General features: G+C 63.6%; 51 protein-coding genes and 1 other RNA gene (1 of these 52 running past the window's edge). 15 read left to right on the forward strand and 37 right to left on the reverse strand.

Annotated elements, in window-relative coordinates; all coding sequences use genetic code 11:
• Nucleotides 1-78: 78 nt before the first annotated feature.
• Nucleotides 79-1,101, reverse strand: coding sequence for a zinc-binding alcohol dehydrogenase family protein (locus tag P0D80_RS27450; RefSeq protein WP_408175535.1), 1,023 nt, complete (start codon nt 1,099-1,101; stop codon nt 79-81).
• 163 nt (nt 1,102-1,264) lie between these two features.
• Here P0D80_RS27450 and P0D80_RS27455 point away from each other — a divergent pair, with 163 nt between their 5' ends.
• Complete coding sequence (locus tag P0D80_RS27455; protein WP_408175537.1) at nt 1,265-2,218, forward strand: LysR family transcriptional regulator; 954 nt, start codon at nt 1,265-1,267, stop codon at nt 2,216-2,218.
• Between the two features lie 39 nt (nt 2,219-2,257).
• Here P0D80_RS27455 and P0D80_RS27460 read toward each other — a convergent pair whose 3' ends face one another.
• From P0D80_RS27460 to P0D80_RS27475, 4 genes are all read right to left on the reverse strand, one after another.
• Nucleotides 2,258-2,560 (reverse strand): hypothetical protein, encoded by a 303-nt coding sequence (locus P0D80_RS27460; protein ID WP_408175538.1) that lies wholly within the window; start codon nt 2,558-2,560, stop codon nt 2,258-2,260.
• Between the two features lie 42 nt (nt 2,561-2,602).
• The gene (ligD, locus tag P0D80_RS27465; RefSeq protein WP_408288052.1) at nt 2,603-5,596 is read right to left on the reverse strand and encodes a DNA ligase D; all 2,994 of its coding nucleotides are present in this window, start codon (nt 5,594-5,596) and stop codon (nt 2,603-2,605) included.
• A gap of 42 nt (nt 5,597-5,638) precedes the next feature.
• The gene (gene ku, locus P0D80_RS27470; RefSeq protein WP_408175541.1) at nt 5,639-6,649 is read right to left on the reverse strand and encodes a non-homologous end joining protein Ku; all 1,011 of its coding nucleotides are present in this window, start codon (nt 6,647-6,649) and stop codon (nt 5,639-5,641) included.
• Nucleotides 6,650-6,793: 144 nt separating this feature from the next.
• Nucleotides 6,794-8,047, reverse strand: a complete 1,254-nt coding sequence (locus P0D80_RS27475) for a cytochrome P450 (RefSeq protein ID WP_408288056.1) — start codon at nt 8,045-8,047, stop codon at nt 6,794-6,796.
• 363 nt (nt 8,048-8,410) lie between these two features.
• Between P0D80_RS27475 and serB the strand changes: the two genes are divergently transcribed.
• Nucleotides 8,411-9,250: a phosphoserine phosphatase SerB gene (gene serB / locus P0D80_RS27480; protein ID WP_408288059.1), complete on the forward strand. Its 840-nt coding sequence runs from the start codon at nt 8,411-8,413 to the stop codon at nt 9,248-9,250.
• Nucleotides 9,251-9,302: 52 nt separating this feature from the next.
• Here serB and P0D80_RS27485 read toward each other — a convergent pair whose 3' ends face one another.
• The 14 genes from P0D80_RS27485 to P0D80_RS27550 all read right to left on the reverse strand — a co-directional run bounded on the left by P0D80_RS27485 (nt 9,303) and on the right by P0D80_RS27550 (nt 24,731).
• Nucleotides 9,303-9,434: a hypothetical protein gene (locus P0D80_RS27485; RefSeq protein ID WP_408288062.1), complete on the reverse strand. Its 132-nt coding sequence runs from the start codon at nt 9,432-9,434 to the stop codon at nt 9,303-9,305.
• Nucleotides 9,435-9,483: 49 nt separating this feature from the next.
• Nucleotides 9,484-9,945 carry a hypothetical protein gene (locus P0D80_RS27490; protein WP_408288065.1) on the reverse strand — a complete coding sequence of 154 codons (462 nt, stop codon included), beginning with the start codon at nt 9,943-9,945 and terminating at the stop codon, nt 9,484-9,486.
• A gap of 179 nt (nt 9,946-10,124) precedes the next feature.
• Nucleotides 10,125-11,309: a cystathionine beta-lyase gene (locus P0D80_RS27495; protein WP_408175549.1), complete on the reverse strand. Its 1,185-nt coding sequence runs from the start codon at nt 11,307-11,309 to the stop codon at nt 10,125-10,127.
• Nucleotides 11,310-11,446: 137 nt separating this feature from the next.
• Nucleotides 11,447-12,091, reverse strand: coding sequence for a hypothetical protein (locus P0D80_RS27500; protein WP_408288069.1), 645 nt, complete (start codon nt 12,089-12,091; stop codon nt 11,447-11,449).
• Nucleotides 12,092-12,140: 49 nt separating this feature from the next.
• Nucleotides 12,141-13,325, reverse strand: coding sequence for a beta-ketothiolase BktB (bktB, locus tag P0D80_RS27505; protein ID WP_408288072.1), 1,185 nt, complete (start codon nt 13,323-13,325; stop codon nt 12,141-12,143).
• Between the two features lie 68 nt (nt 13,326-13,393).
• Entirely contained in the window at nt 13,394-14,344 is a 951-nt protein-coding gene (locus P0D80_RS27510) for a sugar kinase (protein ID WP_408288075.1), read from the reverse strand.
• Between the two features lie 3 nt (nt 14,345-14,347).
• On the reverse strand, nt 14,348-15,733 hold the full coding sequence (gene rimO, locus P0D80_RS27515; RefSeq protein WP_408288078.1) for a 30S ribosomal protein S12 methylthiotransferase RimO: 1,386 nt from the start codon (nt 15,731-15,733) through the stop codon (nt 14,348-14,350).
• Between the two features lie 81 nt (nt 15,734-15,814).
• Entirely contained in the window at nt 15,815-16,837 is a 1,023-nt protein-coding gene (locus P0D80_RS27520) for a tRNA dihydrouridine synthase (RefSeq protein ID WP_408288081.1), read from the reverse strand.
• Between the two features lie 291 nt (nt 16,838-17,128).
• Nucleotides 17,129-17,758, reverse strand: a complete 630-nt coding sequence (gene phaR, locus P0D80_RS27525; protein ID WP_132374758.1) for a polyhydroxyalkanoate synthesis repressor PhaR — start codon at nt 17,756-17,758, stop codon at nt 17,129-17,131.
• 132 nt (nt 17,759-17,890) lie between these two features.
• Complete coding sequence (locus P0D80_RS27530; protein WP_408175557.1) at nt 17,891-18,631, reverse strand: 3-ketoacyl-ACP reductase; 741 nt, start codon at nt 18,629-18,631, stop codon at nt 17,891-17,893.
• Nucleotides 18,632-18,813: 182 nt separating this feature from the next.
• Nucleotides 18,814-19,995 (reverse strand): acetyl-CoA C-acetyltransferase, encoded by a 1,182-nt coding sequence (locus P0D80_RS27535; protein WP_408175559.1) that lies wholly within the window; start codon nt 19,993-19,995, stop codon nt 18,814-18,816.
• A 136-nt stretch (nt 19,996-20,131) separates the two neighbouring features.
• Nucleotides 20,132-21,961: a class I poly(R)-hydroxyalkanoic acid synthase gene (gene phaC / locus P0D80_RS27540; RefSeq protein ID WP_408175793.1), complete on the reverse strand. Its 1,830-nt coding sequence runs from the start codon at nt 21,959-21,961 to the stop codon at nt 20,132-20,134.
• 638 nt (nt 21,962-22,599) lie between these two features.
• Nucleotides 22,600-23,457, reverse strand: a complete 858-nt coding sequence (pgeF, locus tag P0D80_RS27545) for a peptidoglycan editing factor PgeF (protein ID WP_408288086.1) — start codon at nt 23,455-23,457, stop codon at nt 22,600-22,602.
• On the reverse strand, nt 23,454-24,731 hold the full coding sequence (locus tag P0D80_RS27550; protein WP_408288089.1) for an RluA family pseudouridine synthase: 1,278 nt from the start codon (nt 24,729-24,731) through the stop codon (nt 23,454-23,456). The genes pgeF and P0D80_RS27550 overlap by 4 nt, the downstream gene beginning before the upstream one ends.
• A gap of 38 nt (nt 24,732-24,769) precedes the next feature.
• Between P0D80_RS27550 and P0D80_RS27555 the strand changes: the two genes are divergently transcribed.
• Nucleotides 24,770-25,630, forward strand: coding sequence for an outer membrane protein assembly factor BamD (locus P0D80_RS27555; protein WP_132374763.1), 861 nt, complete (start codon nt 24,770-24,772; stop codon nt 25,628-25,630).
• A gap of 94 nt (nt 25,631-25,724) precedes the next feature.
• On the opposite strand, the gene rlmD is transcribed toward P0D80_RS27555, so the two are convergent.
• The 6 genes from rlmD to surE form a co-directional block, all read right to left on the reverse strand.
• Entirely contained in the window at nt 25,725-27,143 is a 1,419-nt protein-coding gene (gene rlmD / locus P0D80_RS27560; RefSeq protein WP_408288092.1) for a 23S rRNA (uracil(1939)-C(5))-methyltransferase RlmD, read from the reverse strand.
• Nucleotides 27,144-27,278: 135 nt separating this feature from the next.
• Nucleotides 27,279-28,055 carry a 3'-5' exonuclease gene (locus P0D80_RS27565; RefSeq protein ID WP_132374765.1) on the reverse strand — a complete coding sequence of 259 codons (777 nt, stop codon included), beginning with the start codon at nt 28,053-28,055 and terminating at the stop codon, nt 27,279-27,281.
• Between the two features lie 4 nt (nt 28,056-28,059).
• Entirely contained in the window at nt 28,060-29,142 is a 1,083-nt protein-coding gene (gene rpoS / locus P0D80_RS27570; RefSeq protein WP_132374766.1) for an RNA polymerase sigma factor RpoS, read from the reverse strand.
• 16 nt (nt 29,143-29,158) lie between these two features.
• Nucleotides 29,159-30,100, reverse strand: a complete 942-nt coding sequence (locus P0D80_RS27575; RefSeq protein WP_408175563.1) for a peptidoglycan DD-metalloendopeptidase family protein — start codon at nt 30,098-30,100, stop codon at nt 29,159-29,161.
• A 5-nt stretch (nt 30,101-30,105) separates the two neighbouring features.
• Nucleotides 30,106-31,173: a protein-L-isoaspartate(D-aspartate) O-methyltransferase gene (locus P0D80_RS27580; RefSeq protein ID WP_408288096.1), complete on the reverse strand. Its 1,068-nt coding sequence runs from the start codon at nt 31,171-31,173 to the stop codon at nt 30,106-30,108.
• Nucleotides 31,170-31,928 carry a 5'/3'-nucleotidase SurE gene (gene surE / locus P0D80_RS27585; RefSeq protein ID WP_132374769.1) on the reverse strand — a complete coding sequence of 253 codons (759 nt, stop codon included), beginning with the start codon at nt 31,926-31,928 and terminating at the stop codon, nt 31,170-31,172. Before surE ends, P0D80_RS27580 begins: the two co-directional genes overlap by 4 nt.
• 224 nt (nt 31,929-32,152) lie before the next feature.
• On the opposite strand from surE, the gene P0D80_RS27590 reads away from it, so the two are divergent.
• Entirely contained in the window at nt 32,153-33,127 is a 975-nt protein-coding gene (locus P0D80_RS27590) for an NADPH:quinone oxidoreductase family protein (protein ID WP_408288100.1), read from the forward strand.
• A gap of 113 nt (nt 33,128-33,240) precedes the next feature.
• Here the strand turns inward: P0D80_RS27590 and P0D80_RS27595 are convergent, their stop codons facing one another.
• The 8 genes from P0D80_RS27595 to ffs form a co-directional block, all read right to left on the reverse strand.
• On the reverse strand, nt 33,241-34,065 hold the full coding sequence (locus tag P0D80_RS27595) for an ABC transporter permease (RefSeq protein WP_132374771.1): 825 nt from the start codon (nt 34,063-34,065) through the stop codon (nt 33,241-33,243).
• Between the two features lie 58 nt (nt 34,066-34,123).
• Nucleotides 34,124-34,936 carry an ABC transporter ATP-binding protein gene (locus P0D80_RS27600; protein ID WP_132374772.1) on the reverse strand — a complete coding sequence of 271 codons (813 nt, stop codon included), beginning with the start codon at nt 34,934-34,936 and terminating at the stop codon, nt 34,124-34,126.
• A gap of 112 nt (nt 34,937-35,048) precedes the next feature.
• On the reverse strand, nt 35,049-36,086 hold the full coding sequence (locus tag P0D80_RS27605; protein ID WP_134456206.1) for an ABC transporter substrate-binding protein: 1,038 nt from the start codon (nt 36,084-36,086) through the stop codon (nt 35,049-35,051).
• Between the two features lie 74 nt (nt 36,087-36,160).
• A complete protein-coding gene (locus P0D80_RS27610; RefSeq protein WP_408288103.1) occupies nt 36,161-37,402 on the reverse strand; it encodes a CaiB/BaiF CoA transferase family protein in 1,242 nt (413 codons plus the stop codon).
• Nucleotides 37,403-37,502: 100 nt separating this feature from the next.
• Nucleotides 37,503-38,099 carry a recombination mediator RecR gene (recR, locus tag P0D80_RS27615; protein ID WP_011488245.1) on the reverse strand — a complete coding sequence of 199 codons (597 nt, stop codon included), beginning with the start codon at nt 38,097-38,099 and terminating at the stop codon, nt 37,503-37,505.
• A gap of 265 nt (nt 38,100-38,364) precedes the next feature.
• Nucleotides 38,365-38,691: a YbaB/EbfC family nucleoid-associated protein gene (locus P0D80_RS27620; protein WP_007182071.1), complete on the reverse strand. Its 327-nt coding sequence runs from the start codon at nt 38,689-38,691 to the stop codon at nt 38,365-38,367.
• Nucleotides 38,692-38,758: 67 nt separating this feature from the next.
• Complete coding sequence (gene dnaX, locus P0D80_RS27625; protein ID WP_408288105.1) at nt 38,759-41,464, reverse strand: DNA polymerase III subunit gamma/tau; 2,706 nt, start codon at nt 41,462-41,464, stop codon at nt 38,759-38,761.
• A gap of 230 nt (nt 41,465-41,694) precedes the next feature.
• Nucleotides 41,695-41,793, reverse strand: an RNA gene (gene ffs, locus P0D80_RS27630) — signal recognition particle sRNA small type.
• Between the two features lie 443 nt (nt 41,794-42,236).
• Between ffs and trxA the strand changes: the two genes are divergently transcribed.
• The 8 genes from trxA to P0D80_RS27670 all read left to right on the forward strand — a co-directional run bounded on the left by trxA (nt 42,237) and on the right by P0D80_RS27670 (nt 51,170).
• Entirely contained in the window at nt 42,237-42,563 is a 327-nt protein-coding gene (trxA, locus tag P0D80_RS27635) for a thioredoxin TrxA (protein ID WP_006048864.1), read from the forward strand.
• 238 nt (nt 42,564-42,801) lie between these two features.
• The gene (gene rho, locus P0D80_RS27640; protein WP_006048863.1) at nt 42,802-44,070 is read left to right on the forward strand and encodes a transcription termination factor Rho; all 1,269 of its coding nucleotides are present in this window, start codon (nt 42,802-42,804) and stop codon (nt 44,068-44,070) included.
• A 223-nt stretch (nt 44,071-44,293) separates the two neighbouring features.
• Entirely contained in the window at nt 44,294-44,830 is a 537-nt protein-coding gene (locus tag P0D80_RS27645) for a MerR family transcriptional regulator (protein ID WP_408288107.1), read from the forward strand.
• Nucleotides 44,827-46,383 (forward strand): MFS transporter, encoded by a 1,557-nt coding sequence (locus P0D80_RS27650; RefSeq protein WP_408288109.1) that lies wholly within the window; start codon nt 44,827-44,829, stop codon nt 46,381-46,383. The genes P0D80_RS27645 and P0D80_RS27650 overlap by 4 nt, the downstream gene beginning before the upstream one ends.
• A gap of 15 nt (nt 46,384-46,398) precedes the next feature.
• Nucleotides 46,399-47,232 (forward strand): M90 family metallopeptidase, encoded by an 834-nt coding sequence (locus P0D80_RS27655; protein WP_408288112.1) that lies wholly within the window; start codon nt 46,399-46,401, stop codon nt 47,230-47,232.
• A gap of 238 nt (nt 47,233-47,470) precedes the next feature.
• Nucleotides 47,471-47,737: a type B 50S ribosomal protein L31 gene (locus P0D80_RS27660; protein ID WP_064269917.1), complete on the forward strand. Its 267-nt coding sequence runs from the start codon at nt 47,471-47,473 to the stop codon at nt 47,735-47,737.
• A 293-nt stretch (nt 47,738-48,030) separates the two neighbouring features.
• Complete coding sequence (locus tag P0D80_RS27665; RefSeq protein WP_408288115.1) at nt 48,031-49,788, forward strand: ArnT family glycosyltransferase; 1,758 nt, start codon at nt 48,031-48,033, stop codon at nt 49,786-49,788.
• A gap of 2 nt (nt 49,789-49,790) precedes the next feature.
• Nucleotides 49,791-51,170 (forward strand): MATE family efflux transporter, encoded by a 1,380-nt coding sequence (locus P0D80_RS27670; protein ID WP_408288118.1) that lies wholly within the window; start codon nt 49,791-49,793, stop codon nt 51,168-51,170.
• Nucleotides 51,171-51,364: 194 nt separating this feature from the next.
• Here P0D80_RS27670 and P0D80_RS27675 read toward each other — a convergent pair whose 3' ends face one another.
• Nucleotides 51,365-51,814, reverse strand: coding sequence for a carboxymuconolactone decarboxylase family protein (locus tag P0D80_RS27675; protein ID WP_408288123.1), 450 nt, complete (start codon nt 51,812-51,814; stop codon nt 51,365-51,367).
• A complete protein-coding gene (locus P0D80_RS27680) occupies nt 51,766-52,260 on the reverse strand; it encodes a MerR family transcriptional regulator (protein WP_408288127.1) in 495 nt (164 codons plus the stop codon). Before P0D80_RS27680 ends, P0D80_RS27675 begins: the two co-directional genes overlap by 49 nt.
• A 321-nt stretch (nt 52,261-52,581) precedes the next feature.
• Here P0D80_RS27680 and P0D80_RS27685 point away from each other — a divergent pair, with 321 nt between their 5' ends.
• Nucleotides 52,582-53,172: a ComEA family DNA-binding protein gene (locus P0D80_RS27685; protein ID WP_408175581.1), complete on the forward strand. Its 591-nt coding sequence runs from the start codon at nt 52,582-52,584 to the stop codon at nt 53,170-53,172.
• 106 nt (nt 53,173-53,278) lie between these two features.
• Nucleotides 53,279-53,809: a YidB family protein gene (locus P0D80_RS27690; RefSeq protein WP_408247659.1), complete on the forward strand. Its 531-nt coding sequence runs from the start codon at nt 53,279-53,281 to the stop codon at nt 53,807-53,809.
• Nucleotides 53,810-53,959: 150 nt separating this feature from the next.
• Here the strand turns inward: P0D80_RS27690 and clpB are convergent, their stop codons facing one another.
• Both clpB and P0D80_RS27700 read right to left on the reverse strand, forming a co-directional pair.
• Nucleotides 53,960-56,557, reverse strand: coding sequence for an ATP-dependent chaperone ClpB (gene clpB, locus P0D80_RS27695; protein ID WP_132374786.1), 2,598 nt, complete (start codon nt 56,555-56,557; stop codon nt 53,960-53,962).
• A gap of 118 nt (nt 56,558-56,675) precedes the next feature.
• Nucleotides 56,676-57,176, reverse strand: coding sequence for an Rrf2 family transcriptional regulator (locus P0D80_RS27700; RefSeq protein WP_408175583.1), 501 nt, complete (start codon nt 57,174-57,176; stop codon nt 56,676-56,678).
• A gap of 305 nt (nt 57,177-57,481) precedes the next feature.
• On the opposite strand from P0D80_RS27700, the gene P0D80_RS27705 reads away from it, so the two are divergent.
• On the forward strand, nt 57,482-57,671 hold the 5' end (the start) of the coding sequence (locus P0D80_RS27705) for a group III truncated hemoglobin (RefSeq protein ID WP_408175584.1). Its footprint extends 356 nt past the window's final position; the window shows 190 of its 546 coding nt (coding positions 1-190); the start codon lies at nt 57,482-57,484; the stop codon falls past the right edge of the window.

Consider the following 57,671-nt stretch of genomic DNA (forward strand, 5'->3'; position numbering starts at 1 on the left):
CATCAAATGAACATGGCCGGCGCGCATTGCTGCGACGCCGGCCATGTTCGTTCAGGCCCGGTTCAGGCGAATTGCGGCTTACGCCTCGAATCCCGTCAGCACCAGTTTGCCGATCGCGCGCCCTTCTTCGAGCAGCTGATGCGCGCGGCGCAGATTCGCGGCGTTGATGGCGCCGACGTTCTGGCCGACGGTCGTGCACAGCGTGCCCGCGTCGACGAGACGCGCTACTTCGGTCAACAGCTTGTGCTGCTCGATCATGTCCGGCGTGCCGAACATCGAGCGCGTGAACATGAACTCCCAATGAAAGGCGGCGCTCTTCGCTTTCAACAATTCGACCGGCACCGGCTTGCTGTTTTCCACGATCGTGCAGATGCTGCCTTGCGGCTTGATCACCTCGGCCGCGGCCGGGAAGTTCTTGTCGGTGTCGTTGAACATCAGCACGTAATCGACCTGGTCGATGCCGAGCTTTTTCAATTGCGCGGGCATGTCGCCGAAATGATCGACGATGTGATCCGCGCCCAGTTCCGTGGCCCATTTGGCCGACTCGGGACGCGACGCGGTCGCGATCACCTTCAGCTTCGCGAGTTGCTTCGCGAGTTGAATGCCGATCGAGCCGACCCCGCCCGCGCCGCCGATGATCAGCACGGTGCGGCCTTCGTCCGCGCCTTGCGGCGACACGCCGAGACGGTCGAACAAGGCTTCCCATGCGGTGATCGCGGTCAGCGGCAACGCGGCAGCGTGGCTGAAATCGAGCGACGCCGGCTTGCGCCCGACGATCCGCTCATCGACCAGGTGGAACTCGCTGTTGGCGCCCGGCCGTGTGATGCTGCCCGCATAAAACACCGGATCGCCGACCTTGAACAGCGTGACGTCCGGTCCGACCGCGACTACCGTGCCGGCGGCGTCCCAGCCGAGGACGCGCGGCGTCTTTTCGACCGTGTCTTTCGGCGCGCGCACTTTGGTGTCGACCGGATTGACGGAAATCGCCTCGACCTTGACCAGCAGGTCACGACCGGTGGCTTCCGGTTTCGGGATTTCGACATCGACCAAGGCTTCGGCTTGATCGATCGGCAAATAGCGATAGAGACCGACGGCTTTCACACATGCTCCTGTTGGTTCAGACGAGGTTTGAAGGATCGCGGTTTTTGCGGGCGGTCTGTCGTGCCGTTTGCGCGTCATCGATCCCATTGGCGTCATCCTAAGGCGGTTCTTATTCTCTTAAAACCGTCATAATGGCTGAAACATCTTTTTGAATTCCAGAAGAATGAACCTTCCGGCCTCATCCACACGTACCTCGCCCGGAGAACGGGAGCGCCTCGATCTGCTCGACGTCGCCCTGTTCATGCGCGCCGCGCTGCTGGCCAACGTGTCGGCGGCCGGGCGCGAATTCGGGCTGTCGGCGGCGGTGGCCAGTTCCCGCATCGCGCAACTGGAAAAGCTGCTCGGCGCGCGCCTGTTGCACCGAACCACCCGCCGCATCAGCCTCACGCAGGACGGTGAAGTCTTCATGACGCGCGCCGAAGCCCTGCTCGACGCGGCCGCCGCCGCACGCGCCTCGGTGGGCCGGGCGCAGGCCGAGCCGCAGGGCCGCTTGCGGGTCTCGATGCCGTCGTCGTTCGGGCGGCAGCACGTGTCGCCGGTGATCAGCGAATTTCTGCGCCGCTATCCCGGCGTGAGCGTCGATTTGCGGCTCACCGATAAGTTGGTCGATCTCGTCGATGCGGGTATCGACGTGGCGATCCGCGTCGGCGTGCTGAAGGATTCGTCGCTGGTGGCGCGGCGCCTCGCGGTGAATCGGCGGGTGCTGTGCGCGGCGCCCGCTTATCTTGCCGGGCGCGGCACGCCGCATCATCCTTCGGACCTCGCGGAGCACGAGTGCATGATTCTGTCGGACCAGCGCGACTGGGCCTTCGTGACGCCCGCCGGAGCGCTCGAGGTGCGCGTGAGCGGGCGCCTCGTCACCGACAACGGCGAAGTGATCCGCGACGCCCTGCTGGCCGGTTTCGGCATCGCGCTGAAATCGACCTGGGACGTCGCGCCTTATTTGCGCAGCGGCGAACTGGTCAGCGTGCTGGACAGCTATCCGCTCGCCGAGAACGTGGCAATCTGGGCGGTGTACCCGAGCCGTTCGTTCGTGCCGCCGAAGACGCTCGCCTTGATCGAATTCCTGGCGGCGCACTTCGGCGATCCGCCTTACTGGGACAGAGAGCCGGGCTGAGACAGATGCGCCGGCGACGGTGCCCGAATCGATACGTCGTCAATGCTTGCCGCGTGCTCCGCCGGCGCCTTTGCCGTCGGAGTTGACGTCGGTGTGCGCGTCGTTCTGCGTCTTTTGCTGATACTCGTCGCCGCCGCGGCGGTCGGTATCTTTCAGCCCGCGTTCGAGATCGCGATGCGCCTGCTTGCCGATATGGCGCGGACCGTCCTCGTGCTGCGATTCGGGATCCTGATCGGCTTCATGCGGCAGCGGCGCGGCAGCTTCCTGCATCGATTTGGGTTGCTTCTTGGCATGCGGGTCTGCCTGCTTGTCGCCGTCGGACGATTGCGGTGAGGTCTTCATGGTCTTGCTCCTTGTCGTTCTGAATCGGGTCCGTCGAAGCGCTTACTCTGCGTCATCCAGACGCTTCTTCATGGCTGCGGTGATGCGCTGACGCGTCTTCGTATAGTCCGCCCACGGGTCGCTTTTGAGGTCGGCGAGGCGCTCATGCAAATTCTCGATGGTCCATTGATCGCCGCCCGTGGTGCTGGCGACTTCATCCCACGAAAGCGGCACCGATACGCCCAGGCCCGGACGCGCCCGCGCCGAGAATGCGGCGACCGTGCTAGAGCCGCGGTTGTTGCGCAAATAGTCCACGAAGATTTTCTGCTTGCGATTCTGCGCGCCCATCTTCGCGCTGAAGTACTTGGGCAGCGTCGCCGCCATGTGTTGCGCGACGGCTTGCGAGAAGTCCTTCACTTCGTCCCAACCGGCCTGTTTCGCGAGCGGCACGACCACGTGGAAGCCCTTGCCGCCGCTCGTCTTGCAGAACGACTTGAGGCCGAGTTCTTCGAGTAGCGAACGCGTCAGTTGCGCGGCTTCGATCATGCGCTCCCAACCCAGCGACGCGTCGGGATCGAGGTCGAACACCACGCGGTCCGGCTTTTCGATATTCGACACGACGGCATTCCACGTGTGAAATTCGACGGTGCCCATCTGCGCCGCGCCGACCAGCGCCTTGAGCGTATCGACGGTGATCAGCGCCGGATGGCCCGGATCGAGGCCAGGATGCTGCGTGACATTCGGAATCGACAGCTTCTGGCTATGCTTCTGGAAAAACAGCTCGCCGCCGATGTCCTCGGGCGCACGCACCAGCGACACTGGGCGATCTTGCAGATGCGGCAGCATCCAGTCGGCGACCGATTCGTAGTACTGCACGAGATCGATCTTGCGCGCGCCGCTGCTTTTGTCGATGACGCGATCGGGATGCGAGATGCGGACGCCGGCGACTTCGGCGGGAGCGGACGCGGTGCTTGATTTTGTGGCTTTGCCTTCGGTTGCTTTGGCTTTGGTGGCCGAGGTTTTCGTTGCAATGGTTTTCGCAGCACTCACCTTCGCGCTGCCTGTCTCCACGCCGCGGCTCTTCATGCCGACGTCTTTCGCGCCCGCCGTCTTCGCCTCGGCCTTCGACCTCGCCGCACCGGTTTCCCCCCCGCCGGATGCGGCCGCAGTACTGACGGAAGATTTCCGCGCCACACGTTTCTTCGGCGCTTCGTCGGACCCAGAATCGGTTTGCTGTTGCACGTCGGCTCCTTGGCGAGGTGTTTCCTTGACGATCTGGCGCGCCGGCTTGTCATTGCGCAGACTCACGAACGACGCCTGACGCACGATGCCCTCGCTCGTCCATTCCGCGAAATTGCATTCGGCGACGAGCACCGGTTCGACCCAATGCAACGGCGTGCGACTACGCTCGCGCGGCGCGGCGGCAAACGGCATGCGCTGGGTCGCGTGCGCGTCGAGTTCTTTCTTGACCGAGCGCAGTAACGCCGCGTCGAAGCCGGTGCCGACGCGGCCCGCATACTGCAATTTGCCTTTGCCGTCGTAGACGCCCAGCAGCAGCGCGCCGAACGCCGCGCGGCTGCCGGACGGTTCCGAATAGCCGCCGATCACGAACTCCTGGCGTCGGCGGCATTTCAGCTTGATCCACGTCGACGAACGACCCGATAGATAGCCGCTGTCGCGCCGTTTGCCGATGATGCCTTCCAGCGCCATATCGCACGCGCTCCTCAACAGATCTTCCGCGCTGAAGTCGAAATTGTTCGAGAAGCGCAGGACGCTGTCGTCGACCTCTTCCATCAAGGCGCGCAGAATCGCGCGGCGCTGTTCGAGCGGCACGCCGCGCAAGTCGTAGCCGTTCAGGAACGGTATGTCGAACAGGTAGACGATGATGTCTTGCGGACGGTTCGCATCGAAGGCGTTTTGCAGCCCCTGAAAATTCGGCACGCCGTTCTGGTCCAGCACCACCGCTTCGCCGTCGAGCCATGCGCTTTCGATGCCGAGTTGTTCGAACGCCTTGACCTGTTTGCTGAATTTCGCGGTCCAGTCGTTGCCCGCGCGAGTGAATACTTTAACTGCGCTTCCCTTGGCGTCCCGATCGATTCGGGCCAGCACTCGGTAGCCGTCGAACTTGATTTCGTACGACCATTCATCGCCGGGAGGCGCGGCGTCGACAAGCGTCGCCAGTTGCGGTTTGAACGTCGCGGGCAAGCGCGCTTTCACCGCGCCCTCGATCGAGGGCGAGGCGGCTAGTTCGCGCAGCGACTGCGCGTTGCGCGTCGCTACGATGTCGGGTCGCTTGGGATCGGCGCGGCTCGATGACGCGGCTTTCGCGCTGTTCTTGCCGGCTCGTTTTGCGGCTGGCTTCGCATCGGAAGCCCCAGCAGTCGCTATTGCGGCTGCTGCGGCTTTGCCAGTGCCCTTGGTTGCCGCTGTCCGCGTCGTTTTCGTGTCTTTACCCGCCGAGGCGCCGACGCTGAGCACGCTGCCCGGACGCTTCTTCAGAATGTCGTAGTCGCTCTCATCACGCGCTTCATCGTCGCGTTCCTTGATCAGCAGCCACTGCTCCTTGTCGCCGCTGCCGCGCATATGGCTGCGCACCAGTGTCCAGCCGCCTTGCAGCTTCTCGCCATGCAGCCGGAACTTGAGTTTGCCGGCCGCGTATGATCGCGCCGCTTCCGCCGCGCCGCCGACCGGTTCCCAGGTGCCGCGATCCCACACGATCACGCTGCCTGCTCCGTAGTTGCCAGCTGGGATTTCGCCTTCGAACGAACCGTATTCAACCGGATGGTCTTCGACATGCACCGCAAGCCTTTTTACCGACGGATCGAGGCTCGGCCCTTTCGGCACCGCCCATGAGAGAAGCGTGCCGTTCAGTTCGAGCCGGAAGTCGTAGTGTAAGCGCCGCGCGTCATGCTCCTGAATCACGTAGGAGAGCGCTTCGTCGGCTGCCTGTCTTGTCGTTTTCCGGGCGCCTTGCTTGCGACTTGCACGCGCGCCCGATGGCTCCGGCGTTTCGTCGAAACGGCGCTTGCGGTTGTAGAGGTCGAGTCTGTCGTTCATGGCGATGACTTCGTCGTGAGTGGCTCAGCGCGACGTTGACGATCAGGCCGCTGCCCGACGTTTGCGGGCCGCTGGCGTGGCTGCCGTCTTGGCAGCTGCACGGCCGCCGGTGCCGCTGCCGCGCGTGGTGGTCTTGCTTGCCGTGCGCGTCGTGCGCGGTTTCTTGCGGGCTGGAGCCTCTGCTTCGGCATCAGAGTCGTCCTCATCGCCGTCCTCGTCCGCGGCGCGCTTGCGGCCGGCCGCCGCCGGCTTGCTCTTGCCGCGTCCAAGGCTGCGCTTGAGCAGGTCCGACAGATCGAGAATGTCGGCGGATTGACGCGACTCGTGCGGCGCTTCGACTTCGGTGATTTCCTCGGTCTTGCCCGCGCGAATCTTGCGATCGACCAGCGCCATGATGTCGTCGCGGAAGGTATCGTGATACTGCGACGGATCCCACTTGTCGCTCATGTCGTCGATCAGCTTCTTCGCCATGTCGAGCTCGCGAGCGGACACGCCCGCGGCTTTGACACCGTCGGCCGGCAGCTTGAAGTCGTCGAAATCGCGCACCTCCGCGGCCCAGCGCAGCGTGTTCAAGGCCAGCACCGGACCGACCGGAATCAGCGCCGCCAGATGCTGCTTGTTGTGCAGCACGACGCTCGCCACGCCGATCTTGCCCGACGCCTTCATGGCTTCGCGCAGCAACGCGTAGACCTTTTCACCCTTGCGGTCGGGCGTGAGGAAATAAGGCGTGTCGAGATAGAGAAACGAGATGTCGGGGGCGTCGACGAACGCGAGAATATCGACCGTTTGCGTCGACTCGGGGTTCGCCGAGCGGATCTCGTCGTCCGAGAGCACGACGTACTTGTCCTTCTCGTACTCGAAGCCGCGCACGATGTTCTCGCGCGTCACATCCTTGCCGGTGCGCTTGTTGATCTGCTTGTAGCCGATCGGATCGATCGTGCGCTTATCCAGCAGATTGAAGCCGACTTTCTCCGACTGCGTCGCCGGATACAACTGCACCGGTACGTGGACGAGGCCGAAGCTGATTGCGCCCTTCCAGATCATGTGTGCCATCGTGCGCTCCCCTAGGCCTAAGACCTGACGTCAAGCAGCAAGCGTGCCACCGCTTGTCAGCCATAGCCGGCGCGCGCCGCCATTTGACGGCCTCATACACAGGCTGTAAGTCTTGCGTCAGGTCTGCAAAAGCTACGCCGTGCGCTACGCCGTTTGGGATCCCGCCGGTTCGAGTTCGAGCGGCACCGCGGCGAAGCCGCGAAACCGCACGCGCCCGCCGCGCGTGGGCTCGCCATTCAGGCGATAGGCCGGAATGCGCTCGACGAAACGGCCGATCGCGATGCGCGCCTCGAGCCGCGCGAGCGACAACCCGGCGCACTGGTGGATGCCGAAACCGAATGCAAGGTGCCGGTTCGGATCGCGGCGAATGTCGAGGCGGTCCGGATCCGCGAACTGCTCGGGGTCGCGATTGGCCGCACCGATGCACAGCGTGACCGGCGTGCCGCGCGCCACCGCGACGCCGCCGATCTCGGTGTCGACGGTCGCCATGCGGTTGCCGAGCTGATTCGAACTCTCGAAACGCAGACACTCCTCCACCGCCGATCCGATCAGCGACGGCTCGCGCAGCAGCGCCTCGCGCTGCTCGGGCCATTGCGCCAGCGTGACGAGACCGTTGCCGATCAGATTGGTGGTCGTCTCATGACCGGCGTTCAGAATGAAAATGCAGTTTTGCAGCAACTCCGCTTCGGACAATTGCTCGCCGCCCTCTTCGCCCTGAATCAGACGCGTCAGCACGTCATGCTGCGGGTCGCCCGGCTCGCGCCGGCGTCGCGCGACCAGACCGCGCAAATAGTCGACGAATTCGCTCACCGCGCGATTGCCGCGTTCGAGCTGCGCCTCGGTGAGCGACGGCTCGAGCGCGCCGAGAATCGCGAGCGACCAGTCACGCAGCGGCTCGCGTTCCGCGTGCGGCACATCCAGCAGATTACCGATGATCTCGACCGGAATCGCCGACGCGAACTCGCCGATCAGATCGATCCGGCCGCGTTCGGCGGCGGCATCGAGCAAGCCGTCGATGAGGCGCACCAGTCCCGGCTCCATGGCCGCGATGGCGCGCGCCGTCAGCGCCCCGGCGATCAGCTTGCGCACTCGCGTATGGCGCGGCGGGTCGTTGAAGACGAGACTCGTCGTGTGATGCGCGTAGAGCGGCGAGTCGCCGTACTTCGGCTTGAATTCGACGGTCTTGTCGGAGCTGAAGGTTTTCGGGTCGCGATAGACCGCCTGCACGTCGCGAAATCGCGTCAGAAACAGCGAACCGTCCGGCATGCGCTTGACCGGCTCGTGAGCGCGCAGCGCGTGGTAGACCGGATACGGATCGGCATAGAAAGCGGGATTCAGGTGGCGCAAATTGAAGTCGCGCGCAAGAGTGGATGCGTCGCTGGCGGTCGCCGGGGGCATGCGTTGTCTCCGTAGTGATGCGCCTCGTCATGGGTGCCGGTGTGAGCGCATAGCGACGTTGCGCACCGCGTGTGGTGGCGCGGCCGCCGGCCGGTGCGCTTACTGGCTGCGAGGCGTTGTTTGTTCGAAGCGCCAGTATGGACCGCGCGCCGCAGGTTTGCACGGCGCGACGTGCGGCGCGGCGTGCCCGGTGGATTGCAAGAGGTGCGGCGCGACGCAACGTCCCAAGCGGATTGCAACAGGTGCGGCTCAGCGCTCCATGCCGATCGCAAGAGGCGTGGCCAACTGGCGAACCGTTACAATAGCGGGATTTTCCGCGCGCGCCGCGCGTCCGTCCTTTTCCGCGTTACTGCGTCGTCGTCCATGAACCTCGTCATTCAAAGCTCCGCGCCCCTTTCCGCCGATCATCACAAAGCGCTCGTCGCGCTCGCGCGCGGTTCGCACGCCAGCGTCATCGACGCGAACGCGATTCGCATCGCCGATGCAAATGTCGCCCAGCGCGCCGACCTCGACGTGTATTGCGGCACCCATCAACTGGACTATGCGTTCGTCGAAGCTGGCCGCCAGTTGCGCGACTTCGGGCTGGTCGCGATGGACATGGATTCGACGCTGATTACGATCGAATGTATCGACGAGATCGCCGACTTCTGCGGGCTGAAAGCGGAAGTGGCCGCGATCACCGAGGCCTCGATGCGCGGCGAAATCAAGGACTTCAACGAAAGCCTGACGCGTCGCGTGGCGCTGCTCGAAGGCCTCGACGCAAGCGCGCTCGAACGTGTGTACGAAGAGCGGCTGCAACTCTCACCGGGCGCCGCGCAGATGCTGGCTGGTGCGAAGGCCGCTGGGTTGAAAACGCTGCTCGTGTCGGGCGGATTCAACTTCTTCACCGAGAAGCTGAAGGCACGTCTCGGCCTTGATTTCACACGCGCGAATACGCTTGAAATCGTGGACGGCAAGCTGACCGGCAAGGTGATCGGTGAGATCGTCAATGCCGATGTCAAAGCACGCACACTGCGCGAAACATGCGCGCAATTGGGCATTGAACCGAGCCGGGCGATCGCCATGGGCGATGGCTCGAACGATCTGAAGATGATGGCCGAGGCCGGGCTCTCCGTTGCGTTCCGTGCGAAGCCGGTAGTGCGCGAAGCGGCCAGCGTGGCGTTCAACCATGTCGGGCTGGACGGGCTGCTGCGCCTGTTCTGACATTGGTTCGATGCGCTGGCCGATGCAATGACGGCCAGCGCTGGCAGTGACTCTATTTTTTCAGAATGTCCGTTGTGAGTACCACGATCATGCTGATCGCATCAAGGCTCACGATGATCGTGGTCCACATCAAAAAGCGTGGGTAGATTTCCTCTGAGACTAGCCACAACGAGAATTTTTTCATGATTGCCTCCTTGAGAGGACCAGTATAAATGCTGCACTATCTGAAAAATCTAAATGAGCAGCACATGTAGGAATGCAAAGAAAGCTGCGGCAGCGAGCGTGAAGAAAATTGACAGTGCTATTTCCGTTGGCGAAAAGCTTCCATTTGCAAGTGATCTGTTCCGCTGCGCCGCCGTCGCCCTTGCCCGTCCGGAATGTGGATTGACCAGCGCCGACATCACGAGGCCGGAACAGGCAAATGCCATCACACACAGCCCAACCGCACAGTACGCCAGAACCGACGCCTCGCCACGGCCCCGCTCCAGCGCCGTCACCACCTCATAAAGCGCCGACGCAAACAGCCCGATCGCACACCAGAACAGTTGGCCGTCTTTCACGGATCCGGCGATCAATGTCTTCGCGACGCGCCAACCGTGCGCGGGTGCCACAAGCGCTAGCGTAAGATCGGGCCGATGATCGGCACGCCGAGATTCAGCAACATCCAGAAGAAAAAATTCATCGAAGCTCACCATAGTGCGGCAACCGTTAGTCGGGACGCACGCCATCGTAGCGTCGAGATTTCACACTGAACATTCAGCCGAATGGTTAGGCTTACTGGCCACCTTGACACACACTGCTGACAAGAAAAAAGCCCACCGGGAACATGTCCCGATGGGCCTGCTTGTCCTACGGAAAAACGTCGCTCGGACGTTTAACCCAGTGTCGCCAGAGACTGCTCCATATCCGCACGCAAGTCCGCCTCGGCTTCGAGCCCGATATAGAACCGCACCAACGTCCCGCGATGCGGCCACTGCCCCGCCGTGCGCATCGACGCGACGTTGTACGGCATCACGAGGCTGTGCGCCCCACCCCAGCTCCAGCCGAGCGAGAACAGTTCGAGCGACTCGCAGAACGTGTCGATTTGCGCCGGGCTGTAGCGGCCGTCGAACACGACCGAAAAGAGCCCGCCCGCGCCCGTGAAGTCGCGTTTGTAAAACTCATGGCCCGGACAATCGGATAGCGCCGGGTGCAACACCGCTGAAATTTCCGGCCGCGTCTTCAGCCATTTCGCCAAGCCGAGCGCCGCGCGATCATGCTGCTCGAAGCGCAATTGCATGGTCGGCAGGCTGCGCAGAATCAGCGAGCAGTCATCCGATGAGACGCCGATGCCCATGCGCATGCGCGCCGCCTTCAGCTTCAGATGCAGCTCGCGATCGACGGTGATGGTCGCGCCCATCAGCACGTCGCCGCCGCCCGATTGATACTTGGTGAGCGCCTGCACCGAGATATCGACGCCGTGATCGAACGGCCGGAAACCCAGCCCCGCCGACCACGTGTTGTCGATCGCCGTGACGACGTTGCGCGCGCGCGCCGCCGCGGTGATGGCGGGCACGTCGGCCACTTCCATCGTCACCGAGCCGGGTGCTTCGAGCCAGATCAGGCGCGTGTTCGGCTGGATCAGATCGGCGATGCCCGCGCCGATCATCGGATCGTAGTAGCGCACGGTGATGCCGAAATCGCGCGCCAGCCAGTCGCCGTGATCGCGGTTCGGCGAGTAGACGTTATCGGGAATCAGCACGTCGTCGCCGGCTTTGACGAGGCCGAAATACACGTTCGAAATCGACGACAGCCCCGACGGCTGCAGCAACGCGTGGTTGCCACCCTCGATGGTGGCAAGGCGTTGCGCCAGCGCGAGCGAAGTCGGCGTGGCATGCAGGCCGTAGCGCCATTGCGCGTCGTTTTTCCAGTCGAGCGCGCGCATGGTCGCGAGATCGGGGAACACGACCGTCGATGCCCGCGTGACCGGCATCGAGAACGACTCGAAGCCCGGCGTGAGCTGGTCCTCGGCACGCACGATGCGGGTTTGCAGACCGCGTTGGAGTTTGGATTGGGTCATGGTGAGTTTCGTTGAGAAGCAGACGGAAACGGAGGCACGCGGTTTCAGGGCGCGCGCCGCACACGCAAGAGTAGACGAGCCGGCAGGATTTCGCTTGAGAGACAGCGCGCGAGTTGTTGGGCGCCGCGGCTGCTGGTTCACTCGCCGGTTTGCAAGTTGCTGACGCCGCCCACGGCGTGGCCGCCGGTAGCGGCGGCGCTTGAAGCCGGCACCGTGGCAGCGCCCGCGGAAGGCTGCGGCGCAGCCTTGTTCGCGGCGCTCGCCGGCGCGCCGGCAGGCGGCACCGCCTGCCCCGCTGCCAGCGGTTTCAGGTCGAACGGCTGCGGGTCGGAATCATCGACGTTCATGCGGTCGCCCGCCACCGAGCCGTCCGCCGCGAACTTGCCGACCCAGTTGCCGGTGATATGCGTGCCGTCGTTCGATTCCTCGACTTCGAGCGTGTCACCGTCGCGGTCGCCCGCGATCAGGATCACCGCGCCGGTATCCGTGAACTGATACTCACCGTGGACGCCGGATGGGTCGTCGCTTTTCGGGCCGAGCTTCAGCACGATCTGGCGCGAGCCCAGCATGCCGGCGTAGCGCGGGAATTTCGCGAATTCGGGGCTCGGCTTGAGCGGCAACTGGATCGGCGGGGGCGCCGCCAGCTCCTTCACCGCGCCGCTTTCCGCCCATGCCTGCGCGGGCAGCATCGCCGCTGCGCCGGCACACAGCAATGCGGCGACGCCCGTCACTACCCAACCGCGCCGGCGCACCGCACCCTTCATCGCTTTCAATTCCCGCATCCCTTCCTTCCTCATTGCTCGATACCGCTTGCTACTGACATGCCGCGCATCAGATCCGTTCGAAGATCGCCGCGATGCCTTGCCCGCCGCCGATACACATCGTGACCAGCGCATAACGCCCGCCGATCCGCTGCAGTTCGTACAGCGCCTTGACGGTGATGAGCGCGCCGGTCGCGCCGATCGGATGGCCGAGCGAAATGCCCGAGCCGTTCGGATTGACCTTGGCCGGATCGAAGCCCAGTTCCTTGCTGACCGCGCAGGCCTGAGCGGCGAACGCTTCGTTGGCCTCGATCACGTCGAGGTCGGCAACGGTCAGCCCGGCGCGTTCGAGCGCCTTGCGCGTGGCTGGGACCGGCCCGATGCCCATATACGCCGGATCGACGCCGGCATGCGCGTAAGAGACTAGCCGCGCCAGCGGCTTGATGCCGCGCTGTTCGGCGACGCCGCGCTCCATCAGCACGACGGCCGCGGCGGCGTCGTTGATGCCCGACGCGTTGCCCGCCGTCACCGTGCCGTTTTCTTTCGCGAACACCGGCTTGAGCTTCGAGAAGTCTTCCGCCGATGCGTTCATGCGCGCGTGCTCGTCCGTGTCGAATACGACGTCGCCTTTCTTCGACGGGATCGTGATCGGCAGGATCTGTTGCTTGAAGTAGCCGCTCGTGATCGCGTTGGCCGCGCGGCGATGCGATTCGAGGGCGAGCGCGTCCTGCGCTTCGCGCGAGATGTCGTATTTGCGCGCGACGTTCTCGGCGGTCACGCCCATATGGATCGACTGGAACGGGTCGTTCAGCGCGCCGACCATCATGTCGACGAGGCGCGCGTCGCCCATGCGCTGACCGAAGCGCGCGGCCGGCATGGAGAAAGGCGCGCGGCTCATGTTTTCCGCGCCGCCGCCGATCGCGATATCAGCGTCGCCGAGCAGCACGCTTTGCGCGGCCGAAACGATGGCCTGCAGGCCGGAGCCGCACAAACGGTTCACGGTCAACGCCGGCGCATGTTGCGCCACGCCGCCGTTGATCGCGGCCACACGCGCCAGGTACATGTCTTTCGGTTCGGTATGCACGACGTTGCCGAACACCACGTGGCCGATTTCGTCGCCCGATACGCTGGCGCGCGCGAGCACTTCACGCACCACGCGTGCGCCGAGATCGGTCGGCGAAAAATCCTTCAGACTGCCGCCGAAACCGCCGATTGCCGTACGCACACCGCTTACCACCACTACGTCCCGTTGCATCGCTCGCTCCTCTTCCAGTCTCTAAAGATCATCTTGCCTCGGCGGGCCGCGCTCCATAGCGCGCGTGTTCAGCCCGCCAGAAGTTGTTCGACTGTCGCGCGCGGCGGAATCGGCGCCACCGCGCCGTAACCTTGCGTGGACAGCGCCGCGGCGACGTTCGCATAACGCGCCGCTGCGAATGGATCGTCACCCGCGACGATGCGCGCGATGAACGCGCCACCGAAGCAGTCGCCCGCACCGGTTGCATCGACGGCATTGACGACGTGGCCCGGCACGACGCGCCGCTCGTTCGGCGTCGCGATATACGAGCCCTCTTTGCCGAGCTTCAGCGCAACGACGCTCGGACCCTGCGACAGCAGGAAATCGACAATCTCATCACGGCCAGTCAAGCCGGTGAGGTCGGTGACGTCGTCCCAGCTTGGCAGGCAGATGTCCGTCTGGCGGATGGCTTCGAGCATCACCGCGCGCGCCCGCGCGAGCGGCCACAGCTTCAGACGCAGATTGGTGTCGAAGCTCACGCGCACGCCGTTGGCGCGCGCATGCGCGATCGCTTCGAGCGCCGCGTCGCAAGCGCTCAGGCTGATCGCGAGGCTGATGCCGGACAGATGAATCACCTTGGCCGCGGCGATCGCGTCGAGCGGCAGATCGTGCGGCGCATAGCGGCTCGCGGCCGAGCCGGCGCGCAGATAGTCGAACGCGTGGCCATTCGGACCGTGCGACACGAAATAGACGCCAGTGGGCGCCTGCGGATCGACGCGCACCAGCGACGTGTCCACCTGTTCACGTTCCCACAGATCGACCAGCAAACGCCCGAAGTGATCCGCGCCGACCGCGGACACGAAACCAGTCTGCGCGCCTTGACGTGCAGCCGCGATACAGAAGTTCGACGTATCGCCGCCGAAGCCTTGCAGATAGTTCGGCTGGTCTTTCGCCGACTGGTTGAATTCGATCATCGCCTCGCCGAGCGCGAGGATCTCGGGGTGCCGTGCTTGCGGCACTGCGGCCGTGCTCACCGTCATCGATTAAACCTCGCCCCACAGGTCGTGACCGTCGGCGCCGGTAATCCTCACCGACACGAAATCGCCGACCTTGTAGCGTTTGGACGCCTTGACGGCCGGCGCGATATACACGACGCCGTCGATCTCCGGCGCGTCAGCCGCGGTGCGGCCGATGCCGCCATCCGCGTTGATCTCGTCGACCAGCACCTTCAGCGTCTTGCCGACCTTCTTTGCGATACGCTTGGCCGACACTTCTTCGGCGACTTCCATGAAACGCGCGCGGCGCTCTTCGCGCACTTCGTCGGGCAATGCGCCGTCGAGTTCATTGGCCGTCGCGCCTTCGACCGGCGAATAGGCAAAGCAGCCGACGCGATCCAGTTCCGCCTCGCGGATGAAATCGAGCAGCGTCTGGAACTGCTCTTCCGTCTCACCGGGGAAGCCGGCGATGAACGTGCTGCGAATAGTCAGATCCGGGCACATCTCGCGCCATTTCTTCACGCGCTCCATCACCTTCTCGGCGTTGGCCGGGCGCTTCATGCGCTTCAACACTTCCGGATGCGCGTGCTGGAACGGCACGTCGAGATACGGCAGCACGTGGCCCTTGTACGGGCCTTCGGCCATCATCGGAATGACTTCGTCGACGCTCGGATACGGATACACGTAATGCAGACGCACCCACGCGCCGTATTGCGCGGCGAGTTCGCCGAGCGCGCCGACCAGATCGGTCATGCGCGTCTTGATCGGCTTGCCGTTCCAGAAACCCGTGCGGTATTTGACGTCGACGCCATAGGCGCTCGTGTCCTGCGAAATCACCAGCAGTTCCTTCACGCCCGACTTGAAGAGATTCTCCGCTTCGAGCATCACGTCGGCGACGGGACGCGACACGAGGTCGCCGCGCATGGACGGGATGATGCAGAACGTGCAGCGGTGATTGCAGCCTTCGGAAATCTTCAGGTACGCGTAATGACGCGGCGTGAGCTTCACGCCCGCAGCCGGCACCAGGTCGACGAACGGATCGTGCGGCTTCGGCAGATGGGTGTGCACATGCTGCATCACTTCGCCGAGCGCGTGCGGGCCGGTCACGGCCAGCACCTTCGGATGCACTTCTTCGATCAGCCCCGAGCCGCTCGCGCTCTTCTTGGCGCCAAGACACCCGGTCACGATCACCTTGCCATTTTCGTTGAGCGCTTCGCCGATCGCGTCGAGACTTTCCTGCACCGCTTCGTCGATGAAGCCGCAGGTGTTGACGACCACGAGGTCCGCGCCGTCGTACGTGCCGGAAATCTCGTAACCTTCGGCGCGCAGTTGGGTGATGATCTGCTCGGAATCGACCAGGGCTTTCGGGCAGCCGAGCGACACAAAGCCGACCTTCGGCGTGACAGTCGGGGCAATCGGGGGGGTGGCAGACATGGGGGACCGCTTGAAGACGTTAAACGCTGAATTGTAGCGGTTCGCCAAGGCTGCCGCTCGTAAGTCTTTGAATATTCGCCCTCAAACTACTGCGGCGTCCGCCGGGTCGAGTCGGCCGACGCGCGCGGATTGATGTGTCGCCATTAATTGACCGACGCTCAAAGCGCGTTCGATCACTTGCAGGATTTCGTGCGAATCATGCACTCTGCGGATCGCCGCATGCAGCTCGGCCGCCTGCGACCAGGTGCGCTGCAGGTAGCTGAGCCACTTTTTGACGCGTCCGTGCTCGTGCCGGGAGCCGACACGGGCCTGCAATTTCCGCAGATAATCGGCGATGTGGCCAAGCACGTGCTGCCATTCCCCGGCGGATGGGGAGCGGTCCATCAGTCCGCGTATCCTCAGCGCCAGGAAAGGGTCCGATACGGCGCCGCGCCCGATCATCACGTCCGCGCAACCGCTGACCGCGCGGCAGCGCTCCCAGTCGGCCACCGTCCAGACTTCTCCATTCGCGACGACAGGCACGTCCACGGCGGCATCGATACGCGCGATCCACTCCCAATGCGCGGGCGGCCGGTAGCCGTGATCGCGCGTTCTTGCATGCACGACGAGCGAGGCCGCGCCGCCTTCCGCCAGCGCCGTGGCGCAATCGATCGCCAGCGAGGTGTCGGACACGCCGAGGCGCATTTTTGCCGTCACGGCGATGCCGACAGGCACAGCGGCGCGAACGGCGGACACGATACGGTTGAGTTGTTCAGGGTCGGCCAGCAGCATGGCTCCGCCGCCGTGCTGATTCACGACCTTGGCGGGACATCCGAAGTTCAGGTCGATTCCATGTGGCGACAAGGTGGCCGCGTGGGCGGCATTCAGGGCCATCCATTCGGGATCGCTGCCGAGCAGTTGGATCACCATCGGCGTGCCGCTGCGAGTGTGGGCTCCATCGAGCACTTCGGGCGCTTCGCGCTCGTAGACGCGGCTCGGAAGCAGGGAGCCCGTCACGCGGACGAACTCGGACACGCATCCGTCGAATCCGCCGATGCCGGTCAGCACGTCGCGCAATACGTAGTCCGCGAGGCCTTCCATCGGCGCGAGATAGAGCCGGCTCATGCAGGAATAGGCGCCGGGAGGTGGCGCTTTCCCTGAGGATAGGTGGGACATCCATGAAACATGCGATCGGCCGTCGGAATGGGGTTGGAGTTGGCGGCCAGAGCGCCCTCTCCGAGGAAAATGCCCCACACACGCAGGTGGCGATTGTACCGCGTCGGCACCAACCGGCCGCCGCCAGGCCACCTGGCCCCAACGCAAAGGCTGAGCTGCCGACGCGTCAGGGCTCCGGGGCCGTGCCCCGGCGGCGCCCAACGCCGGGAAACCCCGCTCGCCCGAACGCCCTTGCCGCCCTTACTTCTTCTCCGGCTCCGGATTGACTTCCGGATTACTTTGCGGATTGGCCGGCGCATTCCCGGGATTGGCCGCGTTGACCGCACCACCCGGCGTAAACGGGAACGTGGCGAACATCGACTTCGCCTGGTTCTGCATCTGCTCCTGCATCTGCACGAACATGTTCTTCGACTGCTCGATATAGCTGGTCATCATGCCCTGCATCATCGGCGCCTGCATGTTCATGAACTGCGACCAGACCTCGGGGTTCATGGCCTTGCCTTCGTACAGATTCTTCGACTGGTCGGCGAGCTTCGCCTGAATGTCGATGAAGGCCTGGATGTTCTTTTCCAAGTACGTGCCCATCATGCCCTGCATGGCATGACCGTAGAAACGGATGATCTGCGAGAGCATCGACGACGAGAACATCGGCAAGCCGCCGCTCTCCTCCTCGAGAATGATCTGCAACAGGATGGCGCGCGTCAGATCCTCGTTGCTCTTCGCATCGATGACCTTGAAATCCTCCTGATCCAACACGAGCTGTTTGACGTCCGTCAGCGTGATGTACGTGCTTGTCTCGGTATCGTAGAGCCGACGATTCGGATATTTCTTGATCAGTCGTTCGGCTGTTTTCTTTGTAGTAGTGGTCATGTAACGCCTTTGAGCGCAAGTTGAGCGCGGAAACGGCGTCATGCGGCTGCGCAATCGGGCTATTGCGCAGTCGAGACGCCGCCGAACCATCTGAGCCGAAGCGCGCTGCCTTGTGAGCGGCGCGCCGCTGACTCAGCCCATATGCAAACCGCCGTTCAGCGAAAAATCAGCGCCCGTGGAGAAACCCGATTCATCCGATGCCAGCCATGCCACGATCGAGCCGATTTCGTCCGGCTGGCCGAGACGGCGCACCGGAATCGTCGCGACGATCTTTTCCAGCACGTCGGGGCGGATCGACTTGACCATATCGGTGCCGATGTAGCCCGGCGACACGGTGTTGACCGTCACGCCCTTGGTGGCCACTTCCTGCGCCAGCGACATCGTGAAGCCGTGAATGCCGGCCTTCGCGGTCGAGTAGTTGGTCTGGCCGAACTGGCCCTTCTGGCCGTTCACCGACGAAATGTTGATGATGCGGCCAAAGCCACGCTCGACCATGCCGTCGATCACCTGCTTGGTGACGTTGAAGAGGCTGGTCAGGTTGGTGTCGATCACCGCCGTCCAGTCTTCGTGCGTCATCTTGCGGAACACGACGTCGCGCGTAATGCCGGCATTGTTCACCAGCACGTCGATCTCGCCGACTTCGGCCTTGACCTTGTCGAACGCGGTCTTGGTCGATTCCCAATCGCCGACATTGCCTTCTGACGCGACGAAATCGAAGCCCAGGGCCTTTTGCTCTTCGAGCCACTTCACGCGGCGCGGCGAGTTCGGGCCGCAGCCCGCGACGACCCTGAAGCCCTCTTTGTGCAGCCGCTGGCAAATGCTCGTGCCGATGCCACCCATCCCGCCCGTTACGTACGCAATTCGCTGTGTCATAAACTACACTCCGTTATCGTTTTCGAGGCGCCGACTGGCTGCCTCTTCCCTCGCCTGTGCTTCATCTCCGCTGCCGCCGGGCGACCGGCTGACGAGGCCTCCGCTGACCGCGCGCCACAGCGCGCGGCAACGTTCCGTTCGACGCGTGGCCGACGCCTGCGGCGCCCGCCACGCGCCCTTGCTCAGGCGCGCTCGAGCGCCAGCGCCACACCCATGCCACCGCCGATACACAGCGACGCCAGACCCTTCTTCGCATCGCGCTTCTGCATTTCGTGCAGCAGCGTGACGAGAATCCGGCAGCCGGATGCGCCGATCGGGTGACCGATTGCAATCGCGCCACCGTTCACGTTGATCTTCGACGTGTCCCAGCCCATCTGCTGATTCACGGCGCACGCCTGTGCGGCAAACGCTTCGTTGATTTCCATCAGGTCCAGATCGGCCGGCGTCCAGCCCGCGCGTTCGAGACAGCGGCGCGAGGCCGGCACCGGGCCCATGCCCATCACCTTCGGATCCAGACCCGAAGTGGCGTACGCCTTGATGCGCGCGAGCGGCTTGAGGCCGAGCGCTTCGGCCTTCTTCGCCGACATCACCAGCACCGCCGCCGCGCCGTCGTTCAGACCCGACGCATTGGCCGCCGTCACCGAGCCTTCCTTCGAGAACGCCGGCTTCAGGCCCGCCAACGCTTCGGCCGTCACGCCATGACGCACGAACTCGTCGGTGGCGAAACGTAGCGGTTCGCCCTTGCGTTGCGGAATTTCGACCGGCACGATTTCGTCGTCGAAACGGCCCGACTTCTGCGCGGCTTCAGCCTTGTTCTGCGACAACGCCGCGAACGCGTCCTGCTGCTCGCGCGTGATGCCGTATTCCTTGGCGACGTTCTCCGCCGTCACGCCCATGTGGTACTGGTTGTAGACGTCCCACAGGCCGTCGACGATCATCGAGTCGATCAGCTTTGCGTCGCCCATGCGGAACCCGTCGCGCGAGCCCGGCAGCACGTGCGGCGCCGCGCTCATGTTCTCCTGACCGCCGGCCACCACGATATCCGCGTCACCCGCGATGATGGCGTTGGCCGCGAGCATCACGGCCTTCAGACCCGAGCCGCACACCACGTTGATCGTCATGCCGGGCACAGCCGCGGGCAAGCCCGCCTTGATCAGCGACTGACGCGCCGGATTCTGGCCCGACCCTGCCGTCAGCACCTGACCCAGGATCACTTCGCTCACCTGCTCGGGCTTCAAGCCAGCCCGCTCGAGTACGGCGCGAATCACCGTGGCGCCGAGTTCGGGCGCGGCGATCTTCGCCAGCGACCCACCGAATTTGCCTACTGCCGTACGGGCGGCCGATACGATCACAACATCAGTCATTTCCATATCCTCCGGGCGGTCGGCCGCATGCGCCGCTGCCCGTCAAGTTAAAAATCTCGTTGCTCTTAATCACGCCCTAACTCAATCAGACGCTCATTCACACCGCAAACAACCGCGCCATGAAGCGCGCTCGAACCTACTCTCGTTGCCGCACATAACGCCCCGGCGCCGGTTCGATCACCGGGAAGTCAGCCGAGCCGGCCGTGGCGCGCGGCTTCACCTTCTTGCCACCGTACTGATCGAGCCAGGTGGTCCATTCGGGCCACCAGCTGCCAGGGACTTCGGTAGCCTGATCGAGCCATTCTTCCGGGTTCTCCGGCAGCGCCTTGACGTCGCCGTCCAGCATCCAGAAATTGCGCTTTTTCTTCGCGGGCGGATTGATCACACCGGCGATGTGACCCGAGGCGCCGAGCACGAACTTCAACGGCCCGTTGAGGAGCGGCACCGACGCGTACGCCGTTTGCCACGGCACGATATGGTCTTCGCGTGAACCGTAGATGAAGGTGGGCACATCGATCTTCGAGAGATCGATCGGCTCGCCGCACGTGGTCAACGCACCCGGCTCGCGCAGACGATTCTCGAGATACGTGTTGCGCAGATACCAGACGTACATCGGGCCCGGCAGGCTGGTCGAGTCGCTGTTCCAGTACAGCAGGTCGAACGGCACCGGCGTGCGCCCTTTGAGGTAATTGTCGACGACGTAGTTCCACACCAGATCGTTCGGGCGCAGGAACGAGAACGTGTTGGCGAACTCGATGCCGCGCATCAGCCCCGGCGGCGTACCGTTCTTGCCGCCGATGGTCTGCTCGCGCATCTGCACGTGCGCCTCGTCGACGAACACGTCGAGCACGCCCGTGTCCGAAAAATCGAGCATGGCGGTAAGCAGCGTCATGGAGGCGGCCGGATGTTCGCCGCGCGCGGCGGCCACCGCCAGCGCCGCGGCGAGCATCGTGCCGCCGACGCAGAAGCCAAGCGTATTGATCTGCTCGCGCCCACTGATCTTGCTCACCGTATCGATGGCGGTGAGCACGCCCTCGCCGATGTAGTCGTCCCACGTTTTATGCGCGATCGATTGATCGGCATTGCGCCACGAAATCAGGAACACCTGGTGCCCCGAATCGAGCCCGTGAGCGACCAGCGAATTCTCCGGCTGCAGATCGAGAATGTAGAACTTGTTGATGCAAGGCGGCACGATGAGAAGCGGCCGCTCACGCACGGTCGCCGTGCGCGGCTTGTACTGGATCACCTGCATCAGGTCGTTTTCGAACACGACCGAGCCTTCGGTGTTCGCGAGATTTTCACCGACCACGAAACCCGATTCGTCGGTCTGCGAGATCTTGCCGCGCTGCAAGTCGCCGAGCAGGTTCATCACACCCTGGCGCAGGCTCTCGCCCTTGCTGTCCAGCAAGGTCTTTTGGGCTTCCGGATTCAACGCGAAGAAGTTGCTCGGCGAGGCCGCCGCGGTCCACTGCTGGACAGCGAAACGGATGCGCTCGCGAACCTTGGGTTCCGTGTCGAGCGCGTCGACCATTTCCTGCAGATAGCGCGCGTTCAACAGATACCACGCGGCGGTGAATGCATAGGCCGGCGCCGAACTCCATGCGTCGGAGCTGAAGCGGCGGTCTTTGAGTTGGGGCGCCTGAGTCGCGGACGTGGTGGCTTGCTGGATCAGATCCATTGCCTCGCGCGAATAGTCAGCCTGCAGTTTCTGTAGACGCCCGGAGGGAATGGCCGCGCTCGGTATGCTCAGACCGGCGAAGGACGGCATGCCGGGCATCGATCCCGCCGCCAGTTTGCTGAAGTCCGGCATGCCGGGAAACGACGGCATTTGAGGGAAACCCTGCGGCAGACTCATTTGAGGCATTTGCAGCGGCATCTGAGGCATCGCGAAAGGCATGCCGCTACCGCCAGGCGATGTGCCGAGCGAACGCCATGCGTTCATCCAGGCGTCGAGAAACTGCTGCATGCCTGCGGCCGGTGTTGCACCGCTCGTACCGGCCTGCTGCGTGTGCTCCGTCGAGGAGTCCGTGCTGGGGGAAGCTGAGGAATGTGAAGCTGCCATACCTGCTTTTGACCGGTAAGTCCTTGCGGACGGGTTGAGAGGCAGGTTCGTGCGCACGTGAGCAAATGCTCGCGACCTCGTCACGCCCTGTCCCTTGTACGAGGAGCCGTGAGGAACATTCTTGCTCCCCATCGCAAGGCATGTCAATGCTTGTTCCCGATTTTGCCGCAGTGCGATAGTTTTTTAATTATCGTTTTCCCTGTGTAGAAGAACGCGCTTTTGGAACCTGCGTGATTCGAGACGCACGCGAACGAAAAAAGCTCCCAAATTGCATGGGCTTATGTGCATTTATCCGTTCGCGGGCGGACAGTTTTGGCGGCAGATTTACGCCAGCGTCGGGAATTCCGGCAGCGCAGCAAAAACGCCTGCGCTTCTCCGAACAAACCCTCATACGTGTGTTCGTGGGCAAGGGGCATGCGAGCCGTGGCAATGCTCAGACAAGCATGCCCGCATGCAGGACGTCTCGCCATGTGGACGTCGTGATGCGGGCACACGTGCCTTGGATTCCGCAGAAAATGGCCGCGCGCGATGCGCGTTGCAAGCTAGTCCGCGATCGACTGCGCCTGATCGTCCAGCCAGATCAACGCGGCCATGCGGCCGGTCTCGCGATCGCGGCGATAGGAATAGAAACGCTCACGTTGCGTGACCGTGCAGAGATCGCCACCGACAATGCGCGTCACGCCGAGCCGTTGCAGACGCAAACGCGCCAGCGCCGGGAGATCGGCGAGATATTTGCCTGGATTGTGCGGATGCTCGACGAAGGCGTTCGCAGTCGCATCGCGTTGTGCGGCGCCGACGCCGTTCATGAAGGCGTCACGCACGTCTGCACCGACTTCAAAGGCATCAGGACCGATCGACGGACCGAGATAAGCGTGCAGTGCGCCCGCCTCCACGCCGGCAAGTTCGGCGACGCGCTGCGCCGTCTGTTCGACGATGCCCGCCGCCAGCCCGCGCCACCCCGCGTGCGCCGCGCCGACCGCGCGGCCGGCTTCGTCGCAGAACAGCACCGGCATGCAATCGGCCACCATCACGACGCACACGGTGCCGGGACGATCCGTGACGCTGGCATCGGCGCGCGTCGGCGTGCCGTTCGCATGTGCCTGTGCGAGCACGTCTTCTGCTCGCACGATGCCGGCGCCGTGAATCTGCTCGAGCCACGCGGCCTCGCTCACGCCGGCCAACTTCAGCAGACGCGCGCGGTTAGCCGCGACCGCGGCCAGATCGTCGCCGGATTTCATGCCCAGATTCAGGCCGCCAGGCAAGTCCACGCCGTTCTGCCAGCGGCCGAACGGCGCTTCGCTCACGCCGCCGTCACGCGTGGTGACGAGCGCACGCACGCGCGGCGAGACATTCCATGCGGGTTGCACGACATCGGCAAAGCTCAGCTCGGGCACATTCATGTGTGATCGTCCTCGTCGTGTTCATCGGCTTCGTCGTCGGCTTCGTCGTGTTCGACTGCGCCGTCTTCATCGGCGTCCTCGTCGAGCGACGCATCGTAGTCGTCTTCCTCGTAGTACGTCTCGTCGAACTCGCCCGCGTCGTCGCGGCCGAGGCCGAGCGCCGCCGACAGCGCTTCCATGTCGGCCGGCACATCGGCGCGCCATTGCATCGTGCGGCCGGTCTGCGGATGAATCAGACCGAGGCGCCATGCATGCAAAGCCTGGCGCGCGAACCCGTCAGGCAGCGGCGTGACGGAACGCTTGCCACGGGCGCGCCCGTACACCGGGTCGCCGAGCAGCGGATGACCGATGTGCGCGCAATGGACGCGAATCTGATGGGTGCGCCCGGTTTCCAGATCGCAATGAATCGCGGTGACCGGCTGACGCTGCCAGATCGCCGAATCGACACGCCGGAAATGCGTGCGCGCCGGCTTGCCCGAGGCGCTCGTCACCACCGCCATGCGCGTGCGTTCGCGCGGATCGCGGCCGATCGGGGCGTCGATCGTGCCTTCTTCGGGCATGTTGCCCCACACCAGCGCGAGATAGCGGCGCTTCACCGTGCGCGCCTGCAACTGCCGCACGAGGTCGGTCTGCGCCTCGAGTGTGCGCGCCACCACCATCAGGCCGGAGGTTTCCTTGTCGAGCCGGTGCACGATGCCCGCGCGCGGCAGGCCCGCCGCCGCGTCGCCATAGCGATACAGCAAACCGTTGAGCACGGTGCCGCTCCAGTTGCCGGCCGCCGGATGCACCACCATGCCGGCCGGCTTGTTGATGACCACCAGGGTGTCGTCTTCATAGACGATTTCGAGCGGCACCGGCTCCGGCGTGAACGCGAGCTGCTCCGGCAGCAGATCGGGCACGAGCTCGATGGTCGCGCCGAGCGGCACCGGCTGGCGGATTTTCGCGGGCTTGCCGTCGATCCGCACGCGCTCAGCCTCGATCCAGCTCTGCAGACGGTTGCGCGAGAACTCGGGAAAAACCCGCGCGAGCACCTTGTCGAGACGTTCGCCGGCCATCTCGTCGGGCACCACGACGCTGCGCGGCGTCTCGTCCGCCACGCGGCTCGCCACGGTCGGCACGTGGCTGGGCAGAACGGCGGCGCCGAGCGCGTCGCTGCCGAGATCGTCGTCGAGGGAATCAACGCCCAACGCGTCGGAGGGGTCAGCGCTTACGCTATAATCTTTGTTGCTATTCCCGGCGCCGGTTGCGGCGCCTGGAGTATTTGAGCGGGTCATTGAGTCTGGGTCACCTGGACGTAAAGCTAGACTGGAAAATGCGAGCCTTGAACACCATCACTAAAGCGGCGATCAATTTGGCGGCCATCAAGAAGGCGGCCCGGAAAGTGGCCGGATACATTGCGTGCGCCGCAGCCGTCGCCGTTGTCGCGGCTTGCCACGGCCTGCCGGAAAAGACCGACGAGACGGCAACGTGGAACAACAACAAATTATATACGGAGGCGAACGACGCCCTGAGCGGTGGTGACTTCGGCAAGTGCGCCAAGTACTTCGAAATGCTCGAAGGTCGCGATCCGTTCGGCCACTTCGCCCAGCAGGCGCAGATCAACGTTGCGTACTGCAACTGGAAAGACAACGAAAACGCCGCCGCCGACCAGGCTATCGACCGCTTCATCCAGCTGCACCCGGATCATCCGGACATCGCTTATGCGTACTACCTGAAGGGCATGATCCACTTCAACGACGACCTCGGTCTGTTCGGCCGCTTCTCCGGCCAGGACATGAGCGAGCGCGATCCGAAGTCGCTGCGCGAGTCGTACGACGCCTTCAAGGTCGTGGTGGACAAGTATCCGAACAGCAAGTATGCGCCGGACGCCGCGCAGCGCATGCGCTATATCGTCAACGCGCTGGCGTCGCACGAAGTCCACGCGGCGGATTACTACTACCGCCGTGGCGCCTATGTCGCGGCGATCAACCGCGCGCAACTGGCGCTCACGCAATACAAGAACGCACCGGCTATCGAAGACGCACTGCACATCATGATGCTGTCGTATGAGAAGCTGAACCAGCCGCAACTGGCCGACGACACGAAGCGCGTGCTGGCCGGCACCTTCCCCGACAGCCCGTACATCACGGGGCATGCAAGGCCGGGTAAGGAAAAGTCGTGGTGGCAGTTCTAAGCCACGCGACTCCCTGAAATTCAGCCGGAAATAGAAAACGCCACGACTTCCGTCGTGGCGTTTTTGTTTGCGCCTTACTTTGCCGCGGCGCGACTCAATCCCGCTCGAACAACGCAATCGACTCCACATGCGACGTGTGCGGGAACATGTTGACCACGCCCGCACCCACCAGCCGGTAGCCCGCCTCGTGCACGAGCAGGCCGGCATCGCGGGCGAGCGTCGCTGGCGCGCACGACACGTAGACGATGCGCTTCGGCAGTGGCCCATTGCCGCTCTGCGCAATCTCCACCAGCGCCTTGGCGACGGCTAGCGCGCCTTCGCGCGGCGGGTCGATGAGGAACTTGTCGAAGTGGCCGAGCGCGCGCAGGTCGTCGGCGGTGATGTCGAACAGGTTGCGGCACGCAAACGATGTATGCCCTGCCACGCCGTTCAGCTCGGCGTTCTCCAGCGCCCGCGAGGTCAGCACCTCGCTGCCTTCAATGCCCACCACTTCCTTCGAGATCCGCGCAAGCGGCAGCGTGAAGTTACCGATCCCGCAGAACAGATCGAGCACGCGATCCGTGCGAGCCGGCGCCAGCAACCGCAACGCGCGGCTCACCAGCACGCGGTTGATGGCGTGATTCACCTGGGTGAAGTCGGTCGGCTTGAACGGCATGCGGATGCCGTATTCCGGCAGCGTGTAGTCGAGTTCCACGTCGAGCGGATAGAACGGCGTGACCGTGTCCGGGCCGCCCGGCTGCAGCCAGAACTGCACCTTGTGCTCGTCGGCGAAATCGCGCAGCACCTGCTCGTCCGCGGCCGTGATGGGCTCGAGATTGCGCACCACCAGCGCCGTGACCGACGAGCCGACCGCCAGTTCGAGCTGCGGCATACGATCGTAGATCGACAGCTTGCGAACCATAAAACGCAGCGGCATCAGCATGGCCGACACATGCGGCGGCAGCACTTCGCAGGTCTTCATGTCGGCGATGTAGCTGCTCTTCTTCTCGTGGAAGCCGATCCGCATACCGCCCTTTTCCGGCAGAAAACGCACTGCCAGACGCGCACGGTAGCGATAACCCCAGGACGGCCCGTGAATCGGCCGGAACACCGTTTCCGGGCGCAGCTTCGCCAGATGCTGCAGGTTGTCTTCGAGCACGCGCTGCTTGACCGCCACCTGAGCGCGGATGTCGAGATGCTGCATCGAACAGCCGCCGCAGATATCGAAGTAAGTGCATTTCGGCTTGGTGCGCATCACGCTTTCGCGGAACACCTGAACCACTTCGGCCTGCTCGAATTTGGGCTTGCTGCGATGCGTCGAATAGCTGACGCGCTCGCCGGGCAACGCGCCTTCGACAAAGATCACCTTGCCGGGCGTACCGTCGTCGGTCTCGGTGCGGCCAACGCCGCGCGCTTCCATATCGAGCGAAACGATTTCGATGACCGGCTCGTTGCCGGTGACGACGTGTGCCGGCGCGGGCGGGGGCGTCTTGTAGCGCTTCGGCGCGCGGCGATGGGGGGCAGTTCGGGACACCTGCGACTTCCTGACAAACTTGGGGAAAGGCGAGATTGTAGACGAAGCGCCGCGCCTCGCCATCATTCGGCACGGCGGCAACGGCCGCTGCACGCGCTGGCCAGTCAGACGGCGTCGCCCCCTCCCCGTACAACCTTACTGATCGAATGCCGCCAGATACTCGGCCCATTGCGGCGCCGTTTCCAGCGCCAGTGCGTTCTTGACCAGGTTGATCTCATCAGCATACTCCGCGGGCGAAAACGCGCCGCGGATCAGTTGGAAGCGGCAATAGAGCAAGTACGTGTTGACGACGTCGGTCTCGCAGTAATTGCGGATTTCCTCGATGCGCCCTTGCTGGTACGCGTGCCACACCTGGCTGCCGTCCATGCCCATTTTGCCGGGGAAGCCGCACATCTTGGCGAGCGCGTCGAGCGGCGCGTTGGCGCGCGCCTGGTACATGGCGAGCACGTCCATCAGATCCGTATGACGCGCGTGATAGCGGCTGATGTAGTTGTTCCACTTGAACTCGCGGTCGTCCTCGCCGAGATCCCAGAACTTGTAGGCGGGAATACCGTTGACGAGCGCCCGATAGTTCAACACCGGCAGATCGAAGCCGCCGCCGTTCCACGACACGAGTTGCGGCGTGTACTTCTCGATTACGCGATAGAACGACTGCACCAGCGCCGCTTCGCCGTCTTCCAGCGTGCCGAGCGAGCGTACGCGGAAACCGTTGTTGTCGCGGAACACGCAGGAAATCGCCGCGATCCGTTGCAGATGGTGCGGCAGGAAATCGTTACCGGTTTTTTCGCGGCGCGCGGCGAACGCATGCTCGGCGACTTCGGCGTCGCTCAAGGTGGCAGGCAAATCTTCGAGGCGGCGAATGCCGGCGACATCGGGAATCGTCTCGATGTCGAATACAAGAATCGGTGTCATCAGGTTATAGAACGGCGTCCTTCCGAACACCGTTGGAGGCGAAGAAGCGCTTCAACCGCACGAGCGCTTCCTGTTGGATCTGACGCACACGCTCGCGCGTGAGGCCCATTTCGTCGGCCAGCTCTTCGAGCGTGGCGGGTTCGATGTGATTCAGGCCGAAGCGGCGCTCGATCACATGACGATGCTTGTCCGACAGGCGAGCGAGCCACGCGCGTGTAAGCGTTTCCAGTTCGCGGTGCTGCACTTCGGCATCCGGCGACTGGCTCTGGTCGTCTGACAGCAGATCGAGCAGGCTGCTCGCCGGATCGAGATCGAGCGGCGCGTCGAGCGATGCGGTGTGCTCGTTCAGCGCGAGGATGTCGGTAACTTCGTCGGTGGTCTTGCCGGTCAGATAGGCGATGTCGTCGATGCTGGCGTCGCGGCGCTCGGCGGCCTCGCCGGAATTCATCGAATTTTTTTCCAGATGGCGCTTGGCGCGCAGCACCTGGTTGAGCTCACGAATCACGTGCACCGGCAAACGGACGGTGCGCGCCTGGTTCATGATGGCGCGCTCGATACTCTGGCGGATCCACCACGTGGCGTAAGTAGAAAACCGGAAGCCGCGCGTCGGATCGAATTTTTCGATGGCGTGCATCAGGCCGAGATTGCCTTCCTCGATCAGATCGAGCAGCGGAACGCCGCGATTCAGATAACCCTTGGCGATACTGACGACGAGCCGCAGATTGCGCTCGATCATGACCTGCCGCGCTTCGAACTCGCCCGCCTTGGCAAGACGCGAATACTTCTGCTCTTCCTCGACGGTCAGGAGCGGCTTGACGCTGATACGGTTCAGGTAGTGCTGAATCGTGTCGGCCGTCAGCTCGGCTTGCAGCAGCGCGCGGAAATCGTCCGCATCCGGCGCGGCTTCGGCCGCGCCTTCACGGGTCTCGCCGGCTTCATCCACGCCGCCCTGGCGTTCGTCGAGATCGCGCTCCTCGGCGATCTCTTCTTCCACTTCCGAAGCGCCGCTTTCTTCGACCGAAGCGGACATAGCGTGGCTGATCGTCTCAGACTCGGCTTGCGGTGGGCGGCGCTTCGATTTCGGCATGGTCGTATCGTATCGCTTATTGCGGCGGCAAATACTTCAGTGGGTCGACAGGTTTACCCTGCCGGCGAACTTCGAAATGCAACATCACACGGTCGGAATCGCTATTGCCCATCTCGGCGATCTTCTGCCCCTTCGTTACCGCGTCTCCCTCTTTTACCATCAAAGCGCGGTTATGTGCATACGCCGTGAGATAAGTTGCATCATGCTTGATGATAATGAGATTGCCGTAACCACGCAGCCCATTTCCTGCATAAACGACGCGACCGTCCGCCGACGCCTTCACCGGATCGCCCGCAGCGCCGCCGATATTCACGCCCTTGTTGGTCGAATCGTTGAACGTGCCGAGCAGCGGTCCGCGCACCGGCCATGCGAAGGCGACGTTGCCGGACGCGCCGGCGTTCGAGTCGCTGGCCGCACCCGGGCTGGCCGGCGGCGTCAGCGACGCGTTGTTCGTGGCGGAACCGTAGAGCGGCGGCGCCGCGACGCCGGCTGCGCCAGCAGTCCCACCCGACGGCGGCGTGCTGCCGAGCGGTGCGCTTTGCACCGCACCACCACTGCCGATCGGCGCAGTCGACACGCCCGGCGTCAGCGCCGCGGTGTTCGCTCCCGGCGGCACGACGCGCAGCAACTGATCGACTTCGATCTGATTCGGGTTGGTCAGATTGTTCCACGCCGAAATGTCGCGGTAGTTCTGGCCGTTCTCCAACGCGATCCGGTACAGCGTGTCGCCCGGCTTCACGCGATAGTAGCCCGGCGGCGGCGGTCCGAGCGGCACGGCCGGCTGCGCGCCTTGCGTGGTGAGCACGCCGCCGCCGGAGCGGTCGACGACCGGCGCCTGATCGAGCCGGGATGCACAGGCCGTCATCAACAGGGACAAGGCGAGCACGCACACGCTACGCTGGGTTACGGTCATGGGGACATTCAGTCTGGTTCTTTGCATCGCGCGCAACATACTCATCGGTGTCAAATCACTCCGGATTTTAAGGGTACAAAGAAAACGCGATCAAGCCGCGACTCGCGCCACTGCGCGGGTCCGAGGCGCTCGACCAGAGTCAGCACCTGGTTCTGGCCGTCCTGCGAACCGACCGGCGCGACCAGACGGCCGCCGATCGCGAGTTGTTCAAGTAATGCTTGCGGTACGTCGAGCCCCGCCGCGGCGATCACGATCGCGTCGAACGGCGCCGCCGACGGCAATCCCAACCGCCCATCGCCATAGTGCAAGCGGATGTTCGGAATGCGCAGCGGACGTAAGTTCGTCTTCGCGCGTTCGGACAACGGCTTGATGCGCTCGATCGAGTAAACCTCGCGCGCGACCTGGCTCAGCACGGCCGCCTGATAGCCGCAGCCGGTGCCGATTTCGAGCACGTTGTTCAGCGCGCGGCCGGCGGCGGCCAGTTCGATCATCCGCGCGACTACCGACGGCTTGGAGATCGTCTGGTGATGGCCGATCGGCAAGGCCGCATCTTCGTAGGCCTGGACCGCGAGACCCGGGTCGACGAACATGTGGCGCGGCACCACCGACATCGCGTTCAACACGCGCTGATCGGTCACGCCGTTCGCACGCAGGCGTTCGACCATCCGTTCGCGAACCCGTTCCGACGTCAGTGCCATCGCGCCGTTCAAAGCGACATTCGGCGCGGCGCTGCGCTCGTTGGATCGGGCAGCGGGCCTGGCCGGCGTAGGTGCCGACGATGACACGGCACGCGCGGTCGAACTCTGCACGACAGGTTTAGGTGGCGCCTTGACCGGTGCTTTGGCGGAAGGCGCGGCCAGCGGCTTCGGCGGCGTCACCGCCGAGGGCTTGGCTTGCGGCTTTATCTGCACCGCGGTCTGCGCCCTCGCCTGCTTGGATTGGGCCTTACCCGTGGAACCGAGCGGCGCGTTCTTCGCGGGTTGCTGACGCGCGTTCAGTGCCGCGCTCGCGGCCAGCGCCGCCGCGCGGATTTCGCCTGGGCGTCCTTCGGGCCTGCGTGGTTCGCGCACCAGGTCCTCGAGGCCGAGCGGAAAGCGCTTGGCGCGCTCGCTGGTCATGAAGCGCCGCTGCCTGCGCGTGCCCAGTCGCGCGCCGCGGGCAGCATTTGCGTGTGGGTCAGGTCGAGTTGCAGCGGCGTGATCGACACATGGCCGTTGGCGATGGCGTGAAAGTCGGTGCCTTCGCTCGCGTCGCGCGCGCTGCCCGCCGGACCGATCCAGTAGATCGGTTCGCCGCGCGGGTTGGTCTGGCGGATCACCGGCTGCGACGGATGCCGTTTGCCGAGACGCGTGATCTGCCAGTCGCCGAGTTGCTCGTACGGCAGATTGGGAATGTTGACGTTCAGAAGCGGATGCCCGGGTAACGGCTGCTCGAGATAGTGCGCGACGATTTCAGCGGCGACACGCACGGCGTCGTCGAGATGCACCCAGTCCTTGTCGACCAGCGAGAAGGCGATGGCCGGCACACCGAACATGATGCCCTCGGTGGCGGCCGCGACGGTGCCCGAATAGAGCGTGTCTTCGCCCATGTTCTGACCGTTGTTGATGCCCGAGACCACGAGGTCCGGCGTATGGTCGAGCATGCCCGTCAGCGCGATGTGCACCGAGTCGGTGGGCGTGCCGTTCACGTAGTAGAAACCATTGGCCGAGCGCAGTACCGAGAGCGGCCGCGACAGCGTCAGGGAATTCGACGCGCCGCTGCAATTCTGTTCGGGTGCCATCACGGTGACGTCAGCGATCGGCTTGAGCGCTTCGTAAAGCGCGGCAAGGCCGGGCGCCAGATAACCGTCGTCGTTACTGAGTAGGATTCGCATGCGGCGATTGTAACCGAGGAAAGAAGACGCGCGAACGACACGGCAGGCCGTGCGCACGATGTATGCAACACGCACGCGTCGGGATCGTGAAAGGCTGGCGCGAGTCCGCGGCCGGACATGCATCGAGCATTTGTCGATCACGTGCAAAGCAATAAAAACGCACGGTCGTGCTGATTGTTTTACACTCAGAATACTTGCGAACCCCTGATCGATATGGAGACACGATGCGCGCGATTCGCTGTAAACAATATGGGCCGCCGGAGAGCCTGGTCGTCGAAAACCTGCCGGACCTCGAGCCGCCGCCAGGCCACGTCGTGATCGACGTCAAAGCCGCGGCCGTCAACTTTCCCGACGTGCTGATCATCGAGAACAAATACCAGTTCAAACCGCCTCTGCCCTTTACGCCCGGCTCGGAAGTCGCGGGCGTGGTGCGCGCGGTCGGCGCCGACGTCACGCAATTCAAGCCCGGCTCGCGCGTGGTCGCCTTCACCGGCCACGGTGGTTTCGCGGAGCAGGCGCTCGCGCCCGCCGCGGCCTGCGTGCCGTTGGCGGACGATGTCGACTTCGAACTGGCGGCAGCGTTCACGCTGGCGTACGGCACGTCGCATCACGCCGTGGTCGATCGCGGCGCCTTGCAAGCGGGCGAGACGATGCTCGTGCTCGGTGCGGCCGGGGGCGTCGGACTAGCGGCCGTCGAAATCGGCAAAGCGCTCGGCGCGCGCGTGATCGCGGCGGCGTCGAGCGACGAGAAACTCGCGACCTGCGTCAAACACGGCGCGGACGCCACCATCAACTACAGCACCGAAGACCTGCGCGAGCGCATCAAGGCGCTCACCGACGGCAAAGGCCCGGATGTGATCTACGATCCCGTCGGCGGCGTGTATGCGGAGCCGGCGTTTCGCAGCATCGGCTGGCGCGGGCGTTATCTGGTGGTGGGCTTCGCCAACGGCGAGATTCCGAAGCTGCCGCTCAACCTGACGCTGCTCAAAGGCGCGAGTCTGGTCGGCGTGTTTTGGGGCGACTTTGCGAAGCGCGAACCGCAGCACAATCACTCGGCGTTTCAACAGATGACGCGGTGGATCGGTGAAGGCAAGCTCAAGCCGTACGTGTCGGCGCGCTATTCGCTCGAGGACACTGGGCGCGCGTTGCGGGACATGGCCGAGCGTCGTGTGATCGGGAAGGTGGTGGTGACGCCTTAGTCCTGGCGCGACCGATTCGTTCTGCTCGGCGCCAAAAGAAACGACGCGCGGTTGTCCAACCGGCGCGTCGTTTTTATTGAGCTTCGCGTTTTACAACCCCGAGCCGCGCCGACCTACAGCTTTTCCGTATCGCCCGTCTTCGGTTGCCACTTCATCAAGCGCCGCTCGCCGATGCCGACGATCGCATCCAGAATCAGCGCGAACGCGGTTAGCACCAGAATCCCCGCAAACACGGTATTGATATCGAAGGTGCCCTCGGCCTGCAAAATCAGATAGCCGACGCCACGCGCCGAGCCGAGATACTCCCCCACCACCGAGCCGACAAACGCTAGCCCCACCGACGTATGCAAGCTGGAAAACACCCAGCTCATCGCGCTCGGCAAATAGACGAAGCGCAGCAAATGTTTGCCGTTCGCGCCGAGCATGCGCGCGTTGGCGAGCACGACCGGACTGACTTCCTTCACGCCCTGATAGACGTTGAAGAACACGATAAAGAACACCAGCGTGACGCCAAGCGCCACCTTCGACCAGATGCCTAGCCCGAACCACACGCCGAAGATCGGCGCGAGAATCACGCGCGGCATCGAGTTAGCGGCTTTGATGTACGGATCGAACAGCGCGCTCGCAAGCGGCGAGAGCGCGAGCCACAAGCCGACGCCGAGCCCGAGCGCCGTGCCGAGCGTGAACGCGAGCACGGTTTCGACCAGCGTGATCCATAGGTGCAGATAGATCTCGCCGCCCGTGAACCATTCCCAGATCCGCTGCAGCACTTTCTGCGGCTCGCCGAAAAAGAATGCGGCTTTGTTGGGGTCGTCGAAATAGAACGCCGGCAGCAACGTCGGGCTGGTCAGCACGTACCAGAGCACGAAGCACAGCACGAGCAGCAGCCATTGCCAGATCACCAGATTCGCCCGGTTCGGGCGCAACGTCTTCCACATGACTCGGTTTGCCTTGGACGATTGAGTGGCCAATACGTGACGCAAAAACGTGACGCGTTTAAACGGCAGTGAGTTGCTGCTGATAACCTTTAAGCACCTCGTCGCGCAACACGCTCCAGATCTGCGCATGCAACTCGACGAAACGCGGATGCGAACGGATTTCAGCAACGTCGCGCGGACGCGGCAAATCGATCGTGAACTCGCCGATCGGATGCGTGCCCGGCCCGGCCGAGAGCACCACCACGCGGTCCGACATGGCGATCGCTTCGTCGAGATCGTGCGTGATGAACAACACCGCTTTGCGTTTGGCGGCCCACAAGTCGAGCAACTCGTTTTCCATCAACTGACGCGTCTGGATATCGAGCGCCGAAAACGGCTCGTCCATCAGAATGATGTCCGGATCGAGAATCAGCGTCTGCGCCATCGCGACGCGCTTGCGCATGCCGCCCGACAGTTGATGCGGATAACGATCGCCGAAGCCGCCGAGCCCGACGCGCTTTAACCACTCGTCGGCTTTGACGCGGGCTTCGACGGGCGGCACGCCGTGGAACGCGAGACCAGCCATGACGTTGTCGATGGCCGAGCGCCACGGCATCAACGCGTCGGCCTGGAACATATAGCCGGCGCGCCGGTTGATGCCCTTGAGCGGCTCGCCGAACACGCTGACCGTGCCCGACGACGGCCCCAGCAGACCCGCGCCGACATTGAGCAGCGTGGATTTACCGCAGCCGGTCGGGCCGACCACCGAGACGAACTCGCCCGGCGCGATGCGCAAGGTAGTGTCCTTCACCGCCGTATAGCGCTGAGCGCGGTTGTCGCGCGCAGCGAACGTGCAGGTGATGTTGTCGAGCGCCAGTGCGGCAACGGTCATCGTTCAGCTCGCTTCGAAAGATCGGATTGGGTTGGTGATCGCGTCATGGCATGCGGGGCCGCGGCCGGGCGAAAACGCCGCGCGTCACGGCCTCCCTGTCCACGCGTTCAACTTAAGCCTTGACGGTAGTCAGCGCTTTCTTGACGAAGTCGTTGGTCCACGTCTTCGACAGATCGATCGGCTTGCCCTGCACGTTCGGGTCGAATGCCTGCAAGGTCTTCAGCGACGTCGCGGGGCCGTCCGCCGGCATCAGGCCATCGGGCGACATCGCTTCCTTCACGTGCTGCCATGCGTCCAGATACACCGCGCGGTCGCCGAGCAGGTAGCCTTCCGGCACCGTGTTGATCAGTTCGCTGCCGGTCGCCGTTTGCAGCCACTTGAGCGCGCGCACCATCGCGTTGGTCAGCGCCTGAGTGGTATTCGGATTCTTCGTGATAAAGCTTTGCGATGCGTACAGGCAGCCCGCCGGCATATCGCCACCGAAGACGCTGCGCGTGTCGGCAAGCGTACGCGTGTCCGACACCACGCGAATCTCGCCGGTGCGCTCGAGCTTGGTCATGACCGGGTCGAGATTGGCGATCGCGTCGATCTGCCCCGACTGCAACGCGGCGATCGCGCCGGCGCCCGCGCCCACGCCGATAAACGCGACGTCTTTCGCGCTCAGCCCGGCTTTTGCCAGCACGAAGCTCGCCATGATCGAGGTCGACGAACCCGGCGCGGTCACGCCGATTTTCTTGCCCTTCAGATCGGCGATCGACTTGTAGTTCGGCATGGTCTTCTTCGAGACCGCGAGCACGATCTGCGGCGCGCGTCCCTGCAGGACGAATTCGCGGAACATCTGCTTTTGCGCCTGCAGCAGCAAGGTATGCTCGAACGCGCCGGACACCACATCCGCGCTGCCGCCGACCGCCGCCTTCAACGCTTGCGAGCCGCCGGCGAAGTCGGAAATTTCGACCTCTAGCCCTTCGTCCTTGAAGTAGTTGCGACGCTCGGCGATGGTGAGCGGCAAGTAGTAGAACAGGTTCTTGCCGCCGACGGCGATCGCCACCTTGCTGGTTTCAGGTTTGCCCTGCGCGAAGGCGAGTGGCGTGGCGGCGAGCGTAGCGCCCGCGAGTGCGGCGGTGCCGGCGAGAAAACTTCTCCGTTGCATGGTCTCGAGTCTCCAAACTTTTGTTGTCCGGTTTTATCTTTTAGCACGGCGCTCGTGGGCGCCGCGTGTGCTGCTCAAACGATCTGTTGCGCGTGCAACCTTGCAATGTGGTCTGCATCATAACCTAGCGATTGCAGGACTTCATCGGTATGTTCACCCAGTTCCGGGCCCAGCCAGCGCGTCTCGCCCGGCGTGGCCGAGAGCTTCGGCGTAACCGACGGCAGCGTGATTTCCTGACCGTCCTGCCACTTGAAACGCTGGATCATCTGACGCGCCATGAACTGCGGATCGGTGAACATGTCCGCCACGCTGTAGATGCGGCCCACCGGCACGTCGGCGGCATTCAGCACCGCGAGGGCTTCGTCGATGGTGCGCGTGGCGAGCCACGCGGCGATCGCGCCGTCGATTTCCTGGGTGCGCGGCACGCGGCCGTCGTTGTGCGCGAGCGCCGGATCGTCCGCGAGATCCTCGCGTTCGATGGCGATCATCAGGCGCTTGAAGATCGGATCGCTATTGCCGCCGATCACGATGCTGCCGTCGCGGCACGGATACGTATTGGACGGCACGATCCCCGGCAGCGACGCGCCGGTGCGCTCGCGCACCATCCCGTACACGCCGTACTCGGGCACCACGCTTTCCATCATGTTGAAGACGGCCTCGTACAGCGCGACGTCGACGACCTGCCCCTTGCCGCCGTTCACCTGCTTGTGATGCAGCGCCATCAGCGCGCCGATCACGCCGTGCAGCGCGGCGATCGAATCACCGATCGAAATGCCGATGCGCGGCGGCGGCAAATCCGGATAGCCGGTGATATGACGCAGGCCGCCCATCGATTCGGCAATCGCGCCAAAACCGGGCCGGTCGCGATACGGGCCGGTCTGGCCGTAGCCGGACAGGCGCACCATCACGAGGCCGGGGTTTTCCGCAGAGAGCACGTCATAGCCGAGCCCGAGTTTTTCCAGCAAACCCGGCCGAAAATTTTCGACGACGATATCCGCTTCTTTCGCGAGGCGCCGCACAATCTCCTTGCCCTCTTCGGCCTTCAGATTGATCGTGACGGATTTCTTGTTGCGTGCCTGCACGGCCCACCAGAGCGACGTGCCGCCGACTTCCGGATAGAGCTTGCGCCACTTGCGCAGCGGGTCGCCGCCATTGGGATCTTCGATCTTGATGACGTCGGCGCCGAACTCGCCGAGAAAGCGCGCGGCGAACGGGCCAGCGATCAGCGTGCCGAGCTCCAGCACCTTGACGCCGGCGAGCGGGCCGGTTTTATCCTGAGGCGCGGCGCTCGCGCCTGATTCAGAGGTAGCGCTCATGTGTCTCCTTTGTCGGCAGGAGTTGGCGCTTTAGCGCCTACTCCTGCCCCATGCAAAGCCGTTCCGATCCTGACGCCCGTTGCCGTGCGGCGGGCGCCTTCTACATCGAGCGACGATCGAGCATGGCGCGGGCGATGGTGCCGGCGTCGACATACTCGAGTTCGCCGCCCACCGGCACGCCGCGCGCGAGGCGCGTGACGGCGAGGCCGCGCGCCTTGAGCGTCTGCCCGAGATAATGCGCGGTCGCCTCGCCTTCGTTGGTGAAATTGGTGGCGAGCACGACTTCCTTGACGACGCCATCCGACGCGCGTCTGACCAGCCGGTCGAAATGAATCTCCTTCGGACCGATGCCGTCGAGCGGACTCAGGCGCCCCATCAAGACGAAATAGAGGCCGCGATAGGTCATGGTCTGCTCGAGCATGATCTGGTCGGCGGGCGTCTCGACGACGCACAGCAAGGTGGGATCGCGCTCTTCATCGAGGCAGACCTCGCAGATCTGCGCTTCGGTAAAGGTGTTGCACTTCTCGCAGTGCTGCAGATGCTCGGTGGCGAACAGCAGCGAGCGGCCGAGTTTTTCGGCGCCGTCACGGTCGTGCTGCATCAGGTGGTACGCCATGCGTTGCGCGGACTTCGGCCCGACACCGGGCAGCGCGCGCAGCGCTTCGACGAGCGCCGACAAGGCGGAAGGTTGTTTCATGCGGATCGGCGTCGAAGTGGGTAGTGCCCGGCTGTCCGGGTGGCGATGCGGTTGATTCGATCGGTTTACATCATTCCGGCGACGGCCCGGTTAAGCGCGCGCGATGCGCACTTCAGCCGAGCCACGGCCGGTCGGGTCCAGCCGGAACACGCGCGCAGCGAGTGCCGCACAGACGGCACGTGCAGCGTGCGCAATTCGCGCGTTCCGTTCACGCCGCGGCGACAGCAGCTACGGCGCGTGACCCGCCACCTTGCGGCGGCCTGGTTCAGAACGGCAGCTTGAAGCCCGGCGGCAGCGGCAGGCCCGAGGTCATGCCGCCCATCTTTTCCTGGGCGGTGGCTTCGGCCTTGCGCACGGCGTCGTTGAACGCAGCGGCGACGAGGTCTTCCAGCATGTCCTTGTCGTCGGCGAGCAGGCTCGGGTCGATCGATACGCGGCGCACGTCGTTCTTGCAGGTCATCGTCACCTTCACGAGACCGGCGCCCGACTGCCCCTCGACTTCGATCAGCGCGAGTTGCTCCTGCATCTTCTTCATGTTTTCCTGCATCTGCTGGGCTTGCTTCATCAGCCCGGCGAGTTGGCCTTTCATCATGGACATGCTCCTTCTTGATAGCGTGAAATTCGGAAATCGGGCGCGCTATGGTGCATCGCGCGGCGAATCAGTGGACCGACGGCGCGCCGTTCGAACCGGCGTCCGGAGTAATCGGGCGGATCGAGCCCGGCACGATGCTCGCGCCGAACTCGCGAATCAGCGACTGCACGAACGGATCGGCGCCGATCTCGCGCTCGGCCTCCTGCTGACGCTGCGCGCGCAGGGCGGCGTCGTGCGCGGCGGCCGTGCGGCGCGCCGGACCGACTTCGACCAGCACCTCGACAGTCTGGCCGAGCTTGTCGGCGAGCGCCGTTTTCAGTTTAGCGACCCGCGAGGTTTCCGCGTACTGCGGAACAGGCACGTTCAATTTGAGCGTGTTGCCTTCGAGCGCCATCAGTTCGCTGTTGAATGCGAGCTGATATGAAATGCCCTTGAGCGGCAGGTCGACGGCGAGCGCCGGCCAGTCGCCTTTGAAACCCAGCGGATCGAGCGGCACGGCGGGCGGCAGCGGACGTTGATCGACCACCGGCGCGGGTGTGGCCGCTGGCGTCGCGCTTACGCGGACATCGTCAGGGCCGCTGTCGAACACGGGCATGTAGCTGTCGTCCGGCAGGCCGTAGTAGCCTTCGTCCGCGGCGGTGAGCGGCATGTATTCGTCGGGCGGCATGTCGTCCCACGGGGGCACCGACGAGCCGCTTTGCTCGGCGCCGTTACGCTGCGCGGGCGCTGACTGCGCTGCCCCTGCGGCGCGAGCGGCCGGCGCTGCTGGCGCGGCATCCTGCTGCGGCGCGCGGCGCGCGGCGCCCGGCGTCGGCACGGGAACAACGACGCGCGGCGCGGCCGGCTTCGGCGTAGCCGGCGCGGCGGGCTTCGCGGCCGCTGCCGCGGTTGCGCGGCCACGGTCCGAGGACACTTTCAAACCGGCGCTGCGCAAGACGTCGAGTGCGGCGCTCGCGCCGCCTGCGCGACGCGGCGCGCTATCGGCTGCGGGTGACGGCTCTTGAGACGGTACTGCTGCGGCCTGCTCGGTGCGTGCGAGCGCGGCGGCTGCGGGTGCGCTTAGCGAAGACGCGGGCGCTGAGTCGTCGAGGGATGCGGCTGCGGGGGCTTCAGTTGTGGCCGAGCCATCAACGCCAGCGGTTACGGAAGCTTCGTTCGCTGCCGAGTCGGCGGGCGCGTCATCCCACGGCGCCAAGGCGGCGGCCGCAGGGGTTGCAGACGACACTGGCGACGCAGGTGTCGCGGCGGCATCGTCCACCGCCTGCAACGGCGCTGAATTCACCTCATGAACAACCGGCGCCGACTCGGCGGTGATTGCCGGCTGCGCATCAAGCGATTGCTCTGCTGCCATGCCTTGAGCAGAATCCGGCGGCGTAGCTTGAATGCTGTTATCAGCAGGCCGTACTTCAATCGAGCTATTGGTTTGCTGCGCAGGCTGAACCGATGCGTCAGCCGCAGCGCCCTTACCTACTGCCGCAGCATTGCCAGTCTGCGTCTCGCGGACCGGCGCAGTGGCGTCCACGCTCGCTCCACGCGAACTCCCCAACACAGCGCTCGCACCCGCGATCGCTGGCGCTCCCGACGCGCCCTGGTGCGCGGCCACAGCCGGCGCACCCGCGCGTTTCGCCCCACTCGCCCCCGCCTGGCCAGGCGCACGGCCCGAACCCACTGCGCCACCACCGCCCGTCGGCGCCGGTTCGAACGCGAGCATGCGCAGCAGCGTCATGGTGAAGCCGGCGTATCCGTCCGGCGCGAGACCCAGTTCGCTTCGGCCGATCGTCGCGATCTGATAGAACAATTGCACCTGCTCGGCGCTCAGCGCTTCAGCGAACCGCCGCAGGTCGGCCGCCTCGGGCCACTCGTCCAGCACCGACGACGGCGCAAATTGCGCCCACGCGATCCGATGCAGCAAACTCGCCAGATCCTGCAGCGCCGTCGAAAACGACAGGCTGCGCAACGCCATCTCGTCGGCAACCGACAGCACCGCGACGCCGTCGCCGTCCGCGAGCGCGTCGAGCAGACGAATCAGGTAGCTCTGGTCGAGCGCGCCGAGCATGCCGCGCACGGCTTCTTCATTGACCTGATTGGCCGAATAGGCGATTGCCTGATCGGTCAGCGAGAGCGCGTCGCGCATCGAACCGTCGGCCGCGCGCGCGAGCAGGCGCAGCGCCTGGGCGTCGTACGGCACCTTCTCTTCGCCGAGAATGTGCTCGAGATGCGAGACGATATGGCCGGCCGGCATCTGCTTCAGATTGAACTGCAGACAGCGCGACAGCACCGTAACCGGAATCTTTTGCGGATCCGTAGTCGCGAGAATGAACTTGACGTGCGAAGGCGGCTCTTCCAGCGTCTTCAACATGGCGTTGAAGGCGTGGTTGGTCAGCATGTGCACTTCGTCGATCATGTAGACCTTGAAGCGCGCATCCACCGGCGCGTAGACGGCGCGCTCCAGCAGCGCCGCCATTTCGTCGACGCCGCGATTACTCGCCGCGTCCATCTCCACATAGTCGATGAAGCGCCCTTCGTCGATCTCGCGGCACGCGCGGCACACGCCGCACGGCGTGGAGGTCACACCGGTTTCACAATTCAGCGCCTTGGCGAAGATGCGCGACAGCGTGGTTTTGCCGACGCCGCGTGTGCCGGTAAACAGATAGGCATGGTGCAGACGGCCGCCGTCGAGCGCGTGCGTGAGCGCGCGCACCACGTGCTCCTGTCCGACGAGCGAAGCGAAATCCTTCGGCCGCCATTTGCGTGCGAGAACTTGATAGGTCATCCGGAAATTGTATCAGTAACGATGCCGCGCAAAACCGATTCGCGACGGCGCGCGAACGCTTCGCGCCACTTCATTGAAACTGCCTAACGGACCGATAGAAAAAAATAGATAAGGCGCGCGAAAACACGATAAGGCACGGTTGCATGCCGCTGCACTCAGGGTAAAACAGGAGATGGAAAGCGTTCGCGGAAGAACCCGCGGAGAACAACTAGAGAAAACAGAAAAAGGAAGGTGACGAGCCCGACCCTCGGCACTGGTGGAAAACGGCTGTGGCTGCTTCGTTCCCGACCTGACCAGGTTGACCATCCCTCCATGCGAGGAGGCCCGTCACGAAACATTCTATCACCGCTTGGGCCGTCGTGCGACTGTTAATACGAGCAAAGCGTCAACGGCGCGCCGAATCGCGCCCTTTACACCATATAGACGAATGCCGCGACCAACCCGTGCGGATGCCACTTGAGTTTGGCTGCGGAGCCTCCAGATAGGCTGCGTCATGGTTGATGAAACACGGTGGCACTTCATCGGCAGCCGTTGGCCCCACTGCCCCTGATGGGTACTATCGCCCCCGGCAACGCATAGCGAATTAAGCTAAACTGCCGTACGGATGACCCGCAAGCGCGAGCTCTCCGCATATTCCGAAACGGGCTTTCACCTTTTCCGGCGTGTGTCGAAAGGCTCCGATTGCGGCAAAGCGAACGGAAGTTTCCTTAGGTTTTGACGTATCGTGGCGAGCAATTCAGGCGGGCCTCGAACCGATAGAGGTATTCATACAATGAGCGAACAAATCAAGCATATTAGCGACGCATCGTTCGAACAGGACGTCGTTAAATCCGATAAACCCGTGCTGCTCGATTTCTGGGCTGAATGGTGCGGTCCGTGCAAGATGATCGCGCCGATCCTCGACGAAGTCGCGAAGGATTACGCCGATCGCCTGCAAATCGCCAAGATCAACGTCGACGAACATCAATCGACGCCGGTCAAGTTCGGCGTGCGCGGCATCCCCACGCTGATCCTGTTCAAGAACGGCGCTGTCGCCGCGCAGAAAGTCGGCGCGTTGTCGAAGTCGCAACTCACCGCGTTCCTCGACGGCAACCTGTAATAGCGGTCGCAACGGCGCGCTCCGAGCCTTCCGGGGCCCGCGGGCGCGTTGTGTTGAGCGTGTTGTCAGCCGGCAACACGCTCAACAAGAAAGATGCCATGCCGTCGCACTGACGGAAACTGGCGTGTGCTATGCTAGAATCCGCAAAACGTCGAAAAGACGTGTAAGTCCTTGAGCGGTTCCGCTCACTCTCCTCCCAGATTTCATTTCGTCGCACCTTCTCCTGCGGGTTCTCCGTATGCATTTATCCGAGCTTAAGACTCTGCACGTGTCCGAATTGATCGAGATGGCCAATGGCCTCGAGATCGAAAGTGCGAACCGCCTGCGCAAGCAGGAATTGATGTTTGCCATTCTAAAAAAACGAGCCAAAACGGGCGACACGATCTTCGGCGACGGCACGCTTGAAGTGCTGCCGGACGGCTTCGGCTTCCTGCGCTCGCCGGAAACCTCGTACCTCGCCAGCACGGATGATATTTACATCAGCCCGTCGCAAATCCGCCGCTTCAACCTGCATACGGGCGACACGATCGAAGGCGAAGTGCGCACGCCCAAAGACGGCGAACGCTATTTCGCGCTGGTGAAGGTGGACAAGGTCAACGGCCAGCCGCCGGAAGCCTCGAAGCACAAGATCATGTTCGAAAACCTGACGCCGCTGCACCCGAACAAGGTGCTGCTGCTCGAACGTGAAATGCGTGGCGAAGAAAACGTCACGGGCCGCATCATCGACATGATCGCGCCGATCGGCAAAGGGCAACGCGGCCTGCTGGTGGCGTCGCCGAAGTCCGGCAAGACCGTGATGCTTCAGCACATCGCTCACGCGATCAAGCAGAACCATCCGGATGTCGTGCTGTTCGTGCTGCTGATCGACGAACGCCCGGAAGAAGTGACCGAAATGCAGCGTTCGGTGGCGGGCGAAGTGATCGCCTCCACGTTCGACGAACCGGCCGCGCGTCACGTGCAAGTCGCCGAAATGGTGATCGAAAAAGCCAAGCGCCTCGTCGAAATGAAGAACGACGTGGTGATTCTGCTCGACTCGATCACGCGTCTCGCGCGTGCGTACAACACCGTCGTGCCGGCCTCGGGCAAGGTGCTGACGGGTGGTGTCGACGCCAACGCGCTGCAACGTCCGAAGCGCTTCTTCGGCGCGGCGCGCAATATCGAGGAAGGCGGCTCGCTGACTATCATCGGCACGGCGCTGATCGAAACCGGCAGCCGCATGGACGACGTGATCTACGAAGAATTCAAGGGCACCGGCAACATGGAAGTGCACCTCGAGCGCCGTCTTGCTGAAAAGCGCGTCTACCCGTCGATCAACCTGAACAAGTCAGGCACGCGCCGCGAAGAACTGCTGATCAAGCCCGAAGTGCTGCAAAAGATCTGGGTGCTGCGCAAGTTCATTCACGACATGGACGAAGTCGAGTCGATGGAATTCCTGCTCGACAAGATCCGTCAGACGAAGAGCAACTCCGAGTTCTTCGACATGATGCGTCGTGGCGGTGGCAGCTAAGGCCTTGGGCCGATATTGCCGCACTAGCCGTTTCATCCGCATCGCATAGAAAAGCCGCTCGTCGCAAACGAGCGGTTTTTTTTCGTCCGCCTTTTTGTCGTCTCCGCGTCGCGCGCAAACCATGTCAGCTTCCCAACGTCGACGTCGTCTAGCGCAGCAACATGTACGTGAACGTACACGTTGAAGTACAATGCAACCAATCCGTCATATCTGTCACACGCCTATGTCCAAGGACTCACCCACTCTGCTGACGGTACGCGACGCCGCCGAACGTCTCGGCGTCACCGCGCGCACCCTGAAGTACTACGAGGAACGCGGCCTCGTTTCGCCCATGCGCAGCGAAGGCCGCTACCGGCTTTACGACGAGGATGATCTGAAGCGCTTCGGCCGCATTCTGCGTTTGCGCTCGCTCGGCTTCTCGCTGCACAGCGTCACCGAAATGCTCAAGCGTCCGCTGGAGGCCGTCGACGGCGGCCACCGCTACTCGACCGAATCGCTGCAGCAGATTCACGACGCCATCGAGCAACAGGTCGCAGCACTCGACGCGCGCATCGAAAGCATGCGCCGCGAACTGAAGGAAGCGCAGAAGCTGCGCGCCGAACTGAGCCCCGACCTCGACTATCTCAAGCGGCGCCTCGCTGGCGAGAACGCAGAGGCGCTGCTCGAACAGCGCCGCAGCGCGCGCGCCAAAGCGGGCAATGCGCCACCCGCAAAGCAGGCAAAAGAATCTGACGACCCCACGCCGGGCGAATCTTCATGAGCACGACGTCATCCCGCGTACGGTTGTTCAGCGTCGAAAAACTGCGCGGCGATTTCTTCCCCTGGGTGCTGGCCGTCGTCACCGGCCTCGATTATTTCGACAACTCGATCTTCTCGTTTTTCACCAGCTATATCGCCGGCGGCATCAACGCGTCGCCCGATGAACTAGTGTGGGCGTCGAGCGCCTATGCAGTCGCGGCGGTGCTCGGCATCCTGCAGCAGCAATGGTGGGTCGAACGCTTCGGTTACCGGCGCTACGTGGCCGGCTGCATGCTGCTCTATGCTGCCGGCGCGGTGGCCGCGGCGATGTGCGAATCGTCGATCGAACTGGCATTCGCGCGTGGCTTCCAGGGCTATTTCATCGGCCCGATGATGGGCACCTGCCGCATCCTGATTCAGATGAGTTTCAAACCGCAGCAGCGGCCCGCGGCCACCCGTGCGTTTCTCGTGCTGATCGTCCTGAGCAGCGCGCTCGCGCCGCTGATCGGCGGCCAACTGGTCGGGCATTTCGACTGGCGCGCGCTGTTCGCGTGCACGGCGCCCGTGGGCGTGCTGTTCGCCGTGCTGGCCTTGCTCGCGCTGCCCGACTCCGGCAACCGCCTGCCAGAGGAACGGGGCGCCGCCCATTTCTGGCCGTACATTATCTTCGCGTTCGCACAAGGCGCGCTGCAAATCGTGATGCAGCAGGTGCGCTTCCAGTTGTTCAGCGCGTCGCCCGGACTGATTCTGCTGAGCGTCGCCGGGATCGTCGCGCTAGGCTGGTTCGCCTATCACCAGTGGCATCATCCCGCGCCGCTCGTGCGCCTCAATGCGTTGCGAGAGAAGGTCTTCCAGGTCGGGCTCGTGCTCTACATGTTCTACTACTACATCTCGACCGTGTTCAGCTATCTGATCTCGCGCTTTCTCGAGAGTGGACTCGGCTATCCGGTCGAAAACACCGGGCAACTGGTCGGCGTGACGTCGCTGATTTCGGCGAGTGCCCTGTTCGTCTATTTCCGTTATGCGAAGCTGCTGCCGCGCAAGAAGTGGATCATCGTGCCCGGCTTCGCGGTGGCCGCGTTCGCGGCGGCGTGGATGACGCGCATGTCGCCCGGCGTCGGCGAAGCGGCGTTGCTGCTGCCGCTGCTGTTGCGCGGCCTGTTGTTGCTGTTCATCGTGCTGCCGGTCGCCAATCTGACATTCAGAATTTTCGCCATCGAAGAATTCACGCACGGCTACCGGCTGAAAAACATCGTGCGGCAACTGACCATGTCGTTCGCGACGGCCTCCGTGATCATCGTCGAGCAGCATCGGCAGGCGCTGCACGAAACTCGCCTCGCGGAGTTCGTGAATCCGTACAATCCTCTGTTCCAGAACTCGCTCGCCGCGCTGACGAATGGCTTTGCCGTCGCCGGCCGCTCGCCGTCCGAGGCGCACTCGCTGGCGATCGTGGAAATCAGCCGCACGGTCGCGCAACAGGCCAGTTTTCTGGCCTCGCTGGACGGCTTCTACTTCCTGATCGGCGTGGCGATATGCGGCGGCCTATTTGCCGCGTGGCAAAAACAGATCGACTAAAGGTTGCTTCAGGCCATGCTCTCGAAACTGACTCAATGGTTCGGCACACGCCGGCGCGAGCGCGCGCTGCGCGACTACGCGATCGACGATTCGCTCTGGCAGGCCACGCTCGACGGCCTGCCGTTCCTCGCGCATCTCGATGCGCCGGAGCTCGTGCGCTTGCGCGAACTGACGAGCCTGTTCCTCGCGCAGAAGGAATTTTCGACCGCGCACGAGCTTGAGCTGACCGACGCGATGACCGTGGCGATCGCGGCACAAGCGTGTCTGCCGGTGCTGAACCTGAGCCTCGATCTGTATCGCGGCTGGGTCGGCGTGATCGTCTATCCGGGCGAGTTCGTGATCCGCAAAACCGTCGAGGACGAAGACGGCGTGGTGCACGAAGTCGAACAGGACGCGAGCGGCGAAGCATGGGAAGGCGGACCCGTGGTGCTGTCGTGGGAAGACGCGCAGATGACGGACGGCTCGGACGCCTATAACGTCGTGATTCACGAATTCGCGCACAAGATCGACATGCTGAACGGCGAGGCGGACGGCCACCCACCGCTCATTCGCCGCTGGCACGCGCCGCTCGATTCCCAAGCGTGGGCCGACGTGTTCGACCACGCTTACGACCACTTCTGCGCGAAAGTCGACGCGGTGCCCGAGCGCCGCTGGGCGCGCTTCGAGCGCGACTCGCTGATCGATCCGTACGCGGCAGACCACCCATCGGAATTTTTTGCCGTTTGCAGCGAGGCGCTGTTCGTCCAACCGCAGGCGTTCGAAGCCGAGTATCCGGAGCTTTACCGGTTGCTCGCACGCTATTACAGGCAGGATCCGGCGCGAGTCGGCATGACATTCACGTCCGGCTGACGCGCAACGCCCGCCAGGCAACGGCCGCCGCCCGGTGCGCACACGCGCCGCGACCCTGCAAAACAGCCGTGAAAACGGCATGCACCGTTAGCAAAAAGCCGGCGCAAAAGTCGTCAAGCGACTGATTTTCTGGCATAATCGCCGTTTTTCGACCATAGGCAAGTGGCTCGCGCCTAGATGCGGTCCGTTCAAATACGGTCGCACGCGGGTTGGCTACCGCCAGATTAAAGGAAAGACCATGAAAGAAGGCATTCACCCGGATTACCGCGAAGTTCTGTTCATCGACGTTTCGAACGACTTCAAGTTTGTGACGCGCTCGACCATCCAGACGCGTGAAACCGCCGAATTCAACGGCAAGACCTACCCGCTCGCCAAGATTGAAGTGTCGTCGGAATCGCATCCGTTCTACACCGGCCAGCAAAAGATCATGGACACGGCAGGCCGCGTCGAGAAGTTCCGCAACAAGTTCGGCTCGCGCGCTACCGGCAAGGCAGCAGCGAAGTAATACCTGGCTCGTCGCCGGCTCTGGCCGGCAGCGAAGCAGGAGCAAAAAGGGCAGCGCGAGCTGCCCTTTTTTGTCGCCTGGCTGATTCATCGCCAATGCCCGAGGGTCAAGCGCTCGCGCGCGGCGCAGCGCCGAACTCGTGTTACAGCTTTCCCAACGACGTTGCGAGCCGTTACCGGCCGTGACGCGCATCGCACGGCACGACTACAATGCCGGATGCTCCAAATTGGCCATTCCAGCCGGACATGCCGTCCGGTCCCGGCTGCACCGCTTATCCGATATCCACACACCGCATGAGACCTGTCGTTCGCCTCACTGCTTCAGCGACCAGTGCGTTGCCGCGCTGGCTGTTGCTGACCATCTGTATCGTCTACGCATCGTTCGGACTGTTCGGCCGCGATCCGTGGAAGAACGAGGATGCAGCCGGCTTCGGCGTCATGTGGACCATGGCGAACGGCGGCGCGCACGACTGGCTGCTGCCGAATCTGGTCGGCAAATACCTCACTGAAGACGGTCCGCTCGGCTACTGGTTCGGCGCCAGCGCGATCCGCCTGCTCGCGCCATGGGTCGATGCGAGCAATGCCTCGCGTGTCTTCACCGGCCTGATGTTCTGCGCGGGCTGCGCGTTCGTCTGGTATGCCGCTTACCTGCTCGGCCGCCGCGCCGAAGTCCAGCCGTTCAAGTACGCGTTCGGCGGCGAGCCGGAACCACGCGACTACGGCCGCACGCTCGCCGACGGCGCGCTGTTGATCCTGCTCGCCTGTTTCGGCCTCGCCGAGCGCGGCCACGAGACCACGCCGCAGCTCGCGCAGTTCTTCGGCATCGCGATGCTCGTGTACGGGCTCGTGCGCATGATCGACAAGCCGATTCAGGGCGCGCTGATCTGGGGACTCGCCATCGCCCTGGTCACCCTGGCCAGCAGCCCGGTGCTGGTCGGCGCACTGCTGCTCGGCACGTTGGCGATGACCCTGATCGTGCGCGAGACGCGCTCGCGGTGGCTCCTGCTGGCGGGTCTGCCGGTGGCGCTCGTGCTGTCCGTGGCGTGGCCGATCGCCGCGCTCGCCGCCTTCCCCAACGACGCCGTCTGGTACCTCAATCAGTGGGTGCACGTCAGCTTGAGTTCGTTCGCCGGGCCGCCCGGCTCGGTCGCCGGCTATGCGCTGAAAAACCTGCCGCTCTTCACCTGGCCGGCGTGGCCGCTGGCACTCTGGGCATGGTTCAGCTGGTCGGGCCTGCGGCGCGCGCCACACGTGGCCATTCCGCTTTCAGTAATCGGGCCGCTGTTCGTGCTGGTCGTGTTGCAAAGCCATCAGTCGAACCGGCTTTACATGCTGCTGCTGCCGCCGCTCGCGGTGCTGGCCGCTTTCGCACTGCCCACGCTCAAGCGCGGCGCGATCAACGCGATCGACTGGTTCGCGCTCCTGAGCTTCACGATTCTCGGCAGCTTCGTCTGGCTGGTCTATATCGCGGGGCTGACCGGCTTCCCGCATCCGCTCGCGCGCAACCTCGCGCGTCTCGCGCCGGGCTTCGCGCCGCAGTTCAAGATCCTGTCGTTCGTGTGCGCGGTCGCCGTGACGATCTGCTGGTTCGTGCTGGTGCGGTGGCGTCTCGCGCGCCATCCGAAAGTCTTGTGGCGCAGCGTGGTGCTTTCGAGCGCCGGCACCACCTTGATGTGGGTGCTGCTCATGACGCTATGGCTGCCGGTCGTCAACTACAGCCGGACCTATAAGGACGTCGCTGAACAGATATCCGCCCATCTGCCGGACGACTACACCTGCATTTCACCGGTGCGCCTCGGCAATGCGCAGATCGCGACCTTCGCCTATTTCGGCGACATGCACTTCTCCTTCGACCAGGACTGCGATGTGATCCTGCGTCAGGACACGCAGGATTACGGCGAACCGAGCGCAATGTCCGACTTCGTCTGGAAGCTGGTGTGGGAAGGCCGCCGCGTGGCCGACCGTGACGAACGCTTCCGTCTGTACGTGCGCATCGACCGTCCGAAGCCGCCAGTCGTCAAACGCCGCAACTGGCACAAGAAGTCCGACTGAGCATGCTCGCCGACGTACGGAAAATCGCCGGCCTCGCGTGGCCGGTGTTGATCGGCCAACTGGCGATCATCGCGTTTGGCGTGATCGATACGGCGATGGTCGGCCGCTACTCGGCAGTCGACCTGGCCGCGCTCGGCCTCGGCTCGTCGATCTATATCTCCGTGTATATCGGCCTGACCGGCATTCTGACCGCGCTGCAACCGATTACCGCGCAACTCTACGGCGCGCGCCGCTATGCCGAGATCGGCGAGGAAGTTCGCCAGGCCTTGTGGCTCGCGGCGGCGCTGACCGTGATCGGCTTCCTGATTCTGTTTTTTCCGGGCCCCGTGCTGCAGCTGGCGCGCGTGCCCGAGGCGCTGCACGAGCGCACTGTCGCGTATCTGCGGATTCTGGCCTTCGGCTTGCCGGCCGGCCTCGCTTTTCGCGTCTACAGTTCGATCACCAATGCGGTCGGCAAGCCGCGGCTTGTGATGATCCTGCAGATCGGCGCGCTGCTGCTGAAGGTGCCGCTCAATACGTGGTTCGTCTTCGGCGGGTTCGGCGTGCCGGCGCTCGGTGGGCCGGGCTGCGCGCTCGCCAGCACCATGATCAACTGGGCGCTGGCCGCACTCGGCATGCTGCTGCTGACGCGCGTCGACGTATTCACGCCGTTCGCGATCTTCGCGCAGTTCTGCTGGCCGGTCTGGCGACGCCAGGCGGCGCAATTGCGGCTGGGCATTCCGATGGGCCTGTCGTATCTGATCGAAGTGACCTCCTACACGTTCATGGCGCTCTTCATTGCGCGCTTCGGCACGACGACGCTGGCCGGCCACCAGATCGCCGGCAATATCGGCGCGGTGCTGTACATGACGCCGCTGTCGATCGGCATCGCTTCGTCGACGCTGGTCGCGCAGGCGCTCGGCGCGCATCGTCCGGAAGCGGCGCGCACGCTGTCGCGTCACGGCATCATGATGGCCATGGCGATCGCCTGCTGTTACGGCGCGATCGTGCTGGTGCTGCGGCCCTACATCATCGAAGGCTATACGCCGAATGCGCAGGTCGTGGCGGCGGCGTTGCCGCTGGTGTTGATCGTCGTGTGCTACCACCTGTTCGATGCATTGCAGATCACCACCGCGTTCGTGCTGCGCGCCTACAAGGTGGCGGTCGTGCCGACCGTGATCTACGCGGTGGCGCTGTGGGGCGTCGGGCTCGGCGGCGGCTATGTGCTCGGCTTCAACGTGACCGGCGTCACGCCGGAATGGCTGACCGGCGCGCGCGGTTTCTGGGTGGCGAATACCGCGAGTCTCGCGATTGCGGGCATCGGCTTGCTGATGTATTGGCGTGTGGTGAGCAAGCGGCATTCGCATGCCGAGGCGGCGCTTCGGGCGGATTCGGCGACTTGACGGGGTTGTCTGTCGTAGGCTGCAGAATGGCCGGGCTTTCTTCCTGATAAGCCGCTGTTTGGTTCCTGCCCACATACGCTCTGTCGTAGTGGCTGCCAATAATAGACCGTTAGTTGCGTTGCAGGCTCAATAAAAAGCGGCTGATCCAAGCAGCCGCTCGCCCTACCCTTGCTGTCGCCCTTGCCTCGCGGATCTCAACCCGCGTGGGTTTCCTTCTCCCGCACCTGCGCGGCGCTCGCCGATTGCGCGTCATTCAATGCCTGATCATGGCGCTCGAAAATCTCGCGTGCGGCAAACAGCGCATTCAGCGCCGCCGGAAATCCCGCATAAAGCGCCATCTGCATGAACACCTCGACGATTTCCTCGCGCGTGCAGCCGACGTTCAACGCCGCCTCGATATGCACCTTCAGCTGCGGCTGCGCGCAGCCGAGCGTGGCCAACGAGGCAATCGTGGCGATTTCACGCGCGCGCAGATCGAGTTGCGGCCGGCTGTAAATGTCGCCGAAGCCGAATTCGATCAGCAGACGGCCAAAATCCGGCGCGATCGGCGCGAGCGCGGCGATCACCTGCTCGCCGGCCGAGCCGTCGATCTGCTTCAGTTTGTCCCAGCCTCGGGTGTAGCGGTCGTTGTGTGCGTGGTCCATGGTGAGTCCTCTTCCGAATGTGAATGCGCCTGGGTTTCGTCGGTCTGTCGTGTCGAATGATCGGCGGCCGGTGCGCGCCCGGCCGCTTCGTAGTACGCGATCTTGTCGACGATCGCGCCGAGGTTGATCTGCAACTCGGCGATTCGCGCCAAAACCGCATCCCGATGCGCCACCAGCATGTCGCGGCGCGCGCCCACCGTCGTCTGACCTTGCGCGCGCAACGCCGCGAACGCCTGCATGCCGGCGATCGGCATACCGGTCGCCTTCAGGCGCATCACGAACTGCAGCCAGTCGAGATCGGCCGGCGAATACAGCCGATGCCCCGCCTGCGTGCGGCCGACGGCGCGAATCAGCCCGGCCTGTTCGTAGTAGCGCAGCGTATGCGTCGAAACGCCGATCGTTTCAGCGACCTGCCCGATGGTGAGTGCTTTCGAGATATTCGACATGACGGAACTCAGGTTAGGACTTCGAGTGCACTCTAAGTCAAGCGCGTCGTGCTGTCATTTGTCTCCACGGTCATTTTTTTATGGCGTGGGGGTTTGATCGATAAACTCATAAGAGCCTAATAACGAGGCAAAAGGTTTAAATCTTGTTCACACTGATTTACTTGTCATGAATCGATCGGTATAAATCGTCCGCGTTCGCAAATAAGGGCGCGCAATTTGTTCTATGCTTAAGCGCAGCGAATGCTGACAGGATGCGTCGTCCCGAGTCGTTTGAGTCGTCCCTTTGCGGCTCACTTTTTTGCCCTCAATGGAGTGCTTGCCATGCTGAAGAAGCTTTTAATGCTTTGCGTTGCTTTGGCTTTGTCGCTGTCGGCCGGATTTGCGGCGGCCGTCGAAGTGAACTCCGCCGATCAGGCGGCGCTCGAATCGGTTAAGGGTATTGGCCCGGTGCATGCGAAAGCGATCATCGACGAACGCACCAAGAATGGCCCGTTCAAAGACGCCGATGATCTCGCCACGCGCGTCAAGGGCATCGGAGCCAAATCGGTAACCAATCTCGAAGCGGCCGGTCTGACGATCAATGGCTCGTCCACGCCGCCGAGCGGCGCCAAGCCCGCTGCGAAGCCGAGCAGCACGGCCGGCACCAAGGCAGCGCCCGCGGCTACTGCGCCTACGGCGGCGCCAACCACGGCTGCGAACACGACGCCAGCCGCCCCGGCGGATGCTTCCGGCGCGAAGGCGTCGAAGTCGAAGAAGAAGAGCAAAGCTGCGGCGTCCGAGGCGGCAGCGGCTTCCGCGCCGGCTACTGCGGCAGCGGCGGCGCCGGCTGATGCCTCGGATACCAAAGCATCGAAGAAGAAAGCCAAGAAGAGCAAGGCCGCATCGGCTGCGGCGGCCTCGGGCGGTGCCTGACCGCACGAAACGAGGACCGGACAGAATGAAACGGAGTACGAAACAGGATTGTGCGCCGGCAGCGTAACGGCCCAGGTGATACGCGCGTGATCCCACGCGATGAACCATCAGCGCCGCCGCCCGCCTTCCTTCCACGGCGCCGCGCAACCGCGCAGCGTTTTCACCCGCTGACCCGTCAAGCACGTGTCGGCATTCAAGAGAGACCGTCATGAGCCTACTCGACACACTCGGTTCCCTGGTTGGCAAATCCCCCGAAGGCGGTGGCCAGCAAGCCCTGGTTTCGGCCGCACTCGAATTCGTCAATAGCCAGCCGGGCGGCCTGAACGGCCTGATCGACCGTTTCAAGGAAAAAGGCCTCGGCGACATCGTGACCTCGTGGGTCAGCAACGGCGAGAACCAGCCGATCGCGCCCGATGCGCTGCATAGCGTGCTTGGCTCGGAGACCGTGACCAACCTCGCGGCGAAGGCCGGCGTGCAGCCGGATCAGGTCACTGGCCTGCTGTCGCAGATTCTGCCGCACGTCGTCAACGCGGCCACGCCGGAAGGCGAAGTGCCGGCCGAAGGCAAGCTGAACGCCACCACCGTACTCGGCGCGCTCGGCGGCTTGTCCGCGCTATTCGGTAAAGGCAACGCGTAACAACGCGGGCGGCCTCGCCTGCCGTGTGCCCGCTTGCGCAATCAACGGGCATAAAAAAAGCGGCAACGAAGTCACCTTCGTTGCCGCTTTTTAACGTCGTCGGGAACGGCTCGATCGCCGCCCTTCCTCTCTCCGTAGAACGCGTTTCGCTTAATGCACGACGCGTTCGAACACCAGCTTGCCTTCTTCCAGTTCGACCGGAATCACGTCCTTCGGACCGAACTTGCCGGCGAGTATCAGCTTGGCGACCGGGTTCTCGATCTCCTGCTGGATCGCGCGCTTCAACGGCCGCGCGCCGAACAGCGGATCGTAGCCGACCTTGCCGACGTGCTCGAGCGCCGAATCCGACACCACCAGTTGCATGTCGAGCTTGGCCAGCCGCTCGTGCAAACGTTGCAACTGGATCCGCGCGATCGACTGGATATTCGAGCGGTCGAGCGCATGGAACACCACGACGTCGTCGATCCGGTTCAGGAACTCGGGCCGGAAGTGCAGCTTCACTTCTTCCCAGACCGCGTCCTTCACCGCTTCCTGCGGCTCGCCGACCATCGACTGGATCACTTGCGAACCGAGGTTCGACGTCATCACGATCACCGTGTTCTTGAAGTCCACGGTGCGGCCCTGTCCATCGGTCATGCGGCCGTCGTCGAGCACTTGCAGCAGCACGTTGAACACGTCCGGATGCGCCTTCTCGATCTCGTCGAGCAGGATCACGCTATACGGCTTGCGACGCACGGCTTCCGTCAGATAACCGCCTTCTTCGTAGCCGACATATCCCGGCGGCGCACCGATCAACCGCGCGACGCTGTGCTTCTCCATGAATTCGCTCATGTCGATACGGATCAGATGATCTTCCGAATCGAACAGGAACGACGCCAACGCCTTGCACAACTCGGTCTTGCCGACGCCGGTCGGTCCGAGGAACAGGAACGAACCGTACGGCCGGTTCGGATCCGACAGACCCGCGCGCGAGCGGCGGATCGCATCGGCCACCGCGCTGATCGCCTCGTCCTGGCCGACCACGCGCGCGTGCAGCTTCTCCTCGATCTGCAGCAGCTTTTCGCGTTCGCCCTGCATCATGCGCGACACCGGAATACCGGTGGAACGCGACACGACTTCAGCAATTTCTTCCGCACCGACCTGCGTGCGCAAGAGCCGCGGACGCGTCGGATTGTTCTGCTCGTTCGCCTCGGCCTTGGTCACTTCCTTCAACTGCGCTTCGAGACCAGGCAGCTTGCCGTATTGCAACTCGGCGACCTTTTCCAGCTTGCCTTCACGTTGCAGACGCGTGATTTCCGCCCGCGTTTTCTCGATCTCTTCCTTCAGTTGCGCGCTGCCCTGCACCGCGGCTTTTTCCGCAGTCCAGATTTCTTCGAGGTCCGAATATTCGCGATTCAGCCGCTCGATTTCTTCCTCGATCAATTGCAGACGCTTTTGCGACGCTTCGTCTTTTTCCTTCTTGACGGCTTCGCGTTCGATCTTCAACTGGATCAAACGACGGTCGAGCCGGTCCATCTCTTCCGGCTTCGAGTCGATTTCCATCTTGATCTTCGAAGCGGCTTCGTCGATCAGGTCGATGGCCTTGTCCGGCAGGAAACGATCCGTGATGTAGCGATGCGACAGTTCCGCCGCCGCCACGATCGCCGGGTCGGTGATATCGACGCCGTGATGCAGTTCGTACTTTTCCTGCAGACCGCGCAGGATCGCGATGGTCGCTTCCACCGTCGGTTCGTCGACCAGCACCTTCTGGAAGCGGCGCTCGAGCGCGGCATCCTTTTCGATGTACTTGCGATATTCGTCGAGCGTGGTCGCGCCGACGCAATGCAGTTCGCCGCGCGAGAGCGCCGGCTTGAGCATATTGCCCGCGTCCATCGCGCCTTCGGCCTTGCCCGCGCCGACCATGGTGTGAATTTCGTCGATGAAGACGATGGTCTGGCCTTCGTCTTTCGCAATGTCGCTCAGCACGGCCTTCAGGCGCTCCTCGAACTCGCCGCGATACTTGGCGCCCGCCAGCAAGGCCGCCATATCGAGCGATAACACGCGCTTGCCCTTGAGCGTTTCCGGCACTTCGCCGTTGACGATACGCTGCGCCAGACCTTCGACGATCGCGGTCTTACCCACGCCCGGTTCGCCGATCAGCACCGGGTTGTTCTTGGTGCGACGTTGCAGGATCTGGATCGAACGACGGATTTCGTCGTCGCGGCCGATCACCGGATCGAGCTTGCCGGCCCGCGCGCGCTCGGTCAGATCCACGGTGTATTTCTTCAGCGCTTCACGCTGGCTTTCGGCGTCCTGGCTATGCACTTGCGAGCCGCCGCGCACCGCGGCGATCGCGCTTTCCAGCGACTTGCGCGACAAGCCATGCTGACGCGCGAGACGGCCGGCCTCGCCTTTGTCGTCCGCGACCGCGAGCAGGAACATCTCGCTCGCGATGAACGTGTCGTTGAGCTTTTGTGCTTCCTTGTCGGCCTGGTTCAGCAGACCGGTCAGCTCGCGGCCGATCTGCACGTTGCCGTCCGTGCCCTGCACTTGCGGCAGACGCGTCATGGCGTCGCCGAGCGCCGTTTGCAGCGCCTGCACGTGTACGCCGGCACGCGAGAGCAGCGAGCGCGCCGAGCCATCGTGTTGGGCGACGAGCGCCGAAAGGACGTGAACCGGTTCGATGTATTGATTGTCATGGCCGACGGCCAGACTCTGGGCATCCGCCAGCGCTTCCTGGAATTTAGTGGTGAGTTTGTCGATTCTCATCAAGCGACCTCCAATTTCGATTACCACCAAAATGAGGCGTTTTATCCAGGTTTCAAGCGCTTTTTTGCCTCAAGCGTCAACTATTTAACATTTGACGCGAGAGAAATGCCTGCCGCATTCAGGCCAGCGACGCAGAGTCGCCGCCAGCCGATGCGACCGGCGTAATCGGAATCACGTTGCTCAAACCGAGCAGCGCGGCCAACGGGCCGTGCGGCTGCGCCACCTCTCCAATGGTATGACGGTCAAGTTCGGCGAGGAAGGCATTGCGCGCCGCCTCGAGCGTATTTCGCAGACGGCACTGCGCGGTAATCACGCAACCACGGCGCTCACCGTGCTGATCCGGAAAACAGCCGACCAGCGCAAAGTCGCTTTCCGTCGCGCGCACGATTTCGCCGACCGTCAGCGCGTTCGTCTGTTCCGCGAGCCGCAGGCCGCCGTTGCGGCCGCGCACGGTCTCGACCCAGCCGAGTTCGCCGAGCTGCTGCACGACTTTCATCAAGTGGTTCTTGGAAATGCCGTACGCGTCTGAAATGTCCTGGATCGTCGACAACCCGCTGCCGCGAACGGCGAGGTAGAGCAGGACGCGTAGTGAGTAATCCGTATAGTCGGTCAGTCTCATGAGTGCAGGTATTGCAATGAGCGCAAGCCGCGATCCGGGAGATAACCGCGTCGATGCAAGGGTTGCCGTGGGCCGTCGCTTCGCCCTAAGATGCAGGCGCTACGCATATTTTCCGGTTCTGCGCAGACAGGCGGGGTGGGTCGTCCGGCAGTAATGGTAACGTTTCCTGCCTGGGGCATTCTTACGAAAAGCGGGGTGTTCGCATCCTACTTCCTTCCATTCGGCCTCGATTTGAGGCCATTCCTGACGCTCCGCGGCGCCCTATTGCGAGGCGCGATGAATAGCCGCATTCTTTTGGAATTTGCATGAACCCGTCCTTCCCTGCCGCGCCGGTCGTCGAGCGCGCCTCCGAACCCACCGAGGCGAATATCCGCGAGCTCGTCTACGGCTTTTACGACCGCGTGCGTGCCGATGCGCTGCTCGGCCCTGTATTCGACGCGACGCTGGCGGGCCGCTGGGACGATCATCTGCCCAAGATGTGCACGTTCTGGGGCA

Origin of the sequence: Paraburkholderia sp. RL17-373-BIF-A (genome assembly GCF_046030175.1) — a bacterium.
Taxonomy (GTDB): Bacteria; Pseudomonadota; Gammaproteobacteria; order Burkholderiales; family Burkholderiaceae; genus Paraburkholderia.

Coding starts and splice junctions, on each gene's coding strand:
- P0D80_RS27455 (WP_408175537.1), top strand. CDS start 1,265: ATGAACCTTCCGGCCTCATCCACACGTACCTCGCCCGGAGAACGGGAG.
- P0D80_RS27460 (WP_408175538.1), bottom strand. CDS start 2,560: ATGAAGACCTCACCGCAATCGTCCGACGGCGACAAGCAGGCAGACCCG.
- ligD (WP_408288052.1), bottom strand. CDS start 5,596: ATGAACGACAGACTCGACCTCTACAACCGCAAGCGCCGTTTCGACGAA.
- ku (WP_408175541.1), bottom strand. CDS start 6,649: ATGGCACACATGATCTGGAAGGGCGCAATCAGCTTCGGCCTCGTCCAC.
- P0D80_RS27475 (WP_408288056.1), bottom strand. CDS start 8,047: ATGCCCCCGGCGACCGCCAGCGACGCATCCACTCTTGCGCGCGACTTC.
- serB (WP_408288059.1), top strand. CDS start 8,411: ATGAACCTCGTCATTCAAAGCTCCGCGCCCCTTTCCGCCGATCATCAC.
- P0D80_RS27485 (WP_408288062.1), bottom strand. CDS start 9,434: ATGAAAAAATTCTCGTTGTGGCTAGTCTCAGAGGAAATCTACCCACGC.
- P0D80_RS27490 (WP_408288065.1), bottom strand. CDS start 9,945: ATGGTGAGCTTCGATGAATTTTTTCTTCTGGATGTTGCTGAATCTCGG.
- P0D80_RS27495 (WP_408175549.1), bottom strand. CDS start 11,309: ATGACCCAATCCAAACTCCAACGCGGTCTGCAAACCCGCATCGTGCGT.
- P0D80_RS27500 (WP_408288069.1), bottom strand. CDS start 12,091: ATGCGGGAATTGAAAGCGATGAAGGGTGCGGTGCGCCGGCGCGGTTGG.
- bktB (WP_408288072.1), bottom strand. CDS start 13,325: ATGCAACGGGACGTAGTGGTGGTAAGCGGTGTGCGTACGGCAATCGGC.
- P0D80_RS27510 (WP_408288075.1), bottom strand. CDS start 14,344: ATGACGGTGAGCACGGCCGCAGTGCCGCAAGCACGGCACCCCGAGATC.
- rimO (WP_408288078.1), bottom strand. CDS start 15,733: ATGTCTGCCACCCCCCCGATTGCCCCGACTGTCACGCCGAAGGTCGGC.
- P0D80_RS27520 (WP_408288081.1), bottom strand. CDS start 16,837: ATGAGCCGGCTCTATCTCGCGCCGATGGAAGGCCTCGCGGACTACGTA.
- phaR (WP_132374758.1), bottom strand. CDS start 17,758: ATGACCACTACTACAAAGAAAACAGCCGAACGACTGATCAAGAAATAT.
- P0D80_RS27530 (WP_408175557.1), bottom strand. CDS start 18,631: ATGACACAGCGAATTGCGTACGTAACGGGCGGGATGGGTGGCATCGGC.
- P0D80_RS27535 (WP_408175559.1), bottom strand. CDS start 19,995: ATGACTGATGTTGTGATCGTATCGGCCGCCCGTACGGCAGTAGGCAAA.
- phaC (WP_408175793.1), bottom strand. CDS start 21,961: ATGCAGCAGTTTCTCGACGCCTGGATGAACGCATGGCGTTCGCTCGGC.
- pgeF (WP_408288086.1), bottom strand. CDS start 23,457: ATGAATGTGCCCGAGCTGAGCTTTGCCGATGTCGTGCAACCCGCATGG.
- P0D80_RS27550 (WP_408288089.1), bottom strand. CDS start 24,731: ATGACCCGCTCAAATACTCCAGGCGCCGCAACCGGCGCCGGGAATAGC.
- P0D80_RS27555 (WP_132374763.1), top strand. CDS start 24,770: ATGCGAGCCTTGAACACCATCACTAAAGCGGCGATCAATTTGGCGGCC.
- P0D80_RS27565 (WP_132374765.1), bottom strand. CDS start 28,055: ATGACACCGATTCTTGTATTCGACATCGAGACGATTCCCGATGTCGCC.
- rpoS (WP_132374766.1), bottom strand. CDS start 29,142: ATGCCGAAATCGAAGCGCCGCCCACCGCAAGCCGAGTCTGAGACGATC.
- P0D80_RS27575 (WP_408175563.1), bottom strand. CDS start 30,100: ATGAGTATGTTGCGCGCGATGCAAAGAACCAGACTGAATGTCCCCATG.
- P0D80_RS27580 (WP_408288096.1), bottom strand. CDS start 31,173: ATGACCAGCGAGCGCGCCAAGCGCTTTCCGCTCGGCCTCGAGGACCTG.
- surE (WP_132374769.1), bottom strand. CDS start 31,928: ATGCGAATCCTACTCAGTAACGACGACGGTTATCTGGCGCCCGGCCTT.
- P0D80_RS27590 (WP_408288100.1), top strand. CDS start 32,153: ATGCGCGCGATTCGCTGTAAACAATATGGGCCGCCGGAGAGCCTGGTC.
- P0D80_RS27595 (WP_132374771.1), bottom strand. CDS start 34,065: ATGTGGAAGACGTTGCGCCCGAACCGGGCGAATCTGGTGATCTGGCAA.
- P0D80_RS27600 (WP_132374772.1), bottom strand. CDS start 34,936: ATGACCGTTGCCGCACTGGCGCTCGACAACATCACCTGCACGTTCGCT.
- P0D80_RS27605 (WP_134456206.1), bottom strand. CDS start 36,086: ATGCAACGGAGAAGTTTTCTCGCCGGCACCGCCGCACTCGCGGGCGCT.
- P0D80_RS27610 (WP_408288103.1), bottom strand. CDS start 37,402: ATGAGCGCTACCTCTGAATCAGGCGCGAGCGCCGCGCCTCAGGATAAA.
- recR (WP_011488245.1), bottom strand. CDS start 38,099: ATGAAACAACCTTCCGCCTTGTCGGCGCTCGTCGAAGCGCTGCGCGCG.
- P0D80_RS27620 (WP_007182071.1), bottom strand. CDS start 38,691: ATGATGAAAGGCCAACTCGCCGGGCTGATGAAGCAAGCCCAGCAGATG.
- dnaX (WP_408288105.1), bottom strand. CDS start 41,464: ATGACCTATCAAGTTCTCGCACGCAAATGGCGGCCGAAGGATTTCGCT.
- trxA (WP_006048864.1), top strand. CDS start 42,237: ATGAGCGAACAAATCAAGCATATTAGCGACGCATCGTTCGAACAGGAC.
- rho (WP_006048863.1), top strand. CDS start 42,802: ATGCATTTATCCGAGCTTAAGACTCTGCACGTGTCCGAATTGATCGAG.
- P0D80_RS27645 (WP_408288107.1), top strand. CDS start 44,294: ATGTCCAAGGACTCACCCACTCTGCTGACGGTACGCGACGCCGCCGAA.
- P0D80_RS27650 (WP_408288109.1), top strand. CDS start 44,827: ATGAGCACGACGTCATCCCGCGTACGGTTGTTCAGCGTCGAAAAACTG.
- P0D80_RS27655 (WP_408288112.1), top strand. CDS start 46,399: ATGCTCTCGAAACTGACTCAATGGTTCGGCACACGCCGGCGCGAGCGC.
- P0D80_RS27660 (WP_064269917.1), top strand. CDS start 47,471: ATGAAAGAAGGCATTCACCCGGATTACCGCGAAGTTCTGTTCATCGAC.
- P0D80_RS27665 (WP_408288115.1), top strand. CDS start 48,031: ATGAGACCTGTCGTTCGCCTCACTGCTTCAGCGACCAGTGCGTTGCCG.
- P0D80_RS27670 (WP_408288118.1), top strand. CDS start 49,791: ATGCTCGCCGACGTACGGAAAATCGCCGGCCTCGCGTGGCCGGTGTTG.
- P0D80_RS27675 (WP_408288123.1), bottom strand. CDS start 51,814: ATGGACCACGCACACAACGACCGCTACACCCGAGGCTGGGACAAACTG.
- P0D80_RS27680 (WP_408288127.1), bottom strand. CDS start 52,260: ATGTCGAATATCTCGAAAGCACTCACCATCGGGCAGGTCGCTGAAACG.
- P0D80_RS27685 (WP_408175581.1), top strand. CDS start 52,582: ATGCTGAAGAAGCTTTTAATGCTTTGCGTTGCTTTGGCTTTGTCGCTG.
- clpB (WP_132374786.1), bottom strand. CDS start 56,557: ATGAGAATCGACAAACTCACCACTAAATTCCAGGAAGCGCTGGCGGAT.
- P0D80_RS27700 (WP_408175583.1), bottom strand. CDS start 57,176: ATGAGACTGACCGACTATACGGATTACTCACTACGCGTCCTGCTCTAC.